The organism is Streptomyces sp. NPDC096193, assembly GCF_040302905.1.
In the GTDB taxonomy this organism is placed as follows: Bacteria; Actinomycetota; Actinomycetes; order Streptomycetales; family Streptomycetaceae; genus Streptomyces.
Genome location: NZ_JBEOSJ010000009.1, coordinates 1 through 50,323, shown reverse-complemented (window position 1 = coordinate 50,323; position 50,323 = coordinate 1). Strand labels below are relative to the sequence as shown.

The 50,323-nt window shown below is 70.5% G+C and carries 36 protein-coding genes, 1 rRNA gene and 2 pseudogenes; 18 read left to right on the top strand and 21 right to left on the bottom strand.

What is annotated here, in order from left to right:
• The 5 genes and pseudogenes from ABTX78_RS15550 to ABTX78_RS15530 form a co-directional block, all read right to left on the bottom strand.
• Nucleotides 1–358, bottom strand: a pseudogene (locus ABTX78_RS15550) (hypothetical protein); the annotation flags it as partial.
• A 347-nt stretch (nucleotides 359–705) separates the two neighbouring features.
• The gene (locus ABTX78_RS15545; protein WP_352207322.1) at nucleotides 706–1,452 is read right to left on the bottom strand and encodes a class I SAM-dependent methyltransferase; all 747 of its coding nucleotides are present in this window, start codon (nucleotides 1,450–1,452) and stop codon (nucleotides 706–708) included.
• The gene (locus tag ABTX78_RS15540) at nucleotides 1,449–2,330 is read right to left on the bottom strand and encodes a hypothetical protein (protein ID WP_352207321.1); all 882 of its coding nucleotides are present in this window, start codon (nucleotides 2,328–2,330) and stop codon (nucleotides 1,449–1,451) included. Before ABTX78_RS15540 ends, ABTX78_RS15545 begins: the two co-directional genes overlap by 4 nt.
• Nucleotides 2,276–2,920, bottom strand: coding sequence for a hypothetical protein (locus tag ABTX78_RS15535; RefSeq protein WP_352207320.1), 645 nt, complete (start codon nucleotides 2,918–2,920; stop codon nucleotides 2,276–2,278). The genes ABTX78_RS15540 and ABTX78_RS15535 overlap by 55 nt, the downstream gene beginning before the upstream one ends.
• A gap of 471 nt (nucleotides 2,921–3,391) precedes the next feature.
• Nucleotides 3,392–3,619 carry a hypothetical protein gene (locus tag ABTX78_RS15530; RefSeq protein WP_352207319.1) on the bottom strand — a complete coding sequence of 76 codons (228 nt, stop codon included), beginning with the start codon at nucleotides 3,617–3,619 and terminating at the stop codon, nucleotides 3,392–3,394.
• Nucleotides 3,620–3,770: 151 nt separating this feature from the next.
• On the opposite strand from ABTX78_RS15530, the pseudogene ABTX78_RS15525 reads away from it, so the two are divergent.
• A pseudogene (locus ABTX78_RS15525) lies at nucleotides 3,771–5,112 on the top strand (tetratricopeptide repeat protein).
• A 143-nt stretch (nucleotides 5,113–5,255) separates the two neighbouring features.
• Here the strand turns inward: ABTX78_RS15525 and prfB are convergent.
• The 3 genes from prfB to ABTX78_RS15510 all read right to left on the bottom strand — a co-directional run bounded on the left by prfB (nucleotide 5,256) and on the right by ABTX78_RS15510 (nucleotide 9,536).
• Nucleotides 5,256–6,362: a peptide chain release factor 2 gene (prfB, locus tag ABTX78_RS15520; protein ID WP_352207317.1), complete on the bottom strand. Its 1,107-nt coding sequence runs from the start codon at nucleotides 6,360–6,362 to the stop codon at nucleotides 5,256–5,258.
• 61 nt (nucleotides 6,363–6,423) lie between these two features.
• Nucleotides 6,424–7,662, bottom strand: coding sequence for a serine/threonine-protein kinase (locus ABTX78_RS15515; protein WP_352207316.1), 1,239 nt, complete (start codon nucleotides 7,660–7,662; stop codon nucleotides 6,424–6,426).
• 236 nt (nucleotides 7,663–7,898) lie between these two features.
• A complete protein-coding gene (locus ABTX78_RS15510; protein ID WP_352207315.1) occupies nucleotides 7,899–9,536 on the bottom strand; it encodes a serine/threonine-protein kinase in 1,638 nt (545 codons plus the stop codon).
• A gap of 425 nt (nucleotides 9,537–9,961) precedes the next feature.
• Between ABTX78_RS15510 and ABTX78_RS15505 the strand changes: the two genes are divergently transcribed.
• From ABTX78_RS15505 to ABTX78_RS15490, 4 genes are all read left to right on the top strand, one after another.
• Nucleotides 9,962–13,294 (top strand): FtsK/SpoIIIE domain-containing protein, encoded by a 3,333-nt coding sequence (locus ABTX78_RS15505; protein ID WP_352207314.1) that lies wholly within the window; start codon nucleotides 9,962–9,964, stop codon nucleotides 13,292–13,294.
• Between the two features lie 150 nt (nucleotides 13,295–13,444).
• A complete protein-coding gene (locus ABTX78_RS15500; protein WP_352207313.1) occupies nucleotides 13,445–14,800 on the top strand; it encodes an ABC transporter substrate-binding protein in 1,356 nt (451 codons plus the stop codon).
• 69 nt (nucleotides 14,801–14,869) lie between these two features.
• Nucleotides 14,870–16,153: a carbohydrate ABC transporter permease gene (locus tag ABTX78_RS15495; protein ID WP_502993880.1), complete on the top strand. Its 1,284-nt coding sequence runs from the start codon at nucleotides 14,870–14,872 to the stop codon at nucleotides 16,151–16,153.
• Nucleotides 16,150–17,031: a carbohydrate ABC transporter permease gene (locus ABTX78_RS15490; protein WP_352207311.1), complete on the top strand. Its 882-nt coding sequence runs from the start codon at nucleotides 16,150–16,152 to the stop codon at nucleotides 17,029–17,031. The genes ABTX78_RS15495 and ABTX78_RS15490 overlap by 4 nt, the downstream gene beginning before the upstream one ends.
• Before the next feature lie 275 nt (nucleotides 17,032–17,306).
• Here ABTX78_RS15490 and ABTX78_RS15485 read toward each other — a convergent pair whose 3' ends face one another.
• A complete protein-coding gene (locus tag ABTX78_RS15485; RefSeq protein WP_352207477.1) occupies nucleotides 17,307–17,924 on the bottom strand; it encodes a TetR/AcrR family transcriptional regulator in 618 nt (205 codons plus the stop codon).
• Nucleotides 17,925–18,057: 133 nt separating this feature from the next.
• Here ABTX78_RS15485 and ABTX78_RS15480 point away from each other — a divergent pair, with 133 nt between their 5' ends.
• The 4 genes from ABTX78_RS15480 to ABTX78_RS15465 are packed head-to-tail and all read left to right on the top strand — an operon-like array spanning nucleotide 18,058 to nucleotide 22,025.
• Nucleotides 18,058–18,963, top strand: a complete 906-nt coding sequence (locus ABTX78_RS15480; protein ID WP_352207310.1) for an ABC transporter permease — start codon at nucleotides 18,058–18,060, stop codon at nucleotides 18,961–18,963.
• The gene (locus ABTX78_RS15475) at nucleotides 18,956–19,735 is read left to right on the top strand and encodes an ABC transporter ATP-binding protein (protein WP_352207309.1); all 780 of its coding nucleotides are present in this window, start codon (nucleotides 18,956–18,958) and stop codon (nucleotides 19,733–19,735) included. The genes ABTX78_RS15480 and ABTX78_RS15475 overlap by 8 nt, the downstream gene beginning before the upstream one ends.
• Nucleotides 19,736–19,772: 37 nt before the next feature.
• Nucleotides 19,773–21,014: a glycosyltransferase 87 family protein gene (locus ABTX78_RS15470; protein WP_502993879.1), complete on the top strand. Its 1,242-nt coding sequence runs from the start codon at nucleotides 19,773–19,775 to the stop codon at nucleotides 21,012–21,014.
• 48 nt (nucleotides 21,015–21,062) lie between these two features.
• Complete coding sequence (locus ABTX78_RS15465) at nucleotides 21,063–22,025, top strand: serine/threonine-protein kinase (RefSeq protein WP_352207308.1); 963 nt, start codon at nucleotides 21,063–21,065, stop codon at nucleotides 22,023–22,025.
• A gap of 171 nt (nucleotides 22,026–22,196) precedes the next feature.
• On the opposite strand, the gene ABTX78_RS15460 is transcribed toward ABTX78_RS15465, so the two are convergent.
• A complete protein-coding gene (locus ABTX78_RS15460; RefSeq protein WP_352207307.1) occupies nucleotides 22,197–27,149 on the bottom strand; it encodes an NAD-glutamate dehydrogenase in 4,953 nt (1,650 codons plus the stop codon).
• A gap of 460 nt (nucleotides 27,150–27,609) precedes the next feature.
• On the opposite strand from ABTX78_RS15460, the gene ABTX78_RS15455 reads away from it, so the two are divergent.
• The gene (locus ABTX78_RS15455; protein WP_352207306.1) at nucleotides 27,610–28,176 is read left to right on the top strand and encodes a DJ-1/PfpI family protein; all 567 of its coding nucleotides are present in this window, start codon (nucleotides 27,610–27,612) and stop codon (nucleotides 28,174–28,176) included.
• A 790-nt stretch (nucleotides 28,177–28,966) separates the two neighbouring features.
• On the opposite strand, the gene ABTX78_RS15450 is transcribed toward ABTX78_RS15455, so the two are convergent.
• Both ABTX78_RS15450 and ABTX78_RS15445 read right to left on the bottom strand, forming a co-directional pair.
• The gene (locus ABTX78_RS15450; protein ID WP_352207305.1) at nucleotides 28,967–29,632 is read right to left on the bottom strand and encodes an HAD family hydrolase; all 666 of its coding nucleotides are present in this window, start codon (nucleotides 29,630–29,632) and stop codon (nucleotides 28,967–28,969) included.
• 58 nt (nucleotides 29,633–29,690) lie between these two features.
• On the bottom strand, nucleotides 29,691–30,197 hold the full coding sequence (locus ABTX78_RS15445; protein ID WP_352207304.1) for a DUF6912 family protein: 507 nt from the start codon (nucleotides 30,195–30,197) through the stop codon (nucleotides 29,691–29,693).
• 277 nt (nucleotides 30,198–30,474) lie between these two features.
• On the opposite strand from ABTX78_RS15445, the gene ABTX78_RS15440 reads away from it, so the two are divergent.
• The gene (locus ABTX78_RS15440) at nucleotides 30,475–30,894 is read left to right on the top strand and encodes an Rv3235 family protein (protein ID WP_352207303.1); all 420 of its coding nucleotides are present in this window, start codon (nucleotides 30,475–30,477) and stop codon (nucleotides 30,892–30,894) included.
• A gap of 125 nt (nucleotides 30,895–31,019) precedes the next feature.
• Here the strand turns inward: ABTX78_RS15440 and secA are convergent, their stop codons facing one another.
• The gene (gene secA / locus ABTX78_RS15435) at nucleotides 31,020–33,836 is read right to left on the bottom strand and encodes a preprotein translocase subunit SecA (RefSeq protein ID WP_352207302.1); all 2,817 of its coding nucleotides are present in this window, start codon (nucleotides 33,834–33,836) and stop codon (nucleotides 31,020–31,022) included.
• A 241-nt stretch (nucleotides 33,837–34,077) separates the two neighbouring features.
• Between secA and ABTX78_RS15430 the strand changes: the two genes are divergently transcribed.
• Entirely contained in the window at nucleotides 34,078–34,653 is a 576-nt protein-coding gene (locus ABTX78_RS15430; RefSeq protein WP_352207301.1) for a GNAT family N-acetyltransferase, read from the top strand.
• Nucleotides 34,654–34,783: 130 nt separating this feature from the next.
• A complete protein-coding gene (locus ABTX78_RS15425; RefSeq protein ID WP_352207300.1) occupies nucleotides 34,784–35,947 on the top strand; it encodes a winged helix-turn-helix domain-containing protein in 1,164 nt (387 codons plus the stop codon).
• Here the strand turns inward: ABTX78_RS15425 and ABTX78_RS15420 are convergent.
• The 7 genes from ABTX78_RS15420 to mtnA form a co-directional block, all read right to left on the bottom strand.
• Nucleotides 35,940–36,689: a response regulator gene (locus tag ABTX78_RS15420; RefSeq protein WP_352207299.1), complete on the bottom strand. Its 750-nt coding sequence runs from the start codon at nucleotides 36,687–36,689 to the stop codon at nucleotides 35,940–35,942. The two genes, ABTX78_RS15425 and ABTX78_RS15420, sit on opposite strands and share 8 nt — an antisense overlap.
• A 201-nt stretch (nucleotides 36,690–36,890) precedes the next feature.
• Nucleotides 36,891–37,580, bottom strand: a complete 690-nt coding sequence (gene hpf / locus ABTX78_RS15415; protein WP_352207298.1) for a ribosome hibernation-promoting factor, HPF/YfiA family — start codon at nucleotides 37,578–37,580, stop codon at nucleotides 36,891–36,893.
• A gap of 331 nt (nucleotides 37,581–37,911) precedes the next feature.
• On the bottom strand, nucleotides 37,912–38,637 hold the full coding sequence (locus tag ABTX78_RS15410; RefSeq protein WP_352207297.1) for a ComF family protein: 726 nt from the start codon (nucleotides 38,635–38,637) through the stop codon (nucleotides 37,912–37,914).
• Nucleotides 38,638–38,833: 196 nt separating this feature from the next.
• Complete coding sequence (locus ABTX78_RS15405) at nucleotides 38,834–40,690, bottom strand: LpqB family beta-propeller domain-containing protein (RefSeq protein WP_352207296.1); 1,857 nt, start codon at nucleotides 40,688–40,690, stop codon at nucleotides 38,834–38,836.
• On the bottom strand, nucleotides 40,680–42,701 hold the full coding sequence (mtrB, locus tag ABTX78_RS15400) for an MtrAB system histidine kinase MtrB (RefSeq protein ID WP_352207295.1): 2,022 nt from the start codon (nucleotides 42,699–42,701) through the stop codon (nucleotides 40,680–40,682). The genes ABTX78_RS15405 and mtrB overlap by 11 nt, the downstream gene beginning before the upstream one ends.
• A 1-nt stretch (nucleotide 42,702) precedes the next feature.
• Entirely contained in the window at nucleotides 42,703–43,392 is a 690-nt protein-coding gene (mtrA, locus tag ABTX78_RS15395) for a two-component system response regulator MtrA (RefSeq protein ID WP_187438793.1), read from the bottom strand.
• 4 nt (nucleotides 43,393–43,396) lie between these two features.
• Nucleotides 43,397–44,539 (bottom strand): S-methyl-5-thioribose-1-phosphate isomerase, encoded by a 1,143-nt coding sequence (gene mtnA / locus ABTX78_RS15390; protein ID WP_352207294.1) that lies wholly within the window; start codon nucleotides 44,537–44,539, stop codon nucleotides 43,397–43,399.
• A 182-nt stretch (nucleotides 44,540–44,721) separates the two neighbouring features.
• Between mtnA and ABTX78_RS15385 the strand changes: the two genes are divergently transcribed.
• The 5 genes from ABTX78_RS15385 to ABTX78_RS15365 are packed head-to-tail and all read left to right on the top strand — an operon-like array spanning nucleotide 44,722 to nucleotide 50,138.
• The gene (locus ABTX78_RS15385) at nucleotides 44,722–45,948 is read left to right on the top strand and encodes a DUF7847 domain-containing protein (RefSeq protein WP_352207293.1); all 1,227 of its coding nucleotides are present in this window, start codon (nucleotides 44,722–44,724) and stop codon (nucleotides 45,946–45,948) included.
• Nucleotides 45,949–45,952: 4 nt separating this feature from the next.
• Nucleotides 45,953–46,642, top strand: coding sequence for a DUF4129 domain-containing protein (locus ABTX78_RS15380; RefSeq protein WP_502993878.1), 690 nt, complete (start codon nucleotides 45,953–45,955; stop codon nucleotides 46,640–46,642).
• Nucleotides 46,639–47,838, top strand: coding sequence for a DUF4350 domain-containing protein (locus tag ABTX78_RS15375; RefSeq protein WP_352207291.1), 1,200 nt, complete (start codon nucleotides 46,639–46,641; stop codon nucleotides 47,836–47,838). Before ABTX78_RS15380 ends, ABTX78_RS15375 begins: the two co-directional genes overlap by 4 nt.
• The gene (locus tag ABTX78_RS15370) at nucleotides 47,835–48,818 is read left to right on the top strand and encodes an AAA family ATPase (protein WP_352207290.1); all 984 of its coding nucleotides are present in this window, start codon (nucleotides 47,835–47,837) and stop codon (nucleotides 48,816–48,818) included. The genes ABTX78_RS15375 and ABTX78_RS15370 overlap by 4 nt, the downstream gene beginning before the upstream one ends.
• A 9-nt stretch (nucleotides 48,819–48,827) precedes the next feature.
• Nucleotides 48,828–50,138 carry a DUF58 domain-containing protein gene (locus ABTX78_RS15365; RefSeq protein ID WP_352207289.1) on the top strand — a complete coding sequence of 437 codons (1,311 nt, stop codon included), beginning with the start codon at nucleotides 48,828–48,830 and terminating at the stop codon, nucleotides 50,136–50,138.
• Nucleotides 50,139–50,231: 93 nt separating this feature from the next.
• On the opposite strand, the gene rrf is transcribed toward ABTX78_RS15365, so the two are convergent.
• Nucleotides 50,232–50,323, bottom strand: a 5S ribosomal RNA gene (gene rrf / locus ABTX78_RS15360); the annotation flags it as partial.

Genomic DNA, 50,323 nt, shown 5'->3' with positions numbered 1-50,323 from the left:
CGGTCGTACCGCCCGTGGTCTGACCCTCGGTCGTACCACCGGTCGTCTGACCCTCGGTCGTGCCGCCCGTGGTCTGACCCTCGGTCGAACCGGCGATGACACCGCCCACGGTGCCGGCGATGCTGCCCTCGGTCGCGCCCTCGGGGCCTGCGGAGGTGCCTTCGGTGGACCGGCCACCCTGGATGCCCAGACCGGCGTCGAGGCCGGTCTCGTCGGCGTTGACCGAGGCGTCGAGAGGACCCACGTTGATGTCCACGCCGACGGCCGAGGCGGCGCCCGCGGCGGTCAGCGACGCGCCGGCGGCGATCACCGCGCCGGCGGCTATGCGCGCTACGCGGATCCGCGTCTTCTTCGTCATCTGGCTGCTACCCCCAGTAGCTAATCGTCAATGGAGCAGCGTCAGGGGCTGCGGCCGCGGGGCGTTGACGTCTCCCCCACATCACACGCGCCCCAGAGATACGCATGCCGAGCGTCACCCTTCCCACTTTTCGCGGACGCGTCAAGGTCGTTGCGCGTGCGATGTCCGGTATGCGGGAGGTTGCCTGACCTGCGCCGATGCAACTGTGACATAAAAGGGAACTGCCGCCCCACAGCGGGCGGTTACCTTGTCGACAAAGCGCTGTTCCGGCAGGCTCGCCACTTGCGGCAGTGAACAAAAACCCCTCGGCCGTGGGTAGTTGCGGCAGGCTGAGCAGGCTCTACCACTCACCCGTGGGTGTATCGGGCTACCGTGTACGCAGTTGGGCCGGTGAGCCCCGCCTCTGTGCCGTCGCGCATGTCCAGGACTTCAAAGCCGGCACCCTCCGCGTAACGATCCAGCTCGCGGGGGAACAGGACACGCCTGCGGACCTCGTCCAGGGCCTCGTCGCCCGAGGGGAGCACCCAGTGCCGGTGCGTGGTGTTGATCTGGGTCCGCAAGTCCCACTCATGTCGGATGGTGACCGTGGCGGGTCCCCAACGGGTGTCAACCGTGGCGGTATTCGGCTCAGTCCGGGTGATCGGGGTGACGGGCGAGCACAGCACGAGCAGCGTGCCCGGCAGGGCATGGGCCGCGAATGTGGCGAAGACCTGGCTGATCTCCTCGTTGTCGTGCACGTAGGCCAGGCTGTTGCCCATACAGGTCACCACGTCCATGCGCTTGCCGAGTCGTGTGGTGCGCATGTCCCCGGTGCGGATGTCCAGCCCCGGCCGGGCCTGGTGGGCGTAGTCGACAATTCCGGGCTGGAGATCCACGCCGATGCACTCGAAGCGCTTGGCCAGGATCTCCAGATCCCGGCCGGTACCGCATCCGAAATCGACCAGAGTCCGGGCGTCCGGCCGGTGCAGCTCGAACAGGGGCCGGCACATCCCGGCGCTTGCGCTGCCTGACTGCACCACGTCACAAAGAGCCGGATCGCGGTACAAGAGGTTGGTGGCTTCCACGTGCTCGGCTTCCGTGTCGGGGCTGGTCACATGAGGCTTCGCAGTCCGACCTCCAGGGCGAGCACATCGCACAGCAGGTCAGGGACGACCAAGGCGGCGTCGGCATCCTTGCGCGCCTGGATGAGAGCCTTGCCGTCAACGTAGCCGAGGTCCACCAGAACTGAATCCTTCAGCATGTCGTCCAGCACGGGCAGGCCGTAGGAACGCAGGCCCTTCTCCAGGACAGCCAGGAAGTTCTCCGGCTCGGCCGGCGCCGCCACCCACTCGGGCAGGCCCGCCCGCCTGATCCGCTCACGGAACAACGCCTTGCCGCGCTTGTGCTCACGCGGCAACTGCTCCATGAACCGCACAATCGACGGGTGCACCAACGGGCTCACGGGCCAGATGCCGGCCCGGAGGAATCCGGGGTTGTGCATCCCGAACGCCATCAGGGTCGGTACGGGCAGTATCGGGATGGGGGCCATGTGCTCGTCCACGTCAGCGAGCACACGGACTGCTTTGGCTCCCAGCCACGCTACGGGTTCCGGCGTCGGCAGTTCGGCCCGTGTCCTGGAGTGGTGGGCGTTGACCTCGTCCCCGCCACTGCCGGTGAACATCACCTCGCACCGCCAAGCGTCTGCCTGCTCGCGTACGACGTCGAACGCCTCCTGGTAGAAGGCTCCCGCCGGATCGTGCGGCTTGCCCAGGGCGCGTACGCCTCCGGGGCAGAAGGGTGGGTGCTGCATGGCGGGGGTGGCCGTGTCCAGGAAGCCGCAGTGCTCCACAAGGGCCCGGCGTCGCTCGTGTTGTTGCCTGCCGGTGCTTCCTCCCACCAGCAGGCCGAAACTGCGCACCTCGGGGAAGCAGGCCGCTTTCAGGGCCAGGGCGACGTTCCCGGAGTCCGCGCCGCCGGACAGCTCAAGACCCACGCATCCGGTTGCCGTCGGTGCCTGACGGATGCGTCGGTCAGCAACTCGTCCAGAGCCGCAAGAGGATCAACGCCGGGCCGCAGCTTACGCGGCTCGAGTACATGCTCGGCCGGCTCCGGGTAGTGGATGCTGAGCCCCGCGCTCGTGAACCTGGCTGACGCCCGTTCGGTGAGGCGATAGACACCTTCGAACAGCGTCTCGCACGTGTAGCGGTGCTGCCTCGTCAGTGTTCGGGCTACCACGCGCGGCACCAAGCGGTCAGCCCGTAGATGTGGTCGCAACACAGTCAGATCCCATGACGCGTGCAACTCGCCGCCTCTCTCTGTCAGGTAGAGCGGGGCCGTGCCGAAGACGCCTGCTGCCAGCCGGACTTCTCCGGGCCCCATGGTGAGCGCGACGAAATCCGCCTCGTCCGGCTTGCACTCCTTCACACGGACCCGTACGCGCGGTGCCTGGTCGTCGTTGACCTCCATGACCCATGTGGACAAGTTTGCGGGCTCGATCCAGCTCTGTCCGTTGATCCAACGGCCGCCCTCTGATCTCCACTTGGGCTCCTGAAGATCGGCCGGGCGCAGACGCATCGTCAGCATGTCGTCCCTTTCCGATGTCGTGCGGCGGGGCGGAGCCGCGTACGGCCCCGCCCCGCCTGGCGTCAGCCCTGGATCACTTGCTGCAGTGGTCGCCGTTGTTGTCGCCGCCGCCCGGCATCTTGTCGAGCAGCGCTGCCTCGACGGCCGGGACGCCGGTGATCAGGTCGCCGGTGAACAGTTCGTCCACGTTCATCGTTTTCTCCCTTACGGTTTTCAGTGGAATCCGCCGCGGAGCTGCGGAGTTGGACCCGCCCGGCTGCCGGACCCTTGCGAAGAAGGCAGCCGGGCGGGGTGCCCGCCGCTTTCGGCGGCGGGTCCTCCCTCGTCGCGGGTGGGGAGCCTGGATGCGTGACGGGGAGGAGTCAGGCGGGTGTGGATACGGCGGCCACGCCGAGGACGAAGCCGACCGACCCGAGATGGTGATGATCAGGAGCGGTCCGGCGTAGCGGCCGACGGCTGCGGCCAACCGGTTCACAGCCGCTCTCCACGGCTGCGCTCGTTGACCTCGCGTACTGCGGCGCTCAGCCTCACCGCCCCGTCCTCAGGCGCGGCGCTGCGATGCTGCGGACAGCGACACGGCGAGAACAGATTCGAACCCGGCGGCAGGTCCGCACCCTCGTAGGTGTCGATCCTCAACACCCCGTCCATGCCCCGCTCCTCGGTCATCCGGGCCAGACGGGCCCGCGCTTCACTTCTCATCCCTCAGCCCCTCGGACGACGGCTGCGGCGAGGTCTCGCCGTTCCCTGCTGTGTCTCTACGCAACCGCACGACCACGCTCAGCGGTACCGTTGCCGCAGCGTCAGGACTTGAAAGCCTTGAAAGTTCTCAAGGGCATGGGGAGTTGAGGGCATGGCCAAGCGTGAATCGAACGTGACGCTCGGGCGCCTGCTCTCCGAGAGCCGTTGGAGCCACCGCCAGTTCGCGCGGGCGGTGAACCGCGTCGGCACGGAGACCGGAATCCCACTGCGCTACGACGAATCGGCGGTGAGCCACTGGCTGGGCGGCACCGTCCCTCGCGGTGCGGTGCGCGCGTGCATCCTCGAAGCCCTCTCCCGCCGTCTCGGCCGCCCCGTCACCCATGCTGAGGCCCGGGCTGCCCGTTCCACGCGATCGCTCCTCCGCGGCTGCGGATACCGTGGAAGGGGTGATCGACCTGGGGAGGCTGGATATGGACCCGTCCCGCCGCAGCGTTCTGGGTGCCGGCCTGTTCTCCGTGGCGGTCACCATTCCCGGCTGGCCTGATGTGGTTGGGCGTGCCGATGCCGTCCAGTCCGGCCGCACAGCACGCATCGGCATGAACGAAGTGGACATGGTCGTCGCTATGACCGAGCGTGTTTCGGAGCTGGACGATGAGTTCGGCGGCCGTCACGCACGTCCCATGGCGGCCTCGTTCATGGTCAACACTGTGGCCTCCTACCTGCGTGCCGACGCACCCGAGGACGTACGCAAGGCGATGCTGTCCGCCGCCTCGGATCTGCTCTACCTGACCGGCTACATGGCCGTGGACGAAGGGCTGCACGGTCTCGCGCAGCGCTACTACGTCAAGGCCCTGGAGCTGGCGGGCGCAGCCGAGGACCACCTGACGTACTGCACCACCCTGCGGGGCATGAGCGTCCAGGCGGTCGACCTCCGCCATGGGGCGAAGGCCATGGAGCTGGCCGACGCCGCTGCCGCCGCCTCCCCGAAAGCCGGCCCTCGGATGCTGGCCTTCCTCGTCGGCCAGCAGGCGCACGCCGCCGCCCAGACCGGCGACCGTACTGGCGCGCTGCGCCACATCCGGGAGGCCGAGGCGGCCATGGACCGTGCTGAGGCACGCGGCAAGGCGTTTGGCTCGTACGACCCGTCTTCGCTCAACTACCACGTCAGCCAGGTGCGTTACGAACTCGGTGACAAGGCCGGAGCCGTCGAGGCCATGCAACAAGCGGACCGGCTCCGCCCCAGCATGTACCAGCGCACGCGAGTACACCGTCGTGGCCTGCTGGCGGAGCGGCAAATGGAACTCGGCCACCTGGAAGCGGCCTGCGCCACCTGGCACCAGGCCCTCGATGACTACCCCAAGGTACAGTCCGGCCGCGCCGACGAGCGAGTGAAGGCGATGTTCGGTCTCTTACGCCCTCACCTGAAGAATCCGGCGGCGCTGGACTTGTACGACCGAGCACGCATGATCGCGCCACCGTCGCTGGTCGCCTGATCTCCGTCGCACCTTCAAGCTCAGCCAGAGAAAGTCAGCCCGAACGGCGGAGACGCCAGGAAATCACCCGCCACGTGTGTCTCCAGCAACCCGAAGGTGCCGAGCCCTCTGGACCCGGCACCTTCACGACGCAGTGTGCGCGTCTACTTCTCGCCCTGCTTGCGCCAGCGGATCCCCGCCTCCAGGAAGCCGTCGATCTCGCCGTCCAATACCGCCTGCGGGTTGCCGACCTCGAACTCCGTACGCAGGTCCTTGACCATCTGGTACGGGTGCAGGACGTACGAACGCATCTGGTTTCCCCAGGAGTTGCCGCCGTCGCCCTTGAGCGCGTCCATCTTGGCCTGCTCCTCCTGGCGGCGGCGCTCGAGGAGCTTCGCCTGGAGGACGTTCATCGCGCTCGCCTTGTTCTGGATCTGCGAGCGCTCGTTCTGGCAGGAGACGACGATCCCGGTCGGGACGTGGGTCAGGCGCACCGCGGAGTCCGTGGTGTTGACGCCCTGGCCGCCCGGACCGGAGGCCCGGTACACGTCCACGCGCAGCTCGGTCTCGTCGATCTCGATGTGGTCCGTCTTCTCGACCACCGGCAGCACCTCGACGCCCGCGAAGGACGTCTGGCGGCGGCCCTGGTTGTCGAACGGCGAGATGCGCACGAGGCGGTGGGTGCCCTGCTCGACGGAGAGCGTGCCGTAGGCGTACGGCGCCTTGACGACGAAGGTGGTCGACTTGATGCCGGCCTCTTCCGCGTACGAGGTCTCGTAGACCTCCGTGCCGTAACCGTGGCGCTCGGCCCAGCGCAGATACATCCGCTGAAGGCGCTCGGCGAAGTCGGAGGCGTCGACGCCGCCCGCCTCGGCGCGGATGTTGACCAGCGCCTCGCGCTCGTCGTACTCGCCGGAGAGCAGGGTGCGGACCTCCATCTCGTCCAGCGCCTTGCGGACGTCGGTCAGCTCGGACTCAGCCTCGGCGAGGGTGTCCGCGTCGTCCTCGGCCTCGGCGAGCTCGAAGAGCACGGCCAGGTCGTCGATACGACCGCGGAGGGCCTCGGTCTTGCGGAGCTCGGCCTGGAGGTGCGAGAGCTTGCTCGTGATCTTCTGCGCCGCCTCCGGGTCGTCCCACAGGGACGGGGCCGCGGCCTGCTCCTCGAGCACGGCAATATCTGCCCTCATCCTGTCGAGGTCCAGGACGGCCTCGATCGACCCCATGGTCGAGGAGAGGGACTTCAGCTCTTCGGATACATCGACGACTGCCACGGGTCCAGCGTAACGGCTGGGCGCGAGAGCCCGACCCCCTAGGGTTCGGGCCGACCCGGCCTTAGGGTTCCGCGGGTACCGACTGCTGGGAGTCCCGCGGGGACACCTCCGAGTCGCCGCCGCTCGTCGCCAGCCAGCCGCCGACGCCCAGCGCGGCCGCGATCACCACGCCGGCGACCCCGAGGACGATGCGCCGCTTGCGGACGGTGTCGGACTTGTGGCGGGCAGATCCCGGTCGGCGCTGGCCGGGTGTGCGGGGGGCGCGCGCCGTGCCGCGGGCGCCGCCCGCGAGCTCGTCCGGGGCCGGGACCCGCATCGAGGTGTGGGTGTCGCGGTTGGAGTCCGCGGGCGCCGCGCCGGGCACGAGCGGTACGGCTCCCCGGCGGCGCGCCTCACCCGGTGCGGCCGGCGTCTCGTCCTCGTAGGGCTCCGCGTGCGGTTCGGCGTCGGGCTCGTCGACGTCCAGCGGCGGCATGCCCGCCAGCATCGGCTGGAGCTCGCGCAGCCGGGCGCCGACCTCGGAGGCGCGCAGCCGTGAGGCGGGTGCCTTGGCCAGACACTGGTTGATGAGCTGCCACAGCTCGTCGGGGATGCCCGGGAGGGGGACGACGCTCTCGGTGACATGGCGGCGCAGGACCGCGCCGGGGTGTCCGCCGCCGAAGGGGGTGAAGCCGGCGAGGAGTTCGTAGAGCACGGTCGAGAGGGCGTAGATGTCGACGGCGGCGCGCGGCGGCAGGCCCTCGACGATCTCGGGCGCCAGATAGTCCGGGGTGCCGATGATGCGGGACGCCTTGGTGCGGCGCGGGGTGTCGATCAGCTTGGCGACGCCGAAGTCGGTCAGCAGGGCCGGGTGGGAGCCCGCGGGACCGAGCGGGCCCTCCATGTCGAGCAGGATGTTCTCCGGCTTGACGTCGCGGTGCACGATGCCGGCCGCGTGCGCCACGGCCAGTGCGTCGGCGACGTCCGCGATGATCGCGACCGCGGCCTGGGGGGCGAGCCGGCGCTCCCGGTCGAGCCTGGTGCGCAGGTCGGTGCCGCGTACGAGGTCCATGACGAGCGCGAGATCGTTCCCGTCGACGACGAGGTCGCGGACGCCGACGATCCGGGGGTGGTCGAGGCCGAGCAGGGCCGTGCGCTCCTGTACGAAGCGCCCGACGAGCTCCTGGTCCGACGCCAGGTCCTCGCGCAACAGCTTGATGGCGACGGGACCCTCGGGTCCCTCGCCCGCCCACACCGTGCCGGCGCTGCCCCGCCCGAGGATCTGGTGGGCCGTGTAGCGGCTGCCGATATTCCGTGCCAAGACTGCTCCCTCAGCGGCTGGCGTTGCCCACTGTGTCCGCCCGGGGGACGACCCCGGACCCCCGGCCGGAAAAGCGGGCCGGGCACCGTGACCGCGGGGACACGCGAGGCACACCTGAGTAACGTACGCGGGGATCCGGGGCCTGTGGGCCCCGGATGCCGCCAACCTTCACTTCTACGGGGGAAAACTGCCCGAAGAAGTCAACAAAGCTGACAAAGCTGCTGAGTCGTGCAGCCCTACTGCCCGGAGGGATCCTGCGGCCCGGCGCCCGGGTCGGAGCCGCCGAGGTCGGAGATCCAGTCCGACACCTTCGAGATGCCGTCGCCGATCGCGCTCCAGTAGCTCTTGCCCTCCGCGATCCAGCCCTGCAGCGGGGTCAGCTCCCAGACGAGCCAGCCCGCGACGACGATCAGGATCACCGAGAACAGACAGCCCTTGAGACAGCCGAGACCCGGGATACGCATCGGATTGGCGCCGCGCTGCCGGGGCTGGCGCGGGGTGGGCTGCGGCGGCTGCGGAGGCGCGTAGGGCTGCGGCGCGTACTGCTGCTGCTGGGGCGGCGGCTGCTGCCGGGCCTGCCGCCGGCTCTGCCGCGGCTGCTGGGGCTGAGGCTGGGGGCGCTGCGGCTGCGGCGGGTACCCCTGCTGCGGGTGCTGCGGCTGCTGGGGCCGCTGCTGCTGACGCTGCGGACGGCGCCGCAGCGGGTCCTGGCTCGGGTCGATGTACTGGACCTGTGTCTGCTCGCTGCGGTCGCGGGCCGCCTGGAGCTGGGACTGCCACGGGTGGTTCGGGTCGTTGCCCGGCGGCACGGGAGGCATCACCGAGGTCGGGTCGGGACCCTGGCCGGGACCGGTCTGCTGCATGACGCTGGTCGCGGCGTTCGGGTCGTATGAACCGGCGTTGGTGGGCAGCACCTGCGTCGGGTCGGCCGAGCCCGGGGTGCCCGGGACGTGTGCCGGAGCCGGGTCGGGTCCGAGCAGGGCGGCGACGCCGAGCGCCGCCTCGACCTGCGCGGAGGAGGAGTGCACGCCGATGCCGGCGGCGACGGTGCGCAGCCCGCGGGCGAGGTTCTCGGCGCTCGGGCGCTGGGACGGCTCCTTGCGCAGACAGCGCTCTATGACCGTCCACAGGGGCTCGGGCACGGTGGTGGGGCGGCGAGGCTCCTCGCTGAGGTGGCGGTGCAGCACCTCCAGCGCAGTGCCGCCCGCGAACGGGGGCCGGCCGGTGACCAGCTCGTAGAGCAGGATGCCCGCGCCGTAGATGTCGACGGCGGAGGTCTGCGGGCGGCCCTCCGCGGATTCGGGCGCCACGTAGGCGGGTGTGCCGACGAACTCGTGTGTACGGGTCAGGCCCGGGGAGTCCGCGAGGCGCGCGATGCCGAAGTCGGTCAGCATCGGGTGCATCTGGCCGTCGACGTCCGTCTTCAGCAGGACGTTCGCGGGCTTGAGGTCCCGGTGGACGACGCCGTCGGCGTGACTGGCGGCGAGGGCGTCCGCGATCTGGGCGGTCAGCAGCGCGGCGGCGACCGGGGTGAACGGGCCGTTGTCGCGGAGATAGCGGTGCAGGTCGGGGCCGTCGACCAGGTCCATGACCAGGGCGAGCAGATCGCCCTCGACGACCAGGTCGCGCGTCCGCACGATGTTCGGGTGGGTCAGGCGGAGGAGGACGGAGCGCTCGCGCAGGAAGCGCATCACCACGTCCGCGTCGTTCGCCAGTTCCTCCTTGAGGACCTTGATCGCCACGGTCTCGCCCGGCTGGCCGGGCACGGCCGCCTCGGCGCCCGCGGTCTCCCGCTGGCTGGCCCGCCAGACGGTGCCCGTGGCCCCGCGCCCGAGTGGCTCCTCGAGCAGGTACTTGCTGCCTACCGGCCGCACGTCATGTGCTCCCTGCTGATCGTGGTCCCTTGCATGATCCCGGGCCACTGTCCCTCCGCCCGGGTTTCCGACCCACTTTAATGCCGCCGAACGGGGCATCGTCCGGTTGTCGTCCTCCGCCGTCGTCCCGGCGGTGTTCGAGAGAAAGACGTGCGCATCGTACGGATGGTTGCCGAACGGCCGTGCCGCGCACATCACGGCGGTTCCGGATCTTTTCCCAACCAGGCATTTTTCCGTCCGGAGCGGACCAATCAAGATCACTTGTATGCGGTACCCGGGCGTGTTGTCAGTGGCAGGTGCGAGGATGCCCTCAGCACGGCGCCGTGGGGGCGGGAGCCCTGTGGTCCGTGCCGACCTGCCGGGTGGGGGCGATCACAGGCGGCACCCCTGCCGGGCACCCTGCGCAGAAGGGATTGCTGACGGCCATGCAGATCCGGCTGACCGTTCTCGCGCCGCGCGGCGGGCAGTCCGCGGCCGCGGGGCCCGCGTCTGCGGGACGTGTCCCTGCCGCGCGCTCGTGCGACGTGCTGATCACCGCGCCGTCCGGGACGGCGCTCGCCGCCGTGGCCTCCGATCTCGCGGCCGCCGTCGCGGGCCCGGACGTCTCGGGCACCGTCGTTCTCTACGCGGGCCAGGAGCGCCTCGACGCCCAGCGCCGCACTCTCGGCGAGCCGCCCCTGGTGGACGGTGCCGTGCTCTCGCTCCAGGTCCCCGGCGGCGACGAGCCGCCTGTCCCGGACGCCCCTGCGCAGCTCCAGGTCGTGGCCGGCCCCGACGCGGGCGGCGTGCATCTGCTCCACGGCGGCCGGATCAGCATCGGCCGCTCGGCGGAGGCGGACGTGCCGCTGGACGACCCCGACGTCTCCCGGCTGCACTGCGCGGTGACGGTCGCGGAGGACGGCCGGGTCACCGTGGCGGACCTGGGCTCGACGAACGGCACGACGCTGGACGGCACCGCGGTCGGGTCCCGCCCGGTGCGGCTGCCCGCGGGCGCGCTGCTGCGCCTGGGCGAATCGACGCTCCGCCTCACCCCCGGCGACCGCACACCGGCGCTGCCGACGGCCCCGGACGGCGAGGGGCATCTGCGGGTGCGCCGGATCGACGTGGCCGGGGAGACGGGCCTTTCGGGTGCGGACGGCCCCACGCCCGCCGCGGACGCGCACCGTATGGGCCCTACGCCGGCCGCGGACGCGCACCGTATGTACGACGCCGGGATGCACGACGCCCGGATGCCGGATGCCGGATCGCCCGCGGACGGCGGGCGGCAGGGGGACCGCGCGGGCAGTGCCTCCGGGGGCCGGCCGGGCCCGGGCGGTTCCGCGGCCCCCGGCCGTGTCGAGCATCTGCCGGGTGGGCCGTATCCGCCCGGACAGGCACCGGACCGTTCGACGGCGAGCACGCCCCCCCACGGCACGTACACCGGTCCCGCGGCCGGCTCGCAGGGCGCGGGAGCCCGCGTCCCCGCCCAGTACGACCCGAGCCGGTACGACACCGCCCGCACCACCGCCCACGGCGAGCCGGGTCCGGGCGACGCCGTGCACTCCCGGGCCTCCGAGAGCCAGGACGGCGTCTCGGAGACGCCCGAGGCCCCCAGCCGGCAGGGCGCCCCCGCCCGCGGCTCCCGCAAGCGGGGCATAGGCGCCTGGGCCCGGCGGTTCGCCGGAGCCAGGGAAGACGCGTCCGCCGAGGTGGCCGCGGAGCCCGAGGCGCCGCCCGCCGCCGCGCCCGTCGTGGACAGCTGGCCCGATCCCGCCGCCGTACTGCTGACCGCGCTCGGCCCCGGCTCCCGGCTCTGGGAGCGCGGTCCGGAGCACCCGGAGTCCCTCGTCCTGCGGCTCGGCACCACCGACCGTGCCGACCTCCCGTCCGTGCCGGTGACGGTCGGGCTGCGGGAGGCAGGCTCCCTCGGGCTCGCCGGCCCCCGGGCGCGGCTGGCCGGTCTCGCCAGATCCGCCGTCGCCCAGCTCGCCGCGCTGCACTCCCCCTCCGATCTGGAGATCGTGCTCATCAGCACGGACCGGGCGCGCAGTCTTCAGGAGCGCCGGTCGGAGTGGGCCTGGCTCGGCTGGCTCCCGCATCTGCGGCCCGCGCACGGCCAGGACTGCCGGCTGCTGCTCGCGTACGACCGCGACCAGGCCACCGCCCGCACGGCCGAGCTGACCCGCAGGCTGGACGACGGACCGCTCGGCCCGGGCTGGCCGAGCGCCGACCGGGCGGCCCTCTCCGAGGCGGCCGGGCGGCACGACGGCTCACGCACCGTCGTCATCGTGGACGGCGACCCGGGTTCGGCCGCGCTCCGGGAGACGACGGCACGCCTCGCGGGCGCCGGCTGGGCCGCCGGGATCCATCTGATCTGTCTGGCCGAGACGCCCGCCGCCTCCCCGCTGTCCCCGGTGACCGCCACCTATGAGACGGCGTGCGCCGCGTCGCTCGCCTTCCGCGAGTGCGGTGCCGTCGCGCTGCTGAGCGGTGATGTGGCCACCGCGCTGCGACTGATGCGTACGGCGGGAGGGCAGCCGGCGGGACACGGCACGGTGGGCGCGGTGGACGCCGTCTCCGCCGCCTGGGCGGAGCGCTTCGCTCGCGCGCTCGCCCCGCTGCGAGCCGAGGGCACCGGCACCCGTCCGGGCCGGGCGACCCCGCTCCCGCGCACGGCACGGCTGCTCGACGAGCTCGGGCTGGCCCGGGCGACGCCCGCCTCGCTGATGACGCGCTGGGCCTCGGAGGGCAGGAGCACCGCGGTGCTCGGCGCGAGCCCCCGCGGACCGCTGGCCGTCGATCTCACCGAAGAGGGCCCGCATCTGCTGATCGAAGGGCCGCCGGGCAGCGGTCGTACGGAACTGCTGCGGTCGGTCGCGGCCTCGCTCGCCGCAGCGGACCGTCCCGACCGGCTGGGCCTGCTGCTCGTCGACGGCGCGGGCGGCGAGCGCGGCGACGGCCTCGCGGCCTGTACGGAACTGCCGCATGTCACCGAGCATCTGGTCGCCAGCGATCCCGTCCGGATGCGCGCCTTCGCCCAGGCGCTGGGCGCGGAGCTGAAGCGCCGCGCCGAACTGCTCGGCAGTACGGGCTTCGCCGAGTGGCAGACCCGGCGCGAGGTCGCGGACCGTCTGGTGTCCCCGCGCCCGCCGAGCCCCGCCGAACAGCGCGGCGACATCGACTCCCCCTCCAGCGGCACGCTCCGGCTGCGCCCGGGGGGCCGCGCGGCCACCGCACAGGGGCCCGCCCCGCTGCCCCGGCTGATCGTCCTGGTCGACGACTTCGACGCCCTGGTGGCTCCGGCGCTCGGCAGCCCGGGCCGTCCGGCCGCCGGTTCGGTCGTCCGGGCCCTGGAGGCGGTGGCCCGCGACGGCGAGCGGCTCGGCATCCATCTGGTGGCGACCTCCGCGCGCCCCGACCGCACGGCCGACACCGACCTGGCGCAGGGTGCGCGGCTGCGTGCCGTGCTGGACCCGCCGCCCGCTTCCGCCGGGCCGGAGGATCCGGCTCCGGGACGGGGCCGGCTGGGGCACCCGGACGGCAGGGTCACGCCGTTCCAGAGCGGCCGGGTGACGGGACGCATTCCGCGTACGGCCACGCTGCGCCCCACCGTGGTGCCGCTGGAGTGGGAGCGTATGGGCGATCCGCCGACCCGCCGACCACTGCGTGAACTGGGCAACGGGCCCACGGATCTTGCCCTGTTGGCGAGCGCTCTGGAGCGGGCGGCGCGCTCGGTGGACGCCGAGCCGCTGCCTCCGCTCTCACCGGCACACCCCTGAACGACCGCACGGTTGCGCCCTTTGACAGGACATCACGTCACAAGGGCATCACGAAAGACTCGTAGTCGTACGGTGCGGTATTGCGACACCCGTGGACCGGGCGTACACCTGTCGGTCAACGGGACAGCGCACGGGAGAGACGGGGCAGTGATGCGCACAACTCTTCGTACGAGCAAAGCCGCAGTGATCTTCGCGGCTGTCGGCGCCCTTGCCGTCGCCGGCTGCGGCGACAGCGACGACAAGGCGAAACCGAGTGAGAGCAAGGCCGGCGAATCCGCAGCCTCCGTCCAGCTCCCCAAGCTGAACGGGGAGAAGATCGAGGTCGCCGCCGTCTGGAGCGGCCCCGAGCAGGAGAACTTCACCAAGGTCCTCAAGGAGTTCGAGAAGCGGACCGGCGCCACGGTCACCTTCGTCCCCGCCCAGGACCCGATCGTCAACTTCCTCGGCACGAAGATCGCCGGCGGCAGTCCTCCCGATGTGGCGATGCTCCCGCAGGTCGGCGCGATCCAGCAGGCCGTGGAGCGCAAGTGGGCCAAGCCCGTCGCCGCGGAGGCGAAGGCGGAGCTGGCGAAGAACTACTCCGCCGGCTGGCAGAAGCTCGGCCAGGTGAACGGCGAGCAGTACGGCGTCTACTACAAGGCCGCGAACAAGTCCCTGATCTGGTACAACAACACCGCTTTCGAGAACGCGGGCGTGCAGGAGCCGAAGACCTGGAAGGAGTTCCTCGCCGCCGCCGAGACGATCTCCGCCTCGGGTGTCACACCGGTCTCGGTCGCCGGCGCCGACGGCTGGACGCTCACCGACTGGTTCGAGAACATCTACCTCTCCCAGGCGGGCCCGGAGAAGTACGACCAGCTCGCCCAGCACAAGATCAAGTGGACCGACCCGTCGGTGAAGACGGCCCTGACGACGCTCGGCGAGCTGTTCGGCAAGCCGAACCTGATCGCGGGCGGTGCCGACGGCGCGCTCCAGACGGAGTTCCCCGCCTCGGTGACCCAGACGTTCACCGGCGGTGACCAGCCCAAGGGTGCGATGGTCTTCGAGGGTGACTTCGTGTCGGTCAACATCGCGCAGACGAAGGCGAAGATCGGCACGGACGCGAAGGTGTTCCCGTTCCCCGCCGTCGGCACCGAGGCGCCGGTGGTGACGGGCGGCGACGCGGCCGTCGCGCTCAAGGACAGCAAGGGCGCCCAGGCGCTGCTGACCTTCCTCGCCTCGCCGGACGCGGCCGAGATCTCGGCCGGCGCGGGCGGGTTCATCTCGCCGAACAAGTCGCTGGACCTCGCCGCCTATCCGAACGACGTCCAGCGCGACATCGCCAAGGCCCTGATCGCCGCGGGCGACAATTTCCGCTTCGACATGTCGGACCAGATGCCGCAGTCGTTCGGCGGTACGCCCGGCAAGGGTGAGTGGAAGGCGCTCCAGGACTTCCTCAAGAACCCGAAGGACGTGGCAGGGACCCAGCAGAAGCTGGAGTCGGACGCCGCCAAGGCGTACAAGAGCTGACGGGTGACCACCGTGGCGAAAGCGGGGGGCGCGGCAGAGCCGACGCCCCCCGCCGACAGGCGCAAGAGTGTGACCGGCACCCGCAAGACCGTCGCGGTGGCATTCCTGCTGCCCGCGCTGGTGCTGCTCGGCGCGCTCGTGGTCTACCCGATCGGGTACTCGCTCTACCGGTCCTTCTTCGACCAGGCCGGGACCGGTTTCGCCGGACTCGACAACTACCAGGAGATCTTCACCGACGACACCATCCTCACGGCGGTCAAGAACAACGCGATCTGGGTGGTCGTCGCCCCCACCGTCTCGACGGTGCTCGGACTGATCTTCGCGGTCCTCACCGAACGGGTGCGCTGGGGCACCGCGTTCAAGCTGATCGTCTTCATGCCGATGGCGATCTCGATGCTCGCCGCGGGCATCATCTTCCGGCTGGTGTACGAGCAGGACCCGGACCGGGGCGTGGCCAACGCCGTATGGGTGGGCGTGCACGACACCTTCGCCGAGTCGGCGGGCTACCCGAACGCCCGCCCCCTGCCCGTGCATCCGCTGAAGCCGGGCGGCGGCGGCTCCTTCGTGACGAAGGCCCCGGTCACCGCGGGGCAGCCGGCGCTCCTCCCGCTGGTCGGTGTCGCACCGGCGAACATGCCCGACGGCGCGAAGCCCGCCAAGGCGGCGGAGCCGGAGGACGGAAAGATCACCGGCACGGCCTGGCTGGACTTCACCCGGGGCGGCGGCGGGAAGCCGAACGTGGTCGACGCCGAGGAACTGGGCCTCGACGGCCTGAAGGTGGAGGCCGTCAAGGACGGCAAGGTGGTGGCCTCGACGCGGGCCGGTCCGGACGGCACCTTCAGCCTGCCGGAGTCCGCCGCGGGGGCCGAACTGCGGTTGCCCGCCTCGAACTTCGCGGGGCAGTACAACGGCGTCAACTGGCTCGGCCCCACCCTCGTGACCCCGGCCATCATCGGCAGCTACGTCTGGATGTGGGCGGGCTTCGCGATGGTGCTCATCGCCGCGGGTCTCGCGAGCGTGCCGCGTGAACTCCTCGAAGCGGCACGGGTCGACGGCGCGACCGAGTGGCAGGTCTTCCGCCGGGTCACCGTCCCGCTGCTGGCGCCGGTGCTCGCGGTCGTCCTGGTCACGCTGATGATCAATGTGCTGAAGATCTTCGACCTGGTCTTCATCATCGCCCCGGGCTCGGCGCAGGACGACGCCAACGTGCTGGCGCTCCAGTTGTACCGCTCCTCGTTCGGCACGGACTCCCATCTCGGTCTGGGCAGTGCGATCGCGGTGCTGCTGCTGTTGCTGGTGATCCCGGTGATGTTGTTCAACATCCGGCGCATGCGAAGGGAGAGCCGCCGATGACCACGACCGACGGTGTGGTGAAGGCGAAGCAGTCCCTCGCGGCGCGGCTCGCGGCGGGCGCCGGCGGCGGCGTGATGCGGGTGTTCCTCGTCCTGATCGGCCTGTTCTGGCTGATGCCGACGTTCGGTCTGCTCATCTCGTCCCTGCGCGGGCCCGCCGACATCAGCGCGAGCGGCTGGTGGAAGGTGTTCACCGAACCGGCGCAGCTGACCACCGAGAACTACTCGCGGCTGCTCCAGAACGAGGCGATCACCGACTCACTGTTCGCCAGTGTGATGATCACCGTGCCGGCGACCCTGCTGGTGGTGATCATCGGCTCGTTCGCCGGGTACGCCTTCGCCTGGATGGAGTTCCCCGGCCGCGACTGGTGGTTCATGGCCGTCGTCGGCCTGCTGGTGGTCCCGGTGCAGGTCGCGCTGGTGCCGGTGTCGAAGCTGTTCGGCGAGATCGGCATCTTCGAGACGACGATCGGCGTGATCCTCTTCCATGTCGCGTTCGGTCTGCCGTTCGCGATCTTCCTGCTGCGGAACTTCTTCGCGGAGATCCCCCGGGAGCTGCTGGAGGCGGCGCGGCTGGACGGAGCGGGCGAGATCCGGCTGTTCACCCGCGTCGTGATGCCGCTCGGCGGGCCGGCGATCGCCTCGCTCGGCATCTTCCAGTTCCTGTGGGTGTGGAACGACATGCTGGTCGCGCTGATCTTCGCGGACTCGGAGAGCGCGCCGATCACGGTGGCACTCCAGCGCCAGGTCCGGCAGTTCGGCAACAACATCGATGTGCTGGCACCGGGAGCGTTCGTCTCGATGATCATCCCGCTGGCGGTCTTCTTCGCGTTCCAGCGCCAGTTCGTGACGGGCGTGATGGCGGGCGCGGTGAAGTAGGACATCGCGGTACGAGGGAAGGGCCGGGCGGGATCTCCTGCCCGGCCCTTTCGCGTACGAATGGGGCGAGGTCGTACCAAGGGGCGGGGGCGTGCGGAGGGGCCGGGGCGTACGGAGGGGCGGGTGCGATACGTATGCGGCCGGACCGCACGGGGTGGCGGGCCCCCGCTCCTGAGGCCGTCAGGGCTTCGGGCTCAAGGCCATCAGGCCTTCGGGCCTCCGGGCCCCCGGGCGGTCAGGCCTCCACGCCATCACACCTTCACCCCTTCACGCCTTCACGCCTTCAGCGCCGCCACCGCTCCCCGCGCCAGCTCGTCCAGATACCCCTTCGGCAGCGCCGACCTGACGACCACCAGCCGCCAGTACAGCGGCCCCACGATCAGATCCAGTGCCTTGTCCGGGTCGGTGGAGGCGGGCAGTTCCCCGCGGGCGACCGCGTCGCGCACGACCACGGCCGCCACACCCTGCTGACTGTCCAGCAGCGCGGACTTGATCGCGTCCGAGATCTCCGGATGGCGCGCGGCCTCCACCAGCAGATCGGGGATGACCTGCGAGGCGACCGGGTGGCGCAGGGCGTGCGAGGCCACTTCCAGCAGCGCGCGCACATCCCCGTACAGCGAGCCCGTCGCCGGCGCGGGCAGTCCCTGGGTCGCGAGGGCGGAGACCAGGTCGAGCACGAGCGACAGCTTCGACTTCCACCGCCGGTAGACGGCGGTCTTGCCGACTCCCGCCCGCCGCGCGATGCCCTCGATCGACATACGGGCGAAGCCGACCGCGGCCAGCTCCTCGAAGACGGCGGCGCGGATCGCTTCGGTCACATCCTCCCGGAGCACTGCGGCTCCCGCGGGGGCGCGTCGTGTTGTTCCCGGGTCCGTGGTCATGACCACGAGCATACCGGAGACGACGAAACGGTTGCGTTGCAACGCACATCGGTCCTACTCTCACCGTAGCGACGAAACGGACCCGTCCCATCGCTGCGTCGCATGCACCGTTTCCCCCGTCCTGCCCCCGGCGAAAGCGACCAGAGTGAGCAGCCAGACGATCTCCACACCCGCGCCGCCGGCGGAGGGCCTCAGCGAGCTCGCCGCCCGCCACGGCCTCACCGTGAGCGGCGCGCGGCCAACACTCCGGGCGTACGTCGGACAGCTGTGGTCGCGCCGGCACTTCATCACGGCGTTCGCGACCGCGCGGCTCACGGCCCAGTACAGCCAGGCGAAGCTCGGCCAGGTGTGGCAGCTGATGACACCGCTGCTCAACGCCGCGGTCTACTACTTCATCTTCGGGATACTGCTCGGCACGAGTCGCCATGTGGCCGACTTCGTGCCGTTCCTCGTGACGGGCGTCTTCATCTGGACCTTCACGGCCAACTCGATCATGACGGGCACCCGCGCCATCTCCGGCAACATCGGGCTCGTCCGGGCGCTGCACTTCCCGCGCGCCTCGCTGCCGATCGCGCTCGCGCTGCAACAGCTCCAGCAGCTGCTGTTCTCGATGGGCGCGCTGGTCGTGATCCTGATGTTCTTCGGTGAGTTCCCGAGGCTCAGCTGGCTGCTGACGGTCCCCGCCCTGATGCTTCAAGCGGTCTTCAACACCGGCCTGTCGATGGTCATGGCCCGTCTCGCGGCCCGGACGCCCGACATCGCCCAGCTGATGCCGTTCCTGCTGCGCACCTGGATGTACGTCTCGGGCGTGATGTGGAGCATCCATGCGGTACTGAAGGGCCAGCACCTGCCGCACCTGGTGCTGCTGGCGCTGGAGTGCAACCCGGCCGCCGTCTACATCGACCTGATGCGCTTCGCGCTCATCGACAGTTTCACCGCGTCCCAGCTGCCGCCGCACGTGTGGGCCGTCGCCCTCGGCTGGGCCGTGCTCTTCGGAGTGGGCGGCTTCCTGTACTTCTGGAACGCTGAGGAGCAGTACGGCCGTGGCTGAGCAGACCGATCGCATCCCCACCGTCGTCGTCGACGACGTGCACGTGAAGTACAAGGTGAACGGCGGGCGCACCGGCAAGGGCAGCGCCACCACCGCCATGAGCCGGATCCTCTCCCGCAGGTCCTCGCCCGGCATCCGTGAGGTGCACGCGGTCAAGGGCGTCAGCTTCGCCGCCTACAAGGGCGAGGCGGTCGGACTGATCGGCTCCAACGGCTCCGGGAAGTCGACGCTCCTCAAGGCGATCGCCGGCCTGCTGCCGCCCTCCGACGGCAGGGTGTTCACCCAGGGGCAGCCATCCCTGCTGGGCGTGAACGCCGCGCTGATGGGAGACCTCACCGGCGAGCGCAACGTGATCCTCGGCGGGCTCGCGATGGGCATGTCCCGTGAACAGGTCCACGAGCGGTACGACGACATCGTCGAATTCTCCGGGATCAACGACAAGGGCGACTTCATCTCGCTGCCCATGCGGACGTACTCCTCCGGCATGGGCGCCCGGCTGCGCTTCGCCATCGCCGCCGCGAAGAGCCATGACGTGCTGCTGATCGACGAGGCGCTGGCCACCGGCGACGCCAAGTTCCAGCGCCGCAGCCAGAAACGGATCAACGAGCTGCGCGAGGAGGCGGGCACGGTGTTCCTGGTCAGCCACAGCACCGGGACCATCACCTCGACCTGCGACCGGGCGCTGTGGCTGGAGGCGGGCACGCTGCGGATGGACGGGCCGGCGAAGGACGTCGTCGCGGCGTACGAGGCCTTCGCCAAGAGCAAGAAATAGCGGGGAATCTATGTAAATCAGGCTAAAGTACCCGCCGATGACGCCCCATTGGATCGCCCCGCTCCCGTCCGCCCACCATCTGGCTCCGGTACTGGCGGACAACCGCCCCGGTACCGGACGCCGACTGGGCCCGCGACACAGCTTCGCGCTGGCTCTCACCTGGGTGGCCACCCGCTTCGGCATGCTGGCCCTGCTCGTCGTCGACCGCCTCGGCGACACCGGTGTGGCGGGCGAGGTGCACACCCTCTACCGGCGGTGGTACGAGCAACTCGCCCACGGGGCGTTCCCCGTGGACGATGTCACCTGGCAGTACCCGCCCGGCGCCGCGCTCGTGTTCCTCTCTCCGGGCCCCCTGCCCTGGCTGTCGTACTTCGAGGCCTTCGTAGCGCTCGTCCTCGTGTCCGACGCGGTCATCACCGTCGCGCTGGCCCGCGCGGGGGTACGGGGCGCCTGGTTGTGGGTGTGCGCGCTGCCGCTGCTGCTGAACATCCCGCTGGCCCGGTACGACGTCCCGGTCACCGCCGTCGCCGTCCTCGCCCTGCTCGCCGTGCGCACCCGCCCGCGCCTCGGCGGCGCGCTCGCCGGACTCGGCGCGATGATCAAGATCTGGCCGCTGCTGGCCGTGCTCGGCACCGTGCGCGGACGCGCGACACGCTCGGCCTGGCTCTCCGCGGCAGCCGCCGCGGCCGTCCTGTTCGCGGCGCTCGCCATCGGCTTCAGCCACACGCTCGACTTCGTACGACAGCAGGGCGCCCGCGGTGTGCAGGTCGAGTCGCTCGGCGGCACCGCGCTCCAGCTCGCGCGCCACGCGGACTGGTCGGGGACGGTGCGCTACCAGTACGGGGCGTTCGAGTTCATCGGCCCGTATGTGTCGAGCGTGGCGGCGGCGTCGCTGGCGCTCACCGTCGTCGCCTTCGGCTGGCTGGTGTGGTGGCGCATGAGGGCGCGGCGCTGGAATCCCGCGACACCGTTCGACGCGGCCTTCGCGGCCGTGCTCCTGTTCACCGTCACCAGCCGCGTCATCAGCCCGCAGTACATGGTCTGGCTGCTCGGCCTGGCCGCGGTCTGTCTGACCTCCCGGTTCACCACCCAGCGGCCGGTCGCCCTGCTGATGGTGCCGGCGACCGTACTCAGCGCGCTCGCCTATCCCCTGCTCTACAACGAGGTGCTCGGCGGCACCGTGCTCGGCTGTGTGCTCATGGTGCTGCGCAACGGTCTGCTGCTCACGGCGGCACTCCTGTCGTGTCGGCGTCTGTGGACGGCAACGGCCTCGCGATAGGCTCCCGGACGCCATCGGCAGGTGCACAGGCACGTTCTGGGGGGCCGGATGCGTCGTGACGGGCTCGAACCACTGCGGGAGAACGACCCGGCGGAGATCGCCGGCTATGTACTCGAAGCGCGGATCGGCGAGGGCGGGATGGGGACCGTCTTCCTCACCCGGTCCGAGGGCCGGCCGGTCGCGCTCAAGCTGATCCGCCGCGAACACGCGCAGAGCGAGAACTTCCGGAACCGCTTCGCCCGCGAGGTCGAAGCCGCCCGCCGGGTGCACGGCCGCCATGTCGTCCCCGTGCTCGACCACGACGCGGACGCCGAGCGGCCCTGGCTGGCGACCCGTTACGTACCCGGACTGCCCCTGGACGAGGCGCTCGCCGATCACGGGCCGCTGCCGCCGGCGTCCGTACTCCGGCTGACCGCGGGCGCGGCCTGCGCGCTGGACGCCGTCCACACGGCCGGGGTCGTCCACCGCGACGTCAAGCCGGCCAATCTGCTGCTGACCGCGGACGGGCCGTGGCTGCTGGACTTCGGTATCGCGCGGGCGGCCGGAACGGCGACGCTGACCACGATCGGCCGGATGGTGGGCACGCCGAAGTACATGTCGCCCGAACACGCGCTGGGCAAGAAGGTCACGCCCGCGTCCGACGTCTTCACGCTCGGCCTGGTGGCCGCGGAGGCCGCGTCGGGCCGTCATCCGTACGGAGAGGGCGGCGGCCTCGTCGTCGCCACCCGGATCGCCGCCACCGAGCACGAACCGCCGGACCTGGGCCCCTTCCCCGCGCCGCTGCGCGAGGTGCTCGCGGCGTGCCTGGCCGCGCGCCCCGAGGACCGTCCCGCCGCCGCCGAAGTGGCCCGGCTGTGCGGTGACGCGGGTGGGCGGGACGCCGGGGACTACCGCGGCTGGCTGCCGAAACCCCTGGCCACGGCGGTGGCGAAGATCGAACGGGCCACAGGAGCGAAAGTCGACGACCCCCGGTCCTCGGGCTGGCTGGGCCGCATCCGCCGCCATCTGTGAGGGAATCGGTGAGGGCCGCAGCTCCTGAGGGCGCGCACCCTCCGAGGGCGCGCGCCACCTGAGCACGCACAGACGACAGAGCCCGCACAGACGACGGAGCACCCGCAGACGACGGAGCACCCGCCACCACGAGGGTGACGGGCGCTCCACCGCTTCGGCTGGGCTGACCGCCTAGCTGTGCGTACGCAGCAGCTGGCGCATCGTCCGCATCGCGACCGACAGGTTCGCCAGATCGAAGGTGTCCGAGCTCTGGATCTCCTCCAGTGTGGCGCGCGCCCGGCCCAGGATCGCGGCGTTCTTCTGCTCCCACGCCTTGAACCGCTCCTCGGGAGTCGAGGTTCCGTTCCCGACACTGAGCACGTCAGCCGTGAGCGCCGCGTGTGCCGCGTACAGGTCCTCGCGGATGGAGGCACGGGCCATGGACTGCCAGCGGTCGGCCCGCGGCAGCTCGATGATCCGGTCCATCAGCTGGGTGATCCGCAGCCGGTCGGCGAGGTCGTAGTACACCTCGGCGACCGCCATCGGCTCCTTCTTGGTGCGGTCGGCGATCGCGACGATGTCGAGCGTCGGGAAGGCGGAGGAGAACCCGGCGACCCGCAGTGCGAGCTGCTCGGGCACACCCTCGCCGGTGAGCTCGTCCAGGATGCCCTGGTACCACTCGAGGTCGGCGCCGCGGAGCATCTTCGGCAGCTCGGCCCAGACCTGCTCGACGCGCTCGGCGAAGAACTCGATGGTCCCGGCCAGTTCGAGCGGCTGCGGCCGGTTGCCCAGCAGCCAGCGCGTACCCCGCTCGACCAGTCGCCGCGAGTGGAGCCGGATCCGGGTCTGGACGTCGGCGTCGACCTTGTTGTCGAGCGCCTCGACGGCGTCCCACACCGCGCTCAGCCCGAAGATCTCGCGCGCCGCCGTCTGCGCCCGCACGACTTCCTCGGTCGACGCGCCGGTCTCCTCCCGCAGCCGGTGCAGGAAGGTCGAACCACCCGTGTTCACCGTGTCATTGACCAACACGGTCGTGACGATCTCGCGGCGCAGCGCGTGACCGTCGATCGCATCGCCGAACTTCTCGCGCAGCGGCTTGGGGAAGTAGGCGTGCAGCAGCCGTCGCAGATACGGGTCGTCCGGGAGCTCCGTCTTGATCAGCTCGTCCGCCACCGTGATCTTGGTGTAGGCGAGCAGCACCGCGAGCTCCGGCTGGCTGAGTCCCCGGCCGCTGTTCAGCAGCTCGCGGATCTGCCGGTCGGTGGGCAGGAACTCCAGCGGCCTGTCCAGCGCGCCGGCCCGCTCCAGGCGCCGCATGAAGCGCTGGTGGGCGTGGAGCAGCGACGGCGACTGGGCGACCGCGTTCGACAGGGCGGTGTTCTGCGCGTAGTTGTTGCGCAGCACCAGGGCGCCGACCTCGTCGGTCATCTCGGCGAGCAGCTTGTTGCGCTGCTTGACGGTCATGTCGCCGTCGGTCACCAGGGCGTTGAGCAGGATCTTGATGTTCACCTCGTGGTCGGAGGTGTCCACGCCGGCGCTGTTGTCGATGGCGTCGGTGTTGACCTTGCCGCCCTGGCCCTCCGGGCCGCCCTTGCGGTCGAACTCGATACGGCCGAGCTGGGTGAGCCCCAGGTTGCCGCCCTCGCCGACCACCTTGACCCGCAGGTCCTCGCCGTTGACCCGGATCGCGTCGTTGGCCTTGTCGCCGACGTCCGCGTTGGACTCGGTGGAGGCCTTGACGTACGTACCGATGCCGCCGTTCCACAGCAGGTCCACGGGGGACCGCAGGATCGCCTTCATCAGCTCGGCCGGCGTCATCTTGGTGATGCCCGCCTCGATGCCGAGAGCGGCACGCATCTGGGCATTGACCGGGATCGACTTGGCGGTACGCGGGTGGATGCCGCCGCCCGCCGACAGCAGGTCCTTGTTGTAGTCGGCCCACGAGGAGCGCGGCAGCTCGAACAGCCGGCGGCGCTCGGCGTAGGAGACGGCCGCGTCCGGATCGGGGTCGATGACGATGTGCCGGTGGTCGAAGGCCGCGATCAGCCGGATGTGCTCGCTGAGCAGCATGCCGTTGCCGAAGACGTCACCGGACATGTCGCCGACGCCGACGACCGTGAAGTCCTCGGTCTGCGTGTCGTGGCCCAGCTCGCGGAAGTGCCGCTTGACGGACTCCCAGGCACCGCGGGCGGTGATGCCCATGCCCTTGTGGTCGTACCCGGCCGAGCCGCCGGACGCGAACGCGTCACCGAGCCAGAAGTTGTACGCGACCGCGACCTCGTTGGCGATGTCGGAGAACGACGCGGTCCCCTTGTCGGCCGCGACGACGAGGTAGGTGTCGTCCTCGTCGTGGCGTACGACGTCGGCCGGCGGGACGACCTCGCCCGCGACCATGTTGTCGGTGATGTCGAGCAGCGCCGAAATGAACATCTTGTACGAGGCGATGCCCTCGGCGAGCCAGGCGTCACGGTCCACGGACGGGTCCGGGAGCTGCTTGGCGACGAAGCCGCCCTTGGCGCCCACCGGCACGATGACGGTGTTCTTCACCATCTGCGCCTTGACCAGACCGAGGATCTCCGTACGGAAGTCCTCCCGCCGGTCGGACCAGCGCAGCCCGCCGCGCGCGACCTTGCCGAAGCGCAGGTGCACACCCTCGACCCGCGGGGAGTAGACCCAGATCTCGTACGCCGGACGGGGCGCGGGCAGGTCCGGGATGGCCTGCGGGTCGAACTTCATCGACACATAGCTGTGCTGGGCGCCGCCCGCCGCCTCCTGGAAGAAGTTGGTGCGCAGCGTCGCCTTGATGACGGTGAGGAAGGAACGCAGGATGCGGTCCTCGTCCAGGCTCGCGACCTGGTCGAGCGCACCGTCGAGCTCCTCCAGGAGCGCGTCGGTCAGCTCGGTGCCGCCGCGCTGGCGCCCCGGCGACATCCGCGCCTCGAAGAGGGAGATCAGCAGCCGGGTGGTGTGGACGTTGGTGTGGAGGGTGTCCTCCATGTAGTCCTGGCTGAAGGTCGAACCGGCCTGGCGCAGGTACTTGGCGTACGCCCGCAGCACCATGGCCTGCCGCCAGCTCAGCCCGGCGGCCAGCACCAGCGAGTTGAATCCGTCGTTCTCGGCCTCGCCCTGCCACACCGCGGCGAAGGCGTCCTGGAACCGCTCACGCGCGTCGTCGGCGAGGTAGTCGCCGTTGCCGGAGGACATCGGCATCCGCAGACCGAAGTCGTAGATCCACGCGCTCGTACGGTCCGAGCAGCGCAGCTCGTACGGACGCTCGTCGACGACCTCGCAGCCGAGCCGCTGGAGCACCGGCAGGACCGCGGAGAGCGAGACCTGCTCGCCGCTGCGGTAGATCTTGAAGCGGCGCTCGCCGGGGCCCGCGCCGACCGGCTCGTACAGGGAGAGGGCGAAGTCCTTGTCGGAGCGCGCCAGTTCCTCGAGGTTGACCAGGTCGGCGACGGCGGAGCGGGGTGAGTGATCGGCCTTGTAGCCCTCGGGGAAGGCGTTGGCGTAGCGCCGCAGCAGCTCGGCCGCGCGCTCCTCGCCGACCTCGGCGTTGAGCGCCTCGCCGAATCCGTCGGACCACGAACGCGCGGCCTCGACGAGCCGGGCCTCGATGCGCTCCGTGTCGGCGTCGGTCAGGTGCGGCAGCACGGTGCCGGCCGGGACACGGATGACGAAGTGGATGCGGGAGAGGATCGACTCGGTGTTCCATGCGGTGAAGTCGACGCTGCTGCCGCCGAGTTCCTCCTTGAGGATGTCGATCAGGCGCAGCCGGACCGCGGTGGTGTAGCGGTCGCGCGGCAGATAGACCAGGGCCGAGTAGTAGCGGCCGTACTCGTCCTGACGCAGGTAGAGCCGCAGCCGGCGGCGCTCCTGGAGGTAGAGCACGCTGGTGACGATCGAGCGCAGCTGGTCGACGGGCGTCTGGAACAGCTCGTCGCGCGGGTAGGTCTCCAGGATCTGGAGCAGGTCGCGGCCGTCGTGGCTGTTCGGCGAGAAGCCGGCGCCTTCGAGGACCTCGGCGACCTTGCGGCGCACGACGGGGACACGGCGCACGGACTCGGTGTACGCGGCGGACGAGAACAGGCCGAGGAACCGGCGCTCGCCGATGACGTTGCCCTTGGTGTCGAACTTCTTGACGCCGACGTAGTCGAGATAGCTCGGCCGGTGCACGGTCGCGCGGCTGTTGGCCTTCGTCAGCACGAGCAGCTTGTGCTCACGGGCCTTGGCGCGGGCGTCGGCGGGCAGCTTGCTGAACGACGGGCTGACCGGGTGGTCCTCGTCCTCGCTGTGCTGCGGGTCGGACCGCAGAATACCGAGGCCGGTGCCGGGCACGGCGGCCAGCGCGTCGTTCTCGGTGAGTTCGTACTCGCGGTAGCCGAGGAAGGTGAAGTGGTCGGCGGAGAGCCAGCGCAGCAACTCGCGGGCTTCGTCGACCTCTTGGTCGCGCAGGTCGTCGGCGGTGGGCTCGGAGGGCAGTTCGTCGGCGATGCGCAGCGCGGCGTCGCGCATCTTCTCCCAGTCCTCGACGGTCTCGCGCACGTCGGACAGCACCCGCAGCAGATCGGCGGTGATCTGCTTGAGGTCCGCCCGGTCGGTCTCGCGGTCGGTCTCGACGTGGATCCAGGACTCGACGAGCGCGTCGAGCGGCAGGTCCTTGCTGTGCGCGGACTCCTCGGCCAGCACCTCGATGAGCTTGCCGGTGACGTCACGGCGCACGATGACCTGCGGGTGGATCACGACATGGATGCCGCGGTTCTGGCGGGAGAGCTCGTTGGTGACCGAGTCGACGAGGAAGGGCATGTCGTCGGTGACGACCTCGACCACGGAGTGGCTGCACGTCCAGCCGTTCTCCTCCACGGTCGGGGTGCTGACCCGGACGTTGGCCGTGCCCTGCGGACGGTTTTCGGCCAGGCGGAAGTGGGAAAGTGCGGCTCCGAAGACATCGACCGGGTCGCGGTCGGTGAGGTCCTCCGGTGCGGTGTGCAGGTAGTAGCGCTGGAGGTACGTGAGCAGAGTGTCCCGGTCGGGTCGCTTCTGCTCGGCCCCAGTCGGAAGATTGCCCCCGACCGGGCTGTTCTCAGCTACCCGTGCGGCCCGTGCGAGCAGCTCGGCTTTGGCTTCGTCCAGCTTGGTCTGCATGTCCTCTGGCTCCTGTCGCGCGCCGTTGCGTGACGTAGGTAGGAAAAGCGACGCAACGCCACGACGCGGGGTGTCCGGTCGGAGTCGACGTTATGCCGCGATGAGAGATGTCCGAGCGGGAATCGGCCAAATGAGGCGATCGGCCCGGATCGAAGGGATCAGTGATCGCCCGGGCGCTGTGGCGCTCCGGGCGGAGTCCGGGGGCTTCGCTGCCCCCAGGGCGTATCGCGCTGATCACGGGTCCAGGCTATCGCCCCGTACCCCAGGCCCGTCATGAGCCGTATGTGTACAAAACCGGGGCCGGAAGTTTGACACTCTGGACAGCGACATATGGCACCTCTTGGCAAACAGCCCTCGGCGGGGCAGGTTGGCGAGTGACGACACGGTCGCCGTCGGCGGCCCTGCTCCGTCGGCAGGGACACCCGACCGACGGGCCGACAGCCCGACACCGGGAGCAGCCATGACAGCCAAGGTCCTGATCGTCACCGGCGACGCAGCCGAGTCCCTCGAAGTCCTCTACCCGTACCAACGACTGCGGGAAGAGGGGTACGAGGTCCACATCGCGGCACCGGCTCGCAAGAAGCTCCAGTTCGTCGTGCACGACTTCGAGCCGGGCTTCGACACCTACACCGAGAAGCCGGGATACACCTGGCCGGCGGACCTGGCCTTCTCCGAGGTGGATCCCGGCCAGTACGTGGCGGTGGTCGTCCCGGGCGGCCGCGCGCCCGAGTATCTGCGCAACGACCCGGAGCTGCGCAAGATTCTGAAGGCCTTCTTCGACGCCGACAAGCCCGTGGCGCAGATCTGCCACGGCCCGCTACTGACGGCGGCGATCGGCAGCCTGGACGGCCGCCGGGTCACGGCGTACCCCGCGCTGGAACTGGACATGCAGGCGGCGGGAGCGAGCTTCCAGGACACGGCGGCTGTGGTCGACGGCACCCTGGTCTCTTCCCGCGCCTGGCCGGACCACCCGGAGTGGATGCGGGAGTTCCTCAAGGTGCTGCGGACGAAGGCGCCGGTGTCATAGGGGGCGGGGTGCTGAGCGCCGTGACGCGGGTTCCGCGGGGCGGTGCGGCTGCGCGGGCACGGGGCGGTCCGGTGCGGCTGCCGCCCCCACGGGCGCGGGGGCGGTACGGCCTGCCGGGGCAGGACTGGATGTTCCGGGTTGCGGGTGCGGGCCCGCGCCGGAGAGGGGCCGGACGGCCCACGCCTGGTGGAGCGGCCCGCGCCGCAGGACTGGCGGAGGTACCGGGCGGCGCCGGCTGGTGTGAGGCGCGGTCTGTTCCGGCGGGAGCGGCCGAGATACACAGTCCGGTGCAGCCGGGGACGCTGGAGCCGCAGGCCTGACCGGTCCCGGAGCGGGCTGGACCGCCCGCGCCGCAGGACCGGCGGAGGTACAGGGCCGGCGCCGGCTGGTGCGAGGCGCGGCCTGTCCGGGAGCGGCCGAGATACACAGTCCGGTGCAGGGGGTGCGGTGCGGGCTGGAGCGCAGGCCTGACCGGTCCCGCAGCAGGCTGTGACCGCACGCGCCGCATGGCCGGCCGGACGTGCACGGGCCGGTGCGGCCCGCGAGTGCGAGCCAGGGCGCAGGCCCGAGCGGGGCGCCAGGGCCGGTTGCGGCGGCCCGCACCTCACGGGCGCGGCGCGCACCGCGAGCCCCGGGGACGTGCGCCGGGCGGCGCGGGTGCAGGGCTGCGGCGACCCTGCGCCGGGCCGCAGGCCCTGCGCGGACCGCACCCGGGTGCGATTCCCCGTCCCGGGCGCGAGCCGGGGACACGGGCCAGACCGGCCTGCGCACCCCCCGGGTGGGCCAACCCTCAGGCGACCAACCGCATCGCTTCCTCCACCGCCTCCGTCAGCGTGTCCACCACCGGCACGCCGACCTCCTCCAGGCTCGTCCTGCTGTGCGATCCGCCGGTGTAGAGCACCGCCCGCGCGCCCACGTGGGCCGCCGCCACCGCGTCGTCGACCGCGTCCCCGATGACCACCGTGTGCTCCGGCGCTGCCGACCCGGCCAGCGCCTTCAGATGGCGCTCCATGTGCAGCGCCTTCGAGCCGCCGGACGGTCCCGTCCGCCCGTCCACCCGTATGAAGTGGTTCTCGATTCCGTAGCCCCTCACGACCGGGACCAGCTGCTCGTGCCCGTACATGCTCAGCAGCGACTGGCTCCGGCCCGCCCGTCGCCATTCCTTCAGCAGGTCCTCGACACCCGCGGTCAGCGCGCAGCCGATCCGGTGGGTGCTGTAGTGACGGTGGAAGATCTCGTCCATGACCTCCCACTCCTCCGCGGTCGGCAGCCGCCCCATCAGCCGCTCGTAGAACCGCGGAACCGGCACGCAGTACAGCTCGCGGTAGCGATCGAGCGTGATCGCCTCCAGCCCGATCTCCGCGAACGCGGCATTGGTCGCCCCGATGACCGCCGCGATGTCGTCCAGCAGGGTCCCGTTCCAGTCCCAGACCAGGTGCGTCGTGTGCTTCCCCATGCCGACGACCGTACCGAACGGGTCCGACAACGGTCAGCCCCGACCACGAACGCGCAGGTCAGTCCACCAGGTTCGGGATCTCCTGGACGCCGTACCAGAGCAGCTCGTGGTCCTCGGCACCGTCCACGGTGAACTGTGCGTCGTCGTCGCCCTGATCCGCCGCGCCGAGAGCGTCCGCCGCCGCGGTGACATCACGGATCGCGTCGTCCGCGTCGACATGCACCGCCGCCGCCTCGGCCAGCGGCACCGCGACCGAGATGCGCACCTCGCCGACCGAACCGGAGTCCAGCGAACGGTCGGGGTCGGCGGTCGCGTCCTGGTCGCGTACGTCGAGGGCCACCACGACCCGGCGCCTCGCGACCCCGGGATCGCCGGCGACCAGTCGGAGCGAGGCGGCCGCGGCACGGCTGAGGGCCGCGTACTCCAGCTCCTCGATGTCGTCGGAGACGTACCACTCGCGCAGGCCCGGCGTGACGCCGTAGGCGGTCATCGGCGCGGGGCCCAGTTCGCCCCTCTTGTGCGCCTCTGCGAGACCGGAGAGGGTCAGGGGGACGTAGACGCGCATGGCTGGCCGCTTTCGTAGTCGGAATGCGCCCTCAGGATACGTGCGAGGTACCCCTTCGGGGTGCCTCCGCGGCCTCCCGGACCGTCCACCGGAACACACCGCATCCTTGCCCGCAGACGGCTGAAGACGGCCCTCATCACCCTGATAGGTGAACTTCGCGGACCCTCGGATCCGGCCCGTCACGCATTGCGATCGCACCGCTGCTCGCCGTAGAAGATCACCAACGAAGTTACCGCCCGGTACGAGCCGGGCCCGTACTCATCGGGGGCGATCTGCCATGAACAGGACCCGACCCGCAGGGCGGCACGACCAGCGCCGGCCCGCCGCCGTCGCCGCGTCGGCACTCGCACGTGCCCGGCGCCAGGACCGGCCGCACTACTGGTTCGCCGACCGCCTCCTGGCGGTGCTGAGCGGCCGGCGCCCAGTGCACTGGATGCTCGGCCACACGATCGGCGAGGCATACGAACAGCTCGTCCAACTGGCCCCGGGCGCCCCGCTGCGTCCCGCGGACCGTGTGACGCCCGTGGTCCGCCACTGCGGCGAGTACCACCCCGGCCCCGGCGTCATCGAGGCGTTCGCCCGCATCGGCTCGGGCGACCGGGTGAGCGCGATGGCCTTCCGTCTCGAACAGGGCGCGGACGCCCGCTGGCGCTGCTCGGCGATCGAACTGGGCGGCGAGCGGGTGTGCTCGTCATAACCACGCGCCGCGCCCGGGCTGCTCGGCGCCGCTCGGCCCGGTCCGGGAAACCGGCCGGGGCCGGACACCCCGAAAGGTGTCCGGCCCCGGCCGTGCGCCGCGGAGAGGCCCGAGGGCCGCCCGCGCTACTTCTTGCGGCGTCGACCCGCACTCTTCTGCGCCTTGCGGCGCTCCGCACGCGTCATGCCCTCCGACTCGCCGCGCCCGGAGTCACCGTCGTTCTCGAAGTCGCCCTCGATCACACCGCCCTCGCCGTCCACCGTGGGAGCGGAGAAGTGCAGCCGGTCCGGCCGCTGCGGGGCGCCGAGGCCCTTGGCGCGGATCTCGGGGCGCGGGGCGCCGGCCGGTACCGCGTCGTCCTTGCTGAGCGAGGGGCGCGCGGAGTCCTGCACGGGGACCTCTTCGACCTGCTGCTCGACCTGGACCTCCAGGTTGAACAGGTAGCCGACGGACTCCTCCTTGATGCCCTCCATCATGGCGGTGAACATGTCGAAGCCCTCGCGCTGGTACTCCACCAGCGGGTCCTTCTGGGCCATCGCGCGCAGGCCGATGCCCTCCTGGAGGTAGTCCATCTCGTAGAGGTGCTCACGCCACTTGCGGTCCAGGACCGACAGCACCACGCGGCGCTCCAGCTCACGCATGATGTCCGAGCCGAGCGTCTTCTCACGCTCGTCGTACTGCTCGTGGATGTCGTCCTTGATGGACTCCGCGATGAAGTCGGCGGTGATGCCGGCGCGGTCGCCGACCGCCTCCTCCAGCTCCTCCACGGTCGCCTTCACCGGGTAGAGCTGCTTGAAAGCGCCCCACAGCCGGTCCAGGTCCCACTCCTCGGCGAAGCCCTCGACCGTCTCCGCCTGGATGTAGGCGTCGATGGTGTCGTCCATGAAGTGCCGCACCTGCTCGTGCAGGTCCTCGCCCTCCAGGACGCGGCGGCGCTCGCCGTAGATGACCTCACGCTGGCGGTTGAGCACCTCGTCGTACTTCAGGACGTTCTTACGCGTCTCGAAGTTCTGCTGCTCGACCTGCGACTGGGCGGACGCGATCGCGCGCGTCACCATCTTGTTCTCGATCGGGACGTCGTCGGGGACGTTCGCCATCGACATCACGCGCTCGACCATCTGCGCCTTGAACAGCCGCATCAGGTCGTCACCGAGCGAGAGGTAGAAGCGGGACTCGCCCGGGTCGCCCTGACGTCCGGAACGGCCGCGCAGCTGGTTGTCGATACGGCGCGACTCGTGCCGCTCGGTGCCCAGCACATACAGGCCGCCGAGGTCGGTGACCTCGTCGTGCTCGGCCTTGACGGCCGCCTCGGCCCGCTCCAGCGCCGCGGGCAGCGCCGCCGCCCACTCCTCGACGTGCTCGACCGGGTCCAGGCCGCGCTGGCGCAGCTCCGCCTCGGCGAGGTCGTCGGGGTTGCCGCCGAGCTTGATGTCGGTACCACGGCCGGCCATGTTCGTCGCCACGGTGACCGCGCCCTTGCGGCCGGCCTGGGCGACGATCGTCGCCTCCCGGTCGTGCTGCTTGGCGTTGAGGACCTCGTGCTGGACGCCACGCTTGCTCAGCTGCTGCGAGAGGTACTCGGACTTCTCGACCGAGGTGGTGCCGACCAGGATCGGCTGACCCTTCTCGTGCTTCTCGGCGATGTCGTCGACGACCGCCGCGAACTTGGCGACCTCGGTGCGGTAGATCAGGTCGGACTGGTCCTTGCGGACCATGGGCTTGTTCGTCGGGATCGGCACGACGCCCAGCTTGTAGATCTGGTGGAACTCGGCGGCCTCGGTCATCGCCGTACCGGTCATGCCCGCGAGCTTGTCGTAGAGACGGAAGAAGTTCTGCAGGGTGATCGTGGCGAGCGTCTGGTTCTCGTCCTTGATGTCCACCCCTTCCTTCGCCTCGATGGCCTGGTGCATGCCCTCGTTGTAGCGGCGGCCGGCGAGGATACGGCCGGTGTGCTCGTCGACGATCATGACTTCGCCGTCGATGACGACGTAGTCCTTGTCCTTCTTGAAGAGCTCCTTGGCCTTGATGGCGTTGTTCAGGTAGCCCACCAGCGGGGTGTTCACCGACTCGTAGAGGTTGTCGATGCCCAGCCAATCCTCGACCTTCGCGACACCCGGCTCGTGGATGGCGACGGTCCGCTTCTTCTCGTCGACCTCGTAGTCGCCGGTCTCCTCGATGCCCTTGAGCTGGTTGCCCGCCTCGCCCCTGGTCAGGCGGGTGACGAGCTTGGCGAAGTCGCCGTACCACTTCGTGGCCTGGTCGGCAGGGCCGGAGATGATCAGCGGCGTACGGGCCTCGTCGACGAGGATCGAGTCGACCTCGTCGACCACGGCGTAGTTGTGGCCGCGCTGGACGAGCTCGTCCTTGGACCACGCCATGTTGTCGCGGAGGTAGTCGAAGCCGAACTCGTTGTTCGTTCCGTACGTGATGTCGCAGTTGTACTGCTCGCGGCGCTGGGCCGGCGTCATGTTCGCAAGGATGCAGCCGACGGACAGGCCCAGGAACTTGTGGACCCGGCCCATCATCTCGGAGTCGCGCTCGGCCAGGTAGTCGTTCACCGTGATCAGGTGGACGCCCTTGCCGGAGAGCGCGTTGAGATAAGTGGGGAGGGTGCCGACGAGGGTCTTGCCCTCACCGGTCTTCATCTCGGCGACGTAGCCGAGGTGCAGCGCGGCGCCACCCATCATCTGGACGTCGTAGTGGCGCTGGCCGAGGACGCGCTTGGCGGCCTCACGAACGGTCGCGAACGCCTCCGGAAGCAGGTCGTCGAGGCTCTCGCCGTCGGCGTACCGCTCCTTGTACTCGTCCGTGAGCGCCCGCAACTCGGCGTCGGAGAGGTTGACGAAGTCCTCTTCGATGGAGTTGACCTGGTCCGCGATGCGGTGCAGTTTGCGCAGGATCTTGCCTTCGCCTGCACGCATGAGCTTGTTGAAGACGGACACTGAGGCTGGTCTCCTTGCCGATCGGGCCTGGCACTGGGTCGTGTTAGGGACACTGGCGCGGGCACGGCAGGTAGGCCCCACCGCAACGGCCATCGTAAGCGAGGACCACGCCGGGTCGGGAGGCCCGCAGTCAGCCAGGCCTGCTGTTACCCGCAATGAGAACGCGCGGGACGCGCCGAAGGTGCCGGTGAGGTACGAAAAGTGCTCGCATCCGTCCCCTGGGCGAACCAGAATCCGGGCCATGGAGCCCATCACTCTCACCACCGAGCGCCTGCTGCTGCGTACCTTCACGCCCGACGACACGGAGGCGGTCTTCGAGTCCTGTCAGGACCCCGACATCCAGCGGTGGACCACCGTCCCCTCGCCGTACGAACGCGAGCACGCCGCCGAGTTCACCGGTCAGATGGTCCCGGAGGGCTGGCGCAACGGAACGATGTGCACCTTCGCCGTGCTGCCGCGCACCGGCGGCCCGCTGATGGCGTCCGTTGGGGTCACGCTGCGTACCTTCTCGGGTACCTGGGAGATCGGGTTCTGGACGGGCAAGGAGTTCCGGGGGCGCGGGATCATGGCGGAGACGGTGGGCGCCGTGGCGCACTGGACCTTCACCAGACTGGGCGCGACCCGGCTGGAGTGGCGCGCGGAGGTCGGTAACACCGCCTCGCGCGCGGTGGCCGAGAAGGCCGGCTTCGTGGTCGAGGGGGCGCTGCGCGCGGCGCTCCTGAACAAGGACACCCTCCGTGACGCCTGGGTGGGCTCGCTGCTCCCGTCGGATGTGGGGCTGCCGACACCGCAGCCGTATCTGCCGACGAGGGACTGAACCGGGCGCGGTCCGTTCCCGGGGCCGATACGGCGCTCCGCTCCACGGGTGCGTAAGCAGGCATGGGGGCGGATCCGGCCGGGGATCGGCTGTGGGCCCGATGTCAGTGCCGCCGTCTATGGTGCGGACCATGACGACGCTGCCGCCTCCCGCCGCCGATCTGTCCGCCGACGAGGCCCGCCGTATCGCGCTGCGGGCCCAGGGGTTCCTGGGCGCGCCGGACCGGCGCGGCGGGGTGCGCGGGGTGCTGCGGCACCTGGGCGCCGTGCAGCTCGACACGATCTCGGTGCTGGCCCGCTCGCACGAGCTGATCCCCTACGCCCGTCTCGGCGCGGTCGGCCGTCGCACGGTCGAGGACTCGTACTGGACCGAGGGCCACAGTTTCGAGTACTGGTCGCACGCGGCCTGCATCCTGCCCGTCGAGGAGTGGCCGCACTTCGCGTTCCGCCGCCGGGCCTACCGCGCCCGCCCGCAGTGGTCGCACGACCTGCCGGACGGCTCCTACGAGACCGTGATCAAGCAGCTGCGCGCCGAAGGTCCGCTCACCGCCACGGAGTTGGGCGGCGCGAAGAACGGCGGCGAGTGGTGGGACTGGTCCGCCTCCAAGGTCGCCGTCGAGCGGGCCCTGATGTACGGCGAGGTGGTGTGCACCGAACGGCGCAGCTGGAAGCGGGTGTACGACCTGGCCGAGCGGGCCATTCCCGACGATCTCCTGCACACCGAGCTGGACGATGCGGAGTGTCTGCGCCGGCTCGTCCGGCTCGCCGGTCAGTCCCTGGGTATCGGCACCCGCGCGGACATCGCGGACTACCACCGCCTCAAGGGCGAGCAGTTCGACGCGGTGGTCGCGGACTCCGGTCTCGTGCCGGTGACGGTCGAGGGCTGGTCCAAGCCGGCGTGGGCCGATCCCGAGGCCCTCGCCACCGCGCCCCGGGGCCGCCACCGCACGACGCTGCTCTCCCCGTTCGACTCGCTGATCTGGGAGCGCGCACGGACGGAACGCATTTTCGGCTTCACCCACCGGCTCGAGGCGTACGTCCCGAAGCCCAAGCGGGTGTACGGCTACTTCGCCATGCCGCTGCTCGCCGGCGGGAAGCTGTTGGGGCGCGTCGACCCGGCGCGGGAGGGCACGACGCTCGTGGCCAGGCATGTCTCGCTCGACACCCCGAAGGCCGTGGCACCTATGGCGCAGGCGCTGCGGGAAGCCGCCGAGTGGGTGGGCTGCGACGCCGTCCGGATCGAGCGGGTCGACCGCCCCGAGCTGCGGGCCGCTCTTCTCGCCGAGCTCACCTGATCTCGAGGATCTTCTCCCGCATCGCGTAGACCACGGCCTCCATCCGGGAGTGCAGCTGCAGCTTCTCCAGGATGTTGCGGACGTGGTTCTTCACGGTGTTCTCCGAGATGAACAACTCCTTGGCGATGTCACGGTTGTTCATGCCCGTGGCCACCAGCTTGAGCACCTCCAGCTCACGCTCGGTGAGCCGCGGCGCGGGCACGAGCCGGCGCTCGTCGGTGCGCTGGATCATCGACTTGAACTCGGTGAGCAGCTTGGACGCCATGGACGGGCTGATCTGCGACTGTCCGTCAGCCACCGCGCGGATGGCCGTCGCCACCTCGTCGGTGGAGATCTCCTTGAGCAGATAGCCGGTCGCGCCCGCCTTGATCGCGTCGTAGAGGTCGGCCTCCTCGTCGCTGATCGTCAGCATGATGATCTTCGCGCTGGGGGCCACCTCCTTGATGGAGGTACAGGCCTCGATACCGCCGCGCCTGGGCATCCGCACATCCATCAGCACGATGTCCGGCAGCAGGTCCGCGGCCTTGTCGACCGCTTCCGCACCGTCGCCCGCCTCGCCGACGACCTGGATGTCCTCCTCCTGCGCGAGGACGATCTCCAGGCCGCGCCGGAAGAGGGCGTGGTCGTCCACCACGAGGACACGGATCGGCTCCTCGCGGGAGCTGCCCCTGTCCGCGTCGGTCTCGACGACCGTGTCTGCGGCGTCGCCCGCGGCGCGTACCGGCCCGAAGCTGTCCGCCATCGTTCCTCCCCCTGAAGGCAGTGGCCTGAAGGTCATGGGTGGTTCACCAACCTCAGTGCATGGCACACGGGTTGGCTTCCTGACGCCATGCTTTCATGCCGTGGCGACCGTGCGGTCGTTCCAGGTCGCACGGCGGCGCCCCCGAGGGCGCTCCGAGCGCTCAGGGGCACCGCCGACCTGCGGTTCTGCGCGACGGCCGCGTCAGCCGCCGAGTGCACCTCCGGCGCCGCCCGCCTCGGAGCCGGCGAGCGGGTCGCTCTCCAGGTGGATGACGCCGTAGTCGTAGGCGTGCCGCCGGTAGACCACACTGGGCTGCTTCGTCTCGGAGTCGACGAAGAGATAGAAGTCGTGTCCGACCAGTTCCATCTCGTAGAGGGCCTGGTCGAGCGTCATCGGCGCTGCGGTGTGGAGCTTCTCGCGGACCACCAGCGGTCCCTCGCCCTGCACTTCGAGCGAGCCCATCCTGGTGGTGGGGACGGTCTGCGGCGTCTCGAGGGGGCGGAGCTGTCCGTTGCCGTTCAGCTCGGCCACACCAGGCACGACGTCGGCGACCTCGGCTGCCGAAATCCGGCCGCTGCCACGTCGGTTGTGGCGCTTGTCGTGCTGCTTGCGAAGCCGTCCCTCCAGCTTCGCGGTTGCCAGGTCAAGCGCTGCGTAGGGGTCGGCGGCCGCTGCTTCTGCCCGGATCACCGGGCCCCGCGAGTGGAGGGTGATCTCCACGCGGTCGGAACGGTCGGCCTGCCGCGGGTTGTGCTCCTTGGACACCTCGACGTCCAGGCTGATCACCTTGCCGTCGAGCTTCTGGATCTTGTCCAGCTTCAGCTTCTCGGCCACGTGCTTGCGGAACCGCTCAGGCACCTCTGTCTTGCGGCCCTTGACGACGATGTCCACGCAGAACTCCGTTCCGGATTGCCCCGCCTGCGCGTCGGCTGCGGAGCGTCTCCCTCTTGCACCAGACCCCGGTGTGTGCCGGAGTCTCGGACTAGGCGACTTTCACCTCCTCCTCCCCCGGAGACAAGATCTCCACCCCACCAATTTTGAGGTTGTCGTGTCCTCGAATCCCTGGCCGGAAGCACGGCAGTGCATTCGGTGAGGTCCGGGCATTCCCATTCCTCACAACCGAACATAGCCCTATCGGAGGGGTCTCGGCACCCGCTACCAGCGCGTACCTCCGTTCAGGGCAATTTCGGCTCTCACTACCTGCAACGTAGCGCCTTCCCTGTCAGTTCCGGTTTATTTCGAAAGCCGAGGGTGGGACTGCGACGACCGCCGCGGTCGGCTCGCCGAATCCGGTAAATCGCTGTTCCGTGGCCATGCGGAGCGCCCGCGCCGCCTCCGCCAGCGACGCGCCCGTGGTCATCAGGTCGTCCACCAGAACCGCTCTGCCGCCCTCCAGAAGCCGTCCGGCGCCTGGGACCGCCACGAGGGCGCCGGACAGATTCGCCACTCTCTCGCGGGCCGTCAGGCCCGCCTGGTCGGCCACCTCACGGCGCTGGCGCAGCACCGGCAGCGCTCTCGCCCTCGTCCCCGTGCGCCGCAGCTCCCCCGCGGCGGCCAGCGCGATCCTGCGCGCCGCATCGTGTCCCCTGGCCCGCACCGCGTGCCGCGCCGACGGCACCGGTACGAGCAGCAGCGGACCCTCGCCCCGCGCGGGCTGGGACGCCGAAGCCCGCACCGCCCCGGCCAGCGCGACGCCGAGGGGCCGCGCCAGCCCCAGAGCGCCACGCTCCTTGTGCGCGATCAGCACCGCGCGCACCCCATCGGCGTAAGGAGCGGCGGCATGGACTTCCGGCAGGCCCGCCGGCTCGGGGTCGGGCGTCGCACGGCACGCAGAGGAGCCGTACAGCTCATGCGCGCATCTCTCGCACAGCGGCGTCCGGGGCACGCCGCAGCCTCCGCATGCGGCCGGCAGCACCAGGCCGGAGATTTCCTGCCACCACCTCCGCATGACCACCACTGTGCCCGCACCTCGGAGGTCCGGCCACCCCTGTGGACAACGGCTTGGACAACGGCCTCACGACGAGGGCATGTGGACAACAGCCTGTGGACAACCGGTGTATTGACCGGACAGCGCCGACCGGTTCGCCCGCCTGCCGACCGGACGCGGCGCCCAGAGGACTGAGAACCCATACGCCCCAGGTCTCCTAGCCCGGGTAGACCGGTGCCCTGCCCTTCTCGACGATCGGCTGCCAGTTGGCACCCGCCGGAAGCCGCACGATGCCGTCGTCCTCGGAGTACGCCACGAGCGGGCGGTCCTCGCCGTCCGCCGCGGCGACCGACTGCACGCCGTTGAGGCCGGGCAGCACGCCCGTGTCCCAAGTCGAGCCGTCCGTCTGGATGTAGCGGACCTGCTGCACCCCGCCGGACTCCTTGCCGACCACCACGAGCCGACTCGGGCCCGCCCACGAGACGGCCGTGACGGTCTCCATCCGCGGTGCCGCGGGCTCCAGTTCGGCCACGACCACCGGATTGTCCTTGGGGCCGCGCTCCACCCGCCCGATCTTCAGCGTGGTCTTGCCGTCCTCCGTCAGAAGCAGCGCGACGCGCGCGCCGTCCGCGGACACCTTCACGGACTCGATGCGTGCGGCGCCGAGGTCTGGAACGTTGACCTTCTGCGGCGTGCCCTTCCCGCCCACGAGACGCAGCAGCGCCGGGTTCTCCGGGTTGCGATCGGCGATCCACAGGTCCTTGCGGCCGTCCCAGCTGGGTGCCGAGAGCCGGGTGTCCTGCGTCTTGCCGAGGCTGCGCACCACGGGGGCCGCCAGCTGGGAATCGGTCTCGATCGAGGAGACGTACAGGCTGCCGAAGTCCTTGGAGACCGCTGCCGCGGTGTCCTCGTCGTGCGCCACCGCGACGACGCCGATCGGCAGCTGCCCGTCACCGAACGGTCCGCGCACGTTGGCCGGAGTGGCGGCCTCCTTCGTGGCGCCCGAGAGCCACGCCAGCCGGTTCTTGTCATCGACGAAGTACGGATACACCGGCTTCCCCGACGCGCGGTCCGGCGCGTAACCGTCGGCCTCGACGCTGTCGAGCACGCACAGCTGCGTGCCATTCGAACGCTCCAGCTCCACCTGTTCGACCCGAGTGGACGACAGTTCCCTGAGCGTGAGCGAGATCTGCGCCGCCATCTTCTTGCACTGCTCGCGGCCGACGTTGGACGCCTTCTCGTTGAGAGGCACCTTCAGCACGTTCCGGTCGTCGGACGCGAGGGACGTGACGCCGCTCTTCAGCGCCGTACCCTGCGGGAAGCGTGAGTCCACCACCGGGTCCAGCCAGTCCGTGGGCCCGTCGAGCAGCGTGTTGACCGACTGCGTCACGGGGTCCATCCGTGTCACCGGATCCATCCGCTGCCGGATGAAGACCGGGTCGGACACGACGGTTTCCCCTGCTCCACCCGGTGCGGCGGCGAAGTAGTACTTGTTGATGGAGACGTAGTTCCGCTGGAAGTCCGATGCGCCGAGCAGCAGGCCCGGCGGCGGGCTGTCGATGCGCCACTCCCCCTTGCCCTCTATGCCGCCCTGCCGGGAGAGGTGCATCGTCCAGTCGTAGTCCTGCGCCTCGGTCGTGCTCGCCTGAAAGGCGTGCTGCGAGTCGACCACGGCGATCTGCTTGCCCTTGAGCTGGTAGCTGGTCCCCGTGCTGACTCCGCCCACCGCGGCCCGGCCGGCGGTGGGAGCCGTCTCCAGCACCGTCGTACTGGCGTCGGGCCGCCACTTCTGCGACGCCTCCGGCGTCAGATACGTCCGGGCGATGGCGAAATTGGCGTCGTCACTGGTCATCGCTTCGAGAAAGCCGTTGACGATCTCGTCGGCCGCCGCTCCCTTGCGGGGTTTCACGGCGTACACCTGCACCTCGGAGTCGGCGCCCGGAGACGCCTTCACGGGACGGATGTCACCGGTGTCGGGCATCGAGGCGCACCCGGCCAGCACACCGCCGGCACCGAGCAGCGCGACCACGCGCAGCGCGCCTCGACGTCCTCTGCGACGCGAATCAGCGCCCACGATTCGTGTCCTCCCGGTCGGAAGCATGCTGTGCGAGGGCGGAGTCCTGACCGTCGTTCCCCGCACGCGCCACGACCCGGGCTCCGTTGCCGGGCAGCGCGGTCGGGTCCACGCCCTGCGGGGGCGTACGAGGCGGTACCGGAGCACCCGGCGATACGGAGAGCGGCGAACGGTCCGACCCGGACTGGACGGGCACGGACGCCAGCAGGTGCCCGTTCAGGTGCGGTCCGGCCACTTCGGCGAGGGCGCGCTCCCGGTTCTGTCGCGAGTCCTCCGGCTCCAGGGGTACCGGCGAACCGCGCAGCGGCTCGTCCGCGGTCCGCGGCAGCGTCAGCCGGAACTGCGAACCTCCGCCCGGCTCACCCCACGCCTGGAGCCAGCCACCGTGCAGCCGCGCGTCCTCGACGGCGATGGACAGACCGAGACCGGTACCGCCGGTGGTACGCGCTCTGGCCGGGTCGGCCCGCCAGAAGCGGTTGAACACCCGGGTCGCCTCTCCGGGCTTCAGTCCCACGCCGTAGTCCCTTACGGCCACAGCGACCGCGCCGCCGGCGACCGCCATGCGCACGACGACGTCCCGGCCCTCGCCGTGCTCGACGGCGTTGACGACGAGGTTGCGCAGCACCCGCTCGACGCGGCGAGCGTCGGCCTCGGCCACGACGGGCTGCTCGTCGCCGACCACGCGTATCCGGGTGCCCTTGCGCTCGGCGAGCGGCTCGGCGCCACCGATGACCCGCCGTACGACTTCGCGGAGGTCTATCGGCTCGGCCTCCAGCGCGGCCGCTCCCGCATCGAAGCGGCTGATCTCCAGGAGGTCGGAGAGCAGCGACTCGAACCGGTCGAGCTGGTCCCCGAGGAGCTCCGCCGAACGCGCGGTCACCGGATCGAAGCCGACCCGCGCCTCATGGATGACGTCGGCCGCCATCCGCACCGTCGTCAGCGGAGTCCGCAGTTCGTGCGAGACGTCCGAGACGAAGCGCCGCTGCATCCGGGAGAGCTCCTCCAGCTGCTGGATCTTGAGCTGAAGACTCTGCGCCATCTTGTTGAAGGCTTCACCGAGTCTGGCGATGTCGTCCTCACCGGTGACCTTCATCCGCTCCTGGAGACGGCCGGCGGACAGCCGCTCGGCGATCCCGGCGGCCATACGCACCGGTGTGACGATCTGGCGCACCACGAGCCAGGCGATGGCACCGAGCAGCACGACGACGAACAACCCGGCCGTGGCAAGCGTGCCTCTGACCAGATTGAGCGACTGCTCCTCCTGCGCGAGCGGGAAGACGTAGTACAGCTCGTACGGATATTCCTCGATGTCGTTGAGCCGGGTGCCGACGACCAGGCCGGGCTCCGGATCATGATCGTCGTTGTAGTTGATCTGGATGTACGTCTCGTACGTCCCCGTGCCCTGGTCCACGGCGTCCCGCAGCTCCTGCGGAATGCTGGACGGGTCCACGCTGCCCGAGGTCCGCGGGAAACGGTTGCCCGCGTTGGCGGCGTCGGCGCTCAGCGCCACCACGTTGAACGCGCCCTGGCCACCACTGGCCAGCTGCTCCACGAGGTCGGACCGCCAGCTCGTCGCCGTCCGACCGCTCGTACCGCCGCCGTCCTGCGCACCGGACTCGGTCCGCAGATTGGCAGCCCGCTCCCGCGCCACGGCGAAGCCGCCGGCCGCCTGGCTCTGCGCCGCCTTCGCCTTGGCGTCGAGCAGGCCGTTGCGCACCTGCCCGATGACGACGAACCCGAGGAGCGCGACCACGCCGAGCGACATGAGCAGCGTCATCGCGACGACCCTGAGCTGGATGTTCCGGCGCCACAGCCGCACAGCGGGCAGCAGCGGCCGGCGGACCCAGCGCAGGAAGAGCCGGAGCATCAGCCGGCCGAGATCGCCGTTCCGACCCGGCCGCCCGCCACGCAGCAGGCGACCGAATCGCGACGTCCCATGCCCCGGTCCGACAGCCCGCCCCGTACGGACTCCCGGCTCCCCGGGCTTCGGAGCAACGCTGCCTCGGGTCATGTCAGCTCGGTCCGGCCTTGTAACCGACACCACGTACGGTCACCACGATCTCCGGACGCTCGGGGTCCTTCTCGACCTTGGAACGCAGCCGCTGGACGTGCACGTTCACCAGCCTGGTGTCCGCGGCGTGACGGTAGCCCCAGACCTGCTCGAGCAGCACCTCACGGGTGAACACCTGCCACGGCTTACGGGCCAGCGCGACGAGCAGGTCGAACTCCAGCGGGGTCAGCGCGATGGACTGTCCCTCCCGCTTCACGGAGTGACCGGCCACGTCGATGACCAGGTCACCGATCGCCAGCTGTTCCGGCGCCGGCTCCTCCGACCTCCTCAGCCGCGCCCGGATACGGGCGACCAGCTCCTTCGGCTTGAACGGTTTCACGATGTAGTCGTCAGCCCCGGACTCCAGGCCGACCACCACGTCCACGGTGTCGCTCTTGGCGGTGAGCATCACGATCGGCACGCCGGACTCCGCCCTGATCAGGCGGCACACCTCGATGCCGTCCCGTCCGGGCAGCATGAGGTCCAGCAGCACAAGATCCGGTTTTGCCTCACGGAAAGCGGCAAGTGCCTTGTCGCCGTCCGCTACGAACGACGGCTCGAAACCTTCACCACGCAGCACAATCCCGAGCATCTCGGCCAGTGCGGTGTCGTCATCGACGACAAGGACTCGTCCCTTCATAATCGACATCATCCCATTAGCTAATCGTTACCTGGCGTGACCTGGCACACAGCTCGGCGATGCCACCGCCGGTGACCGGCGACAACGCCCCCAGTTCGGTGACGATCGCCGTCACCAGATCCGGCGGAGTGACATCGAAGGCCGGGTTGTACGCCTGGGTCCCCAGCGGCGCGACGGGAAGCCCGCCACCCACTGCTCCCGCGGCCGCAGGAACCTGCGGGGCGGTGACTTCCGTGACTTCGTGTCCGGCCCTCTGCTCCACCTCGATCGACGCCCCGTCCGGCGTACTCAGGTCCACCGTCGTGGTCGGAGCGACCACGATGAACGGCACATGGTGGTACTTCGCCAGTACGGCGAGCGGATAGCTCCCCACCTTGTTGGCCACCGAGCCGTCCGCGGCTATGCGGTCGGCGCCTATGAGTACCGCATCCACCTCGCCCGCGGCGAACAGGGAGCCCGCGGCACTGTCCGTGAGCAGCGTGTAGGGCATCCCGTGGCGAGCGGCCTCGTACGCCGTCAGCCGCGCCCCCTGGAGCAGCGGCCGCGTCTCGTCCACCCACAGCCGCCGCAGCTCGCCGGCCCGGTGAGCGTGAAGCGCCACGGCGAACGCCGTGCCCTCCCCGCCCGAGACCAGCGCACCGGTGTTGCAGTGGGTCAGGATCCGGTGCCCGCCGCCCGGCAGCAGCTCATCGAGCAGAGCGAGCCCGTGACGGGCCATCTGGGCACTGGCCTCGGCGTCCTTCCGGTGCAGCTCTCTGGCGGCCGTCAGAGCCGCCTGGGCGGCCTCCTCGGGGCCCTTGTCGGCAGCCGCCCGGTACGCGGCGACCGCATGCCCCACTCCGTAGGCCAGGTTCACCGCGGTGGGCCGCGCGCCTTCGAGCAGGGGCGCCGCCTCCTCGACGTCGTAACCGCGTGCGGCGGCGAGCGCCACGCCGTAGGCACCGGCGATGCCCAGCAGAGGCGCCCCGCGCACGGCGAGGGTCTGGATGGCCTGCACCAGGGCGGGCACATCGGTGCAGACCAGCTCGACCTCCTCGGCAGGAAGCCGGGTCTGGTCCAGAAGCACCAGCACGGGCCCTTCCGGAGGCTCGCTCCAGCGCAGCGCGGGAAGCGGGGGCGGCTCGTCGCCCACCGGGTTTTGTGCGTACTGATCAGCCATCCGCCCAGTCTGCCCGGTGAGACTCCGACAATGAAGGTGCGAAGGAGATACAGGGCCCCGCCCACCAGCGGGCCCCGCGTGGCACGATGGCTGCCAGCCTGCCGACCCGATACACCGACAGGCCGCGTGAACGCTCCGGCTCGCCGAGCCGGCACCACAACCAGTGCATGAGGTGGACGACGGTGAACGACACTCCGGGTTGGGCCTCGCCCGGATCCGCTCCCTCCAACGGGCAGGACGACCCCGGCGTGCCCCGGCCCGCCGGGCCCGCCGACGAGAGCGGCCCCGCCTCGAAGTGGTCCAAGGAGCAGCCGCCCGCCGGCCAGTGGTCGGCGCCGACGGGGCCGCCTCAGGCTCCCCCGCCGGTACCGCCGCCCGCTCCCGGCTGGGGCGACGGCCCGCCGCGCGGCGCGTGGGGCCCGCCCCCCGCGGCCAAGCCCGGTGTGATCCCGCTCCGCCCGCTCGGCGTCGGTGAGATCCTCGACGGCGCGGTCTCCACGCTGCGCGCCCACTGGCGCACGGTCCTGGGCATCACGATCACCGTCTCCGTGATCTCCCAGATCTGCGACATCCTCGTCGAGCGCTACCTGCTTCCCACACCCCCCGAGGTCGACCCCGACGCGGACCCGTCGGAGGCGCTTCGCCAGTCCGTCGACTCCCTGCAAGCCAGCCTGGTGGCCATGGGTCCGTCGATCCTCATCGCGCTGGTCGGCACGCTCTTCACCACCGCCCTGCTCACCATGGTCATCAGCCGCTCCGTGCTGGGGCGCCCGGTCAGCCTCACCGAGGCCTGGCAGGAGGCCCGGCCCCGGCTGCCCCAACTCCTCGGCCTCACCCTGCTGCTGCCGCTGATGAGCGCGGGAATCATGGCCGTGGCGCTGGTACCCGGTCTGCTGATCGGCGGCGGCGCCGGAGTCGCGCTCGCCGTCCTCGGAGGACTCGCCGCCGGACCGGTCATCCTGTGGCTGATGGTCCGCTTCGCCCTCGCCTCGCCCGCCCTGATGCTGGAGCGCCAGGGCATCATCCAGTCCCTGCGCCGCTCCGCGAAGCTGGTGCAGGGCGCCTGGTGGCGGACGTTCGGCGTCATCGCGCTGACGCTGCTGCTGACGCTGCTCGTGTCGATGATCATCGCAGTGCCGTTCAGCGTGATCGCCTTTGCCGTGGACGGCACCGGATTCGGTGACCTCTTCTCCGGCACCACGCCGGAATTCGGCTGGGCCTTCCTGATCATCACCGGTATCGGATCGGTGATCGCGTCCTCCATCACCTACCCGATCTCCGCCGGTGTGACGGTGCTCCTCTACATCGACCAGCGCATCCGCCGCGAGGCGCTGGACATCGAACTCGCTCGGGCCGCAGGCGTCTCCGGCTACGGTTCCGAGCTCCCCGGCACCCACACCAGGGGCTGATGCGGTGTTCACCGCGGGGGGTGTGCCAGCAGGGCGGGCGGCCTTGGCCGCCGGCGACGACGTACCGGTGGACACTCCTCGGATACCTGCCAGGGAGGCGGCGGAGCGCGAGCTGTCGAAGCCGATGTACCACGAGAACGACCCGAGCCTGCTCCAGCGCGCCCTCGACCGCTTCTGGGCATGGGTGGGCGGCATCTTCGACACCGCCTCCGGCGCCACCCCCGGCGGCCCGCTCGGCCTTGTCGTCGTCGCGTTGCTGGTCATCGGCCTGATCGCCGCCCTCTGGTGGCGACTTGGCACCCCCCACCGCGCTGCGACCTCGGCCGACTCACTCTTCGACGACGTCCCCCGCAGCGCGGCGGAACACCGCAGCGCCGCGGAGACCCACGCGGCGGCCGAACGCTGGAACCAGGCCGTCCAAGAACGGATGCGTGCCATCGTCCGCTCGCTGGAAGAACGCGCCCTCCTCGATCCGCGTCCGGGCCGCACCGCCGACGAGGCAGCTGCCGAAGGCGGCCGCTCCCTCCCCGACCACACCGCCGGGCTGCGGGCCGCCGCAGAGGAGTTCGACGACGTCACGTACGGCGGCCGGACCGCCGACCGGCAGGCGTATCTGCGGCTGCGCGACCTCGACCTCGAACTGGAGCGCGCCAAGCCCCAACTCGCCGGCGCGTCCCACGGAGCGGCCGGATGACCGGAGTCGCCCCCAGCTCCACGTCCATGTCCCCCACCGGCCGCCAGGTGTGGTCCCGCACCCGCGGCCTGTTGCTGGCCCTGGTGATTCTCCTGGTGGCCGGCATCGCCATGGCCGCGTTGCAGTCCGGCGACCAGCACGGCCGCCTCGACCCGCGCTCGGCCGACGGTCTGGGCAGCCGCGCCGTGGCCGAGATCCTCAAGGACAGCGGTGTCTCCACCCGTGTGGTCACCACTCTGGACGAGGCAACTGCCGCTGCCGACATGGACACCACACTTCTGGTCGCGACGCCCGACCTGCTGACGAACAGCCAGCAGGAAACCCTCCGGGCGGCGACAGCAACCTCCGGCGGACGCACCGTGCTCGTCTCCGCCGGTGCCGCATCCGTCCAGACGCTGGCCCCCGGGGTGCGCTCCGACACCCCGGCCCCTGTCGCAGCGCGCACTCCCGAGTGCTCCCTCGCTGCCGCGCGCAGGGCGGGCAACGCCGACCTCGGCGGCGAGCGCTACATCACCAAGGCGCCCGGGACCGACGCCTGTTACCCGAGTGAGGGACTGCCCAGCCTCGTCAGGATCGACGACTCCGATGGCGGGGACACCGTCCTGCTCGGCGCCCCCGACATCCTGTACAACGACCGCCTCGACCAGCGCGGCAACGCCTCTCTCGCGCTCCAACTCCTCGGTTCCCGCCCTCATCTGGTCTGGTACCTCCCCTCACTCGCCGACGGCTCCGCCACCGAGGACGGCACCGATGCAGACACCGACAGCACGTTCTTCGACCTGATCCCTTCGGGCTGGCTCTGGGGCACCCTCCAACTGACCTTCGCCGCCGCCCTCGCAGCCATCTGGCGTGCCCGCCGCCTCGGCCCCCTCGTCACCGAACGGCTGCCGGTGGCCATCCGGGCATCCGAATCCACGCAGGGACGCGCCCGCCTCTACCGCAAGGTGAACGCCCGTGACCGCGCCGCCGCGGCACTGCGCTCCGCCACCCGTACCCGGCTCGCGCCACTCCTCGGCGTCTCCGCCCGTGACGCCCACTCCCCCGAGGCGCTGCTCCCCGCCGTCTCCGTGCGCCTGGCCGAAAGCGACCGGGATCTCATCGCCCTGCTGTTCGGGCCGGCTCCGGCCGACGACACCGCACTTGTTCACCTGGCAGATCAACTCGACGCCCTCGAAAGAGAGGTACGCACCTCATGAGCGCCCCGACACCCGAGACAGCTGAGAGCTCGGACCGCGCCCGCGCTTCCCTGGAAGCCCTGCGCACCGAGATCGCCAAGGCCGTGGTCGGCCAGGATCCCGCTGTCACCGGACTCGTCGTGGCCCTGCTCTGCCGCGGCCATGTCCTTCTCGAAGGGGTACCCGGAGTTGCCAAGACCCTCCTGGTCCGCGCACTCGCGGCATCACTCGAACTCGACACCAAGCGTGTCCAGTTCACCCCCGACCTCATGCCCAGCGATGTCACCGGCTCGCTCGTCTACGACGCCCGCAGCGCAGAGTTCTCCTTCCAGCCCGGTCCCGTCTTCACCAATCTTCTGCTCGCCGACGAGATCAACCGCACGCCTCCCAAGACCCAGTCCTCGCTCCTCGAGGCGATGGAAGAGCGCCAGGTCACGGTGGACGGCACGCCCCGCATGCTGCCGGATCCCTTCCTGGTCGCGGCTACGCAGAACCCCGTGGAGTACGAGGGGACCTATCCCCTGCCCGAAGCCCAACTCGACCGCTTCCTGCTGAAGCTGACCGTGCCGCTGCCCTCGCGGGACGACGAGATCGGCGTGCTGACCCGACACGCCGAAGGCTTCAACCCACGCGACCTCCACGCTGCGGGAGTGCGCCCCGTCGCCGGGCCCGCCGACCTGGAGGCGGCCCGGGCCGCCGTCGCCAAAACCTCGGTGTCCGCCGAGATCACCGGCTATGTCGTCGATATCTGTCGTGCCACCCGCGAGTCCCCCTCACTTAGTCTCGGTGTGTCCCCCCGAGGCGCTACGGCCCTGTTGTCCACCGCCCGCGCGTGGGCGTGGCTCACCGGCCGCGACTACGTCATCCCCGACGACGTGAAGGCGCTGGCCCTGCCAACGCTGCGCCATCGGATCCAGCTCCGGCCGGAAGCAGAGATGGAAGGAGTCACCGCCGACTCCGTCATCACCGCGATCCTCAGCCACGTCCCCGTCCCCCGCTGAGGCAACGCCATGGCCCTCACCGGACGAACCGCACTGCTCGCCGCTCTCGGCTCTCTCCCCGTGGGCATCCTCGCGCCCAGCTGGACGGGGATGCTTGCTGTGAATGCGCCTCTTTCTTTGGCAATCTTGTGCGACTACGCCCTCGCCGCGCCAGTGCGAACGCTCCGATTCACTCGAAGCGGTGATACATCAGTTCGACTCGGCGAACGGGCTGACGTCCAGCTGACCATCACCAACCCCGCAGCGCGCCGCCTGCGCGCCGACCTCCGCGACGCATGGCCTCCCAGCAGCTGGGTCGCAGGCACCGAACAAGCCGCATCCCGGCACAAGGTGACCGTGCCCGCCGGTGAACGCCGACGCATCACCACCACTCTGCGCCCCACGCGCCGCGGCGACCGTCATGCCGATCGGGTCACCGTCCGGTCGTACGGCCCTCTCGGCCTCGCCGCACGCCAGAGCAATCACAGCGTCCCCTGGACGGTCCGCGTCCTGCCGCCGTTCGCCAGCCGCAAGCACCTGCCGTCACGCCTGGCCCGTCTGCGAGAACTCGACGGCCGCACCAGCGTCCTGATCCGTGGGCAGGGGACCGAGTTCGACAGTCTTCGTGACTACGTGCCCGGGGACGACACCCGCTCCATCGACTGGCGGGCCACCGCCCGCCAGACAACCGTTGCCGTACGTACCTGGCGGCCGGAACGCGACCGCCACATCCTCGTCGTACTCGACACCGGTCGCACGTCCGCCGGCCGAGTGGGAGATGTCCCGCGCCTGGACGCCGCGATGGACGCCGCACTGCTCCTCACCGCGCTTGCCTCGCGCGCCGGCGACCGAGTCGATCTCCTGGCGTACGACCGCCGTATCCGAGCCCAGGTACAGGGACGATCCGCGGGCGAACTCCTGCCCGCCATGGTCAACGCCCTCGCCCCCTTGGAGCCGGAGCTCGTCGAGACCGATGCGCGTGGCCTGAGTGCGGCGGCTCTCAAGAGCGCTCCGCGACGATCACTGATCGTGCTGCTGACCGGCCTCGATGCCACCCCCATCGAAGAGGGTCTGCTGCCGGTCCTTCCTCAGCTCACCCAACGGCACACCGTGCTGGTGGCCGCGGTGGCCGATCCACACATCCAGGAGATGTCCACGGCCCGAGGCAACGTGGAGGCCGTCTACGACGCCGCGGCGGGTACACAGTCCCAGGCTCAGCGGCGCCGCACAGCGGAGCAACTTCAGCGCCATGGCGTCATTGTTGTGGACGCGACCCCGGACAATCTCGCTCCGGCCCTCGCGGACGCCTATTTGGCGCTGAAGGCGGCTGGAAAGCTGTAAAGCCCACATGTGGAGCCCCAAGGGCTTCCACCCATTCGGCCCGGAACGCAGAAAGGCCCCGCACCAGAGGTGCGGGGCCTTCCCACAATGATTGTTCGGCGGCGTCCTACTCTCCCACAGGGTCCCCCCTGCAGTACCATCGGCGCTGAAAGGCTTAGCTTCCGGGTTCGGAATGTAACCGGGCG

What these genes read in the sequence shown, in the direction of transcription:
- ABTX78_RS15500 (WP_352207313.1), top strand. Translation starts at nt 13,445, where the DNA reads ATGCGCACAACTCTTCGTACGAGCAAAGCCGCAGTGATCTTCGCGGCT.
- ABTX78_RS15535 (WP_352207320.1), bottom strand. Translation starts at nt 2,920, where the DNA reads ATGCTGACGATGCGTCTGCGCCCGGCCGATCTTCAGGAGCCCAAGTGG.
- ABTX78_RS15465 (WP_352207308.1), top strand. Translation starts at nt 21,063, where the DNA reads ATGCGTCGTGACGGGCTCGAACCACTGCGGGAGAACGACCCGGCGGAG.
- ABTX78_RS15530 (WP_352207319.1), bottom strand. Translation starts at nt 3,619, where the DNA reads ATGAGAAGTGAAGCGCGGGCCCGTCTGGCCCGGATGACCGAGGAGCGG.
- mtrA (WP_187438793.1), bottom strand. Translation starts at nt 43,392, where the DNA reads ATGATGTCGATTATGAAGGGACGAGTCCTTGTCGTCGATGACGACACC.
- mtnA (WP_352207294.1), bottom strand. Translation starts at nt 44,539, where the DNA reads ATGGCTGATCAGTACGCACAAAACCCGGTGGGCGACGAGCCGCCCCCG.
- mtrB (WP_352207295.1), bottom strand. Translation starts at nt 42,701, where the DNA reads ATGACCCGAGGCAGCGTTGCTCCGAAGCCCGGGGAGCCGGGAGTCCGT.
- ABTX78_RS15460 (WP_352207307.1), bottom strand. Translation starts at nt 27,149, where the DNA reads ATGCAGACCAAGCTGGACGAAGCCAAAGCCGAGCTGCTCGCACGGGCC.
- ABTX78_RS15430 (WP_352207301.1), top strand. Translation starts at nt 34,078, where the DNA reads ATGGAGCCCATCACTCTCACCACCGAGCGCCTGCTGCTGCGTACCTTC.
- ABTX78_RS15450 (WP_352207305.1), bottom strand. Translation starts at nt 29,632, where the DNA reads ATGGGGAAGCACACGACGCACCTGGTCTGGGACTGGAACGGGACCCTG.
- ABTX78_RS15455 (WP_352207306.1), top strand. Translation starts at nt 27,610, where the DNA reads ATGACAGCCAAGGTCCTGATCGTCACCGGCGACGCAGCCGAGTCCCTC.
- ABTX78_RS15425 (WP_352207300.1), top strand. Translation starts at nt 34,784, where the DNA reads ATGACGACGCTGCCGCCTCCCGCCGCCGATCTGTCCGCCGACGAGGCC.
- ABTX78_RS15490 (WP_352207311.1), top strand. Translation starts at nt 16,150, where the DNA reads ATGACCACGACCGACGGTGTGGTGAAGGCGAAGCAGTCCCTCGCGGCG.
- ABTX78_RS15470 (WP_502993879.1), top strand. Translation starts at nt 19,773, where the DNA reads ATGACGCCCCATTGGATCGCCCCGCTCCCGTCCGCCCACCATCTGGCT.
- ABTX78_RS15485 (WP_352207477.1), bottom strand. Translation starts at nt 17,924, where the DNA reads ATGCTCGTGGTCATGACCACGGACCCGGGAACAACACGACGCGCCCCC.
- ABTX78_RS15365 (WP_352207289.1), top strand. Translation starts at nt 48,828, where the DNA reads ATGGCCCTCACCGGACGAACCGCACTGCTCGCCGCTCTCGGCTCTCTC.
- ABTX78_RS15410 (WP_352207297.1), bottom strand. Translation starts at nt 38,637, where the DNA reads ATGCGGAGGTGGTGGCAGGAAATCTCCGGCCTGGTGCTGCCGGCCGCA.
- ABTX78_RS15505 (WP_352207314.1), top strand. Translation starts at nt 9,962, where the DNA reads ATGCAGATCCGGCTGACCGTTCTCGCGCCGCGCGGCGGGCAGTCCGCG.
- ABTX78_RS15375 (WP_352207291.1), top strand. Translation starts at nt 46,639, where the DNA reads ATGACCGGAGTCGCCCCCAGCTCCACGTCCATGTCCCCCACCGGCCGC.
- ABTX78_RS15370 (WP_352207290.1), top strand. Translation starts at nt 47,835, where the DNA reads ATGAGCGCCCCGACACCCGAGACAGCTGAGAGCTCGGACCGCGCCCGC.
- ABTX78_RS15420 (WP_352207299.1), bottom strand. Translation starts at nt 36,689, where the DNA reads ATGGCGGACAGCTTCGGGCCGGTACGCGCCGCGGGCGACGCCGCAGAC.
- ABTX78_RS15440 (WP_352207303.1), top strand. Translation starts at nt 30,475, where the DNA reads ATGAACAGGACCCGACCCGCAGGGCGGCACGACCAGCGCCGGCCCGCC.
- ABTX78_RS15445 (WP_352207304.1), bottom strand. Translation starts at nt 30,197, where the DNA reads ATGCGCGTCTACGTCCCCCTGACCCTCTCCGGTCTCGCAGAGGCGCAC.